Annotated in this window: 41 protein-coding genes, 3 tRNA genes, 1 pseudogene and 1 riboswitch; of the genes and pseudogenes, 11 read left to right on the top strand and 34 right to left on the bottom strand. The window is 57.9% G+C overall.

The window, feature by feature from the left end; genetic code table 11:
- Together B5G12_RS14815 and aroD are read left to right on the top strand one after the other, a co-directional pair.
- A partial coding sequence (locus tag B5G12_RS14815; protein WP_204245676.1) for a hypothetical protein occupies positions 1-186 on the top strand: 186 nt, incomplete at its 5' end.
- A 182-nt stretch (positions 187-368) separates the two neighbouring features.
- Positions 369-1,136, top strand: coding sequence for a type I 3-dehydroquinate dehydratase (aroD, locus tag B5G12_RS10940; protein WP_087324924.1), 768 nt, complete (start codon positions 369-371; stop codon positions 1,134-1,136).
- A gap of 71 nt (positions 1,137-1,207) precedes the next feature.
- Here the strand turns inward: aroD and B5G12_RS10935 are convergent, their stop codons facing one another.
- Positions 1,208-1,636: a hypothetical protein gene (locus B5G12_RS10935; protein ID WP_087232609.1), complete on the bottom strand. Its 429-nt coding sequence runs from the start codon at positions 1,634-1,636 to the stop codon at positions 1,208-1,210.
- A gap of 165 nt (positions 1,637-1,801) precedes the next feature.
- Here B5G12_RS10935 and B5G12_RS10930 point away from each other — a divergent pair, with 165 nt between their 5' ends.
- The 8 genes from B5G12_RS10930 (at position 1,802) to B5G12_RS14395 (ending at position 6,416) form a co-directional block, all read left to right on the top strand.
- Entirely contained in the window at positions 1,802-2,272 is a 471-nt protein-coding gene (locus B5G12_RS10930) for an RrF2 family transcriptional regulator (RefSeq protein ID WP_087232612.1), read from the top strand.
- A 56-nt stretch (positions 2,273-2,328) separates the two neighbouring features.
- Positions 2,329-2,404, top strand: a tRNA-Trp gene (locus B5G12_RS10925).
- A gap of 107 nt (positions 2,405-2,511) precedes the next feature.
- Positions 2,512-3,465, top strand: a complete 954-nt coding sequence (locus B5G12_RS10920) for a phosphatase PAP2 family protein (protein ID WP_087324923.1) — start codon at positions 2,512-2,514, stop codon at positions 3,463-3,465.
- A 136-nt stretch (positions 3,466-3,601) separates the two neighbouring features.
- Positions 3,602-3,678: transfer RNA gene (locus B5G12_RS10915), tRNA-Asp, on the top strand.
- 3 nt (positions 3,679-3,681) lie between these two features.
- Positions 3,682-3,757 (top strand) — tRNA-Thr (locus B5G12_RS10910).
- Positions 3,758-3,972: 215 nt separating this feature from the next.
- Positions 3,973-4,206 carry a FeoA family protein gene (locus B5G12_RS10905; protein WP_087232617.1) on the top strand — a complete coding sequence of 78 codons (234 nt, stop codon included), beginning with the start codon at positions 3,973-3,975 and terminating at the stop codon, positions 4,204-4,206.
- Entirely contained in the window at positions 4,199-6,253 is a 2,055-nt protein-coding gene (gene feoB, locus B5G12_RS10900; RefSeq protein ID WP_242956016.1) for a ferrous iron transport protein B, read from the top strand. Before B5G12_RS10905 ends, feoB begins: the two co-directional genes overlap by 8 nt.
- Positions 6,254-6,269: 16 nt before the next feature.
- Entirely contained in the window at positions 6,270-6,416 is a 147-nt protein-coding gene (locus B5G12_RS14395; RefSeq protein ID WP_144064139.1) for a FeoB-associated Cys-rich membrane protein, read from the top strand.
- 63 nt (positions 6,417-6,479) lie between these two features.
- On the opposite strand, the gene B5G12_RS10895 is transcribed toward B5G12_RS14395, so the two are convergent.
- The 24 genes from B5G12_RS10895 to B5G12_RS10780 all read right to left on the bottom strand — a co-directional run bounded on the left by B5G12_RS10895 (position 6,480) and on the right by B5G12_RS10780 (position 32,242).
- On the bottom strand, positions 6,480-7,412 hold the full coding sequence (locus B5G12_RS10895) for an ROK family protein (protein ID WP_087232620.1): 933 nt from the start codon (positions 7,410-7,412) through the stop codon (positions 6,480-6,482).
- Between the two features lie 30 nt (positions 7,413-7,442).
- Positions 7,443-8,243 carry an aldo/keto reductase gene (locus B5G12_RS10890; protein ID WP_087324922.1) on the bottom strand — a complete coding sequence of 267 codons (801 nt, stop codon included), beginning with the start codon at positions 8,241-8,243 and terminating at the stop codon, positions 7,443-7,445.
- 77 nt (positions 8,244-8,320) lie between these two features.
- Positions 8,321-9,589, bottom strand: a complete 1,269-nt coding sequence (locus tag B5G12_RS10885) for a sensor histidine kinase (RefSeq protein WP_087324921.1) — start codon at positions 9,587-9,589, stop codon at positions 8,321-8,323.
- A complete protein-coding gene (locus B5G12_RS10880) occupies positions 9,582-10,304 on the bottom strand; it encodes a LytR/AlgR family response regulator transcription factor (RefSeq protein WP_087324920.1) in 723 nt (240 codons plus the stop codon). Before B5G12_RS10880 ends, B5G12_RS10885 begins: the two co-directional genes overlap by 8 nt.
- A 199-nt stretch (positions 10,305-10,503) precedes the next feature.
- Positions 10,504-11,520, bottom strand: coding sequence for an NAD(P)H-dependent glycerol-3-phosphate dehydrogenase (locus tag B5G12_RS10875; protein ID WP_087324919.1), 1,017 nt, complete (start codon positions 11,518-11,520; stop codon positions 10,504-10,506).
- 80 nt (positions 11,521-11,600) lie between these two features.
- A complete protein-coding gene (locus tag B5G12_RS10870) occupies positions 11,601-12,236 on the bottom strand; it encodes a hypothetical protein (RefSeq protein ID WP_242956018.1) in 636 nt (211 codons plus the stop codon).
- A 51-nt stretch (positions 12,237-12,287) separates the two neighbouring features.
- Positions 12,288-12,869: a CDP-diacylglycerol--glycerol-3-phosphate 3-phosphatidyltransferase gene (gene pgsA / locus B5G12_RS10865; RefSeq protein WP_087232635.1), complete on the bottom strand. Its 582-nt coding sequence runs from the start codon at positions 12,867-12,869 to the stop codon at positions 12,288-12,290.
- Between the two features lie 104 nt (positions 12,870-12,973).
- On the bottom strand, positions 12,974-14,317 hold the full coding sequence (gene rimO / locus B5G12_RS10860; protein ID WP_087232638.1) for a 30S ribosomal protein S12 methylthiotransferase RimO: 1,344 nt from the start codon (positions 14,315-14,317) through the stop codon (positions 12,974-12,976).
- A gap of 23 nt (positions 14,318-14,340) precedes the next feature.
- Positions 14,341-14,841: a regulatory protein RecX gene (locus tag B5G12_RS10855; RefSeq protein WP_087324918.1), complete on the bottom strand. Its 501-nt coding sequence runs from the start codon at positions 14,839-14,841 to the stop codon at positions 14,341-14,343.
- Between the two features lie 3 nt (positions 14,842-14,844).
- Complete coding sequence (gene recA / locus B5G12_RS10850; protein WP_087232643.1) at positions 14,845-16,035, bottom strand: recombinase RecA; 1,191 nt, start codon at positions 16,033-16,035, stop codon at positions 14,845-14,847.
- A gap of 104 nt (positions 16,036-16,139) precedes the next feature.
- A complete protein-coding gene (locus B5G12_RS10845; protein ID WP_087324917.1) occupies positions 16,140-17,114 on the bottom strand; it encodes a N5-glutamine methyltransferase family protein in 975 nt (324 codons plus the stop codon).
- Positions 17,108-18,055: a DUF1385 domain-containing protein gene (locus B5G12_RS10840; protein ID WP_087324916.1), complete on the bottom strand. Its 948-nt coding sequence runs from the start codon at positions 18,053-18,055 to the stop codon at positions 17,108-17,110. The genes B5G12_RS10845 and B5G12_RS10840 overlap by 7 nt, the downstream gene beginning before the upstream one ends.
- Before the next feature lie 32 nt (positions 18,056-18,087).
- Complete coding sequence (locus B5G12_RS10835; RefSeq protein WP_087324926.1) at positions 18,088-19,509, bottom strand: sensor histidine kinase; 1,422 nt, start codon at positions 19,507-19,509, stop codon at positions 18,088-18,090.
- Between the two features lie 54 nt (positions 19,510-19,563).
- A complete protein-coding gene (locus tag B5G12_RS10830) occupies positions 19,564-20,259 on the bottom strand; it encodes a response regulator transcription factor (RefSeq protein WP_087324915.1) in 696 nt (231 codons plus the stop codon).
- Between the two features lie 17 nt (positions 20,260-20,276).
- Entirely contained in the window at positions 20,277-21,575 is a 1,299-nt protein-coding gene (locus B5G12_RS10825; RefSeq protein ID WP_242956015.1) for a hypothetical protein, read from the bottom strand.
- Positions 21,576-21,758: 183 nt separating this feature from the next.
- Positions 21,759-22,865, bottom strand: coding sequence for an aldo/keto reductase (locus B5G12_RS10820; protein WP_087324914.1), 1,107 nt, complete (start codon positions 22,863-22,865; stop codon positions 21,759-21,761).
- A 109-nt stretch (positions 22,866-22,974) separates the two neighbouring features.
- Positions 22,975-24,318, bottom strand: a complete 1,344-nt coding sequence (locus B5G12_RS10815) for a hypothetical protein (protein ID WP_144064137.1) — start codon at positions 24,316-24,318, stop codon at positions 22,975-22,977.
- A gap of 24 nt (positions 24,319-24,342) precedes the next feature.
- Entirely contained in the window at positions 24,343-25,452 is a 1,110-nt protein-coding gene (locus B5G12_RS10810; RefSeq protein WP_158099716.1) for a glycosyltransferase family 2 protein, read from the bottom strand.
- Entirely contained in the window at positions 25,442-26,170 is a 729-nt protein-coding gene (locus tag B5G12_RS10805; protein ID WP_087324911.1) for a sugar transferase, read from the bottom strand. The genes B5G12_RS10810 and B5G12_RS10805 overlap by 11 nt, the downstream gene beginning before the upstream one ends.
- A gap of 69 nt (positions 26,171-26,239) precedes the next feature.
- A riboswitch (cyclic di-GMP riboswitch) is annotated at positions 26,240-26,337 on the bottom strand.
- 226 nt (positions 26,338-26,563) lie between these two features.
- Complete coding sequence (locus B5G12_RS10800; protein ID WP_242956014.1) at positions 26,564-28,000, bottom strand: lipopolysaccharide biosynthesis protein; 1,437 nt, start codon at positions 27,998-28,000, stop codon at positions 26,564-26,566.
- Between the two features lie 56 nt (positions 28,001-28,056).
- On the bottom strand, positions 28,057-29,136 hold the full coding sequence (locus tag B5G12_RS10795; RefSeq protein WP_158099715.1) for a glycosyltransferase family 2 protein: 1,080 nt from the start codon (positions 29,134-29,136) through the stop codon (positions 28,057-28,059).
- A 342-nt stretch (positions 29,137-29,478) separates the two neighbouring features.
- A complete protein-coding gene (locus B5G12_RS10790; RefSeq protein ID WP_158099714.1) occupies positions 29,479-30,309 on the bottom strand; it encodes a glycosyltransferase family 32 protein in 831 nt (276 codons plus the stop codon).
- Between the two features lie 311 nt (positions 30,310-30,620).
- Positions 30,621-31,502 (bottom strand): anti-sigma-I factor RsgI family protein, encoded by an 882-nt coding sequence (locus B5G12_RS14665; RefSeq protein ID WP_158099713.1) that lies wholly within the window; start codon positions 31,500-31,502, stop codon positions 30,621-30,623.
- On the bottom strand, positions 31,499-32,242 hold the full coding sequence (locus tag B5G12_RS10780; protein ID WP_087324907.1) for a sigma-70 family RNA polymerase sigma factor: 744 nt from the start codon (positions 32,240-32,242) through the stop codon (positions 31,499-31,501). Before B5G12_RS10780 ends, B5G12_RS14665 begins: the two co-directional genes overlap by 4 nt.
- A gap of 235 nt (positions 32,243-32,477) precedes the next feature.
- Between B5G12_RS10780 and B5G12_RS10775 the strand changes: the two genes are divergently transcribed.
- Entirely contained in the window at positions 32,478-32,894 is a 417-nt protein-coding gene (locus B5G12_RS10775) for an aldo/keto reductase (protein ID WP_343286636.1), read from the top strand.
- A gap of 270 nt (positions 32,895-33,164) precedes the next feature.
- Here B5G12_RS10775 and B5G12_RS10770 read toward each other — a convergent pair.
- The 9 genes and pseudogenes from B5G12_RS10770 to B5G12_RS10730 all read right to left on the bottom strand — a co-directional run.
- Positions 33,165-33,341: pseudogene (locus tag B5G12_RS10770) on the bottom strand (putative PEP-binding protein); the annotation flags it as partial.
- A complete protein-coding gene (locus B5G12_RS10765) occupies positions 33,298-34,485 on the bottom strand; it encodes a recombinase family protein (protein ID WP_087324906.1) in 1,188 nt (395 codons plus the stop codon). The pseudogene B5G12_RS10770 and the gene B5G12_RS10765, both read right to left, overlap by 44 nt.
- A 3-nt stretch (positions 34,486-34,488) precedes the next feature.
- Positions 34,489-34,668, bottom strand: a complete 180-nt coding sequence (locus B5G12_RS10760) for a hypothetical protein (protein ID WP_087324905.1) — start codon at positions 34,666-34,668, stop codon at positions 34,489-34,491.
- Positions 34,669-34,897: 229 nt separating this feature from the next.
- On the bottom strand, positions 34,898-36,049 hold the full coding sequence (locus B5G12_RS10755; protein WP_144064136.1) for a hypothetical protein: 1,152 nt from the start codon (positions 36,047-36,049) through the stop codon (positions 34,898-34,900).
- A gap of 398 nt (positions 36,050-36,447) precedes the next feature.
- Positions 36,448-37,113, bottom strand: a complete 666-nt coding sequence (gene sfsA / locus B5G12_RS10750) for a DNA/RNA nuclease SfsA (protein WP_087324903.1) — start codon at positions 37,111-37,113, stop codon at positions 36,448-36,450.
- Positions 37,114-37,176: 63 nt separating this feature from the next.
- Entirely contained in the window at positions 37,177-38,202 is a 1,026-nt protein-coding gene (locus tag B5G12_RS10745; protein ID WP_087324902.1) for a hypothetical protein, read from the bottom strand.
- Between the two features lie 13 nt (positions 38,203-38,215).
- Entirely contained in the window at positions 38,216-38,461 is a 246-nt protein-coding gene (locus B5G12_RS10740; protein ID WP_087324901.1) for a YkgJ family cysteine cluster protein, read from the bottom strand.
- Entirely contained in the window at positions 38,461-40,032 is a 1,572-nt protein-coding gene (locus B5G12_RS10735; RefSeq protein WP_087324900.1) for a hypothetical protein, read from the bottom strand. The genes B5G12_RS10740 and B5G12_RS10735 overlap by 1 nt, the downstream gene beginning before the upstream one ends.
- Positions 40,033-40,240: 208 nt before the next feature.
- The gene (locus tag B5G12_RS10730; RefSeq protein WP_087324899.1) at positions 40,241-42,976 is read right to left on the bottom strand and encodes a DEAD/DEAH box helicase; all 2,736 of its coding nucleotides are present in this window, start codon (positions 42,974-42,976) and stop codon (positions 40,241-40,243) included.
- Between the last annotated feature and the right edge of the window lie 218 nt (positions 42,977-43,194).

Below are 43,194 nucleotides of genomic sequence, written 5' to 3'. Positions count from 1 at the left end.
CTCAGCACGCAATCGCTTGCGTCCTGTGAATTACTTTTTGGAATTTTAAGTGTTTCCAACACTTTAAAGGTTCCGTTACAAGTATTCGATATTGTTCAATTTTCAAGGTCCTGCGCCGCTCTGTCTCTCGACCGGCGACCTGTTTATTTTACCACATCCGCCTTTGCTTGTCAAGCTCTTTTTTGAAGCTTTTCGCAAGCTCTTTTGCGTTTTGTGGGCGCCCCGCTGGGCGCTCATGTATAGTACTACTCTTTCCTCCTTTTGTCAACCCCTTTTTTCAACTTTTTGGGAGTTTCTTGGCCCTTGACATTTCCGCCCCCTTCCCGGTATGATACAGATACCTATAATAATTGAAGGAAGTGGATCGTATGCCCTGCGTTACTGTACGGGGATGCCGGATCGGGGAAGGGCGGCCCAAAGTCATCCTGCCCATCGTAGAACAGGACCGGACGGACATCCTTGCCCGCGGACGGGCCTTTGCCGGCCTGGAGGCCGACTGTGTGGAATTCCGGGCCGACTGGTTCAGCGGCTGGCGGAATGCGGACGCCCTGGCCCGGTGCCTGACCGGACTGCGGCAGGCCGTGGGAGAAAAGCTGCTTTTGGTCACCCTGCGCACCCGGCCGGAGGGCGGCCAGGCGGATGCCGCGCCAGAGGAATACGACGATTTCTGCCGCCGGGTGTGCGCCGGCGGCTGCGCCGACCTGCTGGACATCGAGTTCCTGCCCGCCGGGGAGAGGCTGCCCGGCCTGATCGCCGCCGCCCATGCCCGGGGGGTGGCGGTCGTCTGCTCCAGCCACGATTTTTCCGGGACGCCGTCCTGCCGGGAAATGGTGGACCGGCTGTGCGCCATGCAGCGGGCCGGAGCCGACCTGCCCAAGCTGGCGGTCATGCCCCAGAGCCGCCGGGACCTCCTTGCCCTGCTGGCCGCCACCGCCGAGATGGCCGAACAGCACCCGGCCACCCCCGTCATCACCATGAGCATGGGGGCGCTGGGCGGCATCAGCCGGCTCTGCGGCGAGGCGATGGGCTCCGCCATGACCTTTGCCTGCGCGGGCAAGGCCAGCGCGCCCGGCCAGATCGAGCTGGATGTCCTGAACCCCGTGCTGGACCGGCTGCGGCTGGAACCGCTGCCGTAAAAGCAAAACGCGGCGCCGCCTTTGCGCCGCGCCGTGTTTCGGTCTGTGTCCGGATGGCCGCCGCCCTCCGTTTATTTCCGGCCCTTGCCGGTCAGTTTGCCCAGGGCCACCTTCCAGCGGGGGTAGCCCCAGCGCGGGTCGTCGGTGAAATCGTCGGCCAGCTTCCAGGGAAAGATGCCGTCGTCGAAGTAGAGGCTCCCGTCCTCCCCCACCCGGGTCAGCTTTTTGGGCAGGTACTGCTCATCGTAGTAGCCTCTCTTGGGGCGGGACCAGTGCAGGGTGCCGTCGGGGTCCATCCCGTCGCACCACACCCCAAAGACAAAGGTGGCCGCCTCGCCGTAGCAGTGCTGCTCAAAGCGGATCTTCCCGTCGTAGTAGAACTTCATGACTTCCAGCGTGCCCGATTCCTTTTTGCCGTCCCGGCCCAGCACCGGACGGTAATCCTGCTGATAGCGGCAGCCGCAGTGCCTGCCGGCAAAGTCTTTGGCATCGTATCCCATATGAATCCTCCCTTGTGTTCGCTGCGCCTGTGATCCTGTTTCTTTTATGATAGCAGACCTTTTTTGTTTTCACAAGGGCCAAAATGGCGCTGCGGCGGACTGAGTCTTTTCAAATCCCCGTTCCCGTGCTATACTGTTTGCATATCCAGACGAGGAGGTAAAAGGATGCGGTTTTCTACCAAGAGCCGGTACGGCCTGCGCCTGATGGCCGAGCTGGCCTGTTCCACTTCCGGGCGTGCTATGCCCTTGAAGGAGATCAGTGAGCGGCAGCATCTCAGCCTGAAATATCTCGAACAGCTGGTCACGCCCCTGGCCAAGGCAGGCCTGGTCAAGAGCGAGCGGGGCAGCCAGGGCGGATACCGCCTGGCCCGGGACCCCGCCCGGATCACCGCGGGGGAGATCATCGCCGTGATGGAGGGCAGCGTCGCCCCCATCCCCTGCCTGGAGAGCGAGATCAACGAGTGCCCTCTCTCGGACCAGTGCGCCACGCTGCCCTTCTGGGCCGGGCTGGACGAGGTGATCAACCAGTATCTCGAGAGCGTCAGCCTGGCCGACATCGCCAAAAGCATGATGGAAAAACCGGGCGGCGCCTGCGCCTGTGCAAAAAATCGGGCTTTGGGCGAAAAAACACCTTGACATTTCCCGCCAAATCAAGTATAATAAGCAGGCATTCGACGGAATGCCGGGTGTATAGGGGTATAGCTCAGTTGGTAGAGCAGCGGTCTCCAAAACCGCGTGCCGTGAGTTCGAGACTTACTACCCCTGCCAAGAGCACAGTGCCAGCCGGCGCTGTGCTTTTTCTTTTTGTGCCGCCGGGCCGGACCCTATCCCGCGGCCCTGCATAGAATGAGGCACAGACGGAAGGAGCTGCTGGTATGGATCTTGAATATCTGCTGCTGTTGCAGCGCCTGCGGGAAAGCGCGGGCGCGGTGCTGACGCCCCTGATGGAGCTTGTCAGCGATCTGGCCGCCAGTCCGGCGACGGTGGCGGCGGCGGCCTTTGTCTTTTGGGCGGTGGACCGGCATTTCGGCAATTTCCTGATGATGAACTATGTGGGCAGCAGCCTGCTGACCCAGGTCATCAAGCTGACCGCCTGCGTCTACCGTCCCTGGGTGCGCGACGCGCGGCTCCATCCGGCGCCGGGCGCCCTGGATACCGCCACCGGCTATTCCTTTCCCTCGGGGCACACCCAGAGCGCCATGGCCATCTACCGCAGCATCGGCCTGTGGTACGGCAAAAACCGGCCCTGGCTGGCGCGGCTGATGGGGGCCATGGTTTTGCTGACCGCCTTTTCCCGCAACTATCTGGGGGTGCACACCTTCCAGGACGTGGCGGCCAGCATCCTGCTGTGCGGGGCGTATCTGTGGCTGAACGGCCGTCTCATGGAGCGTGTGGAGCGGCAGCCCGGCCTGGACGCGGCGGTGGCCGCCGGCGGGATGGCGGCCGCCCTGCTGGCGGTGGTCTGGTTCTCCTGCAAGAGCTACCCCATGGACTACCTGGACGGCGTGCTGCTGGTGGACCCCCTCGCCATGATGGAGGACGGCTTTATGGCGGCGGGGCTGGTGTTCGGCTTTTACCCCGGCTGGCTGATCGAACGGCGCCGGCTGCGCTTTTCCACCCGGGAGCACCGGCCCTGGCAGTTCGCCCTGGCGGGGGCGGCGCTGATCCCCATGCTGGGGCTGTATCTGCTTTTGCCCCGCGCCCTGGCGCCGGTCTGCGGCGCTCTGTGGGCCGAGTTTATCAGCTGCGCGCTGCTGGCTTTCTACGTCATGGCCGCCGTCCCCGCCCTCATCTGCCGCATCCAGCGCGGCGCGCGCCGGGCCGGCTGACCCTGCCCCTTCGGGGGCTTTTTTTCGTATCCGCGTCCTTTTAAAAAAATCGAAAATTGGCCCTTGACAACACCGCCCCCGGCTGGTATAATAAAGCACGTTCCGGCGGTCAGACGCCGGCGGCCATCGCAAGTATGGCCCGGTAGCTCAGTTGGTTAGAGCACCAGCCTGTCACGCTGGGGGTCGTCGGTTCGAGCCCGATCCGGGTCGCCATATGCTGCTATAGCTCAGTTGGTAGAGCGCATCCTTGGTAAGGATGAGGTCTCCAGTTCAAATCTGGATAGCAGCTCCAGGCACAGCCCTTCCAAAGCGGTCTGCTTTGGAGGGGCTTTTTTGTTTGCCCTCCGGCCCTGTATGGGCGCATCTGCCGGTTTTGGGCCGCCGCGGCCCCGGCTTTTGTCCCAAAGCGCCAAAAAACGCCTGCTTTATTGACGAACGGCCTTCGGAGGACTAATATAAAAAGGGGAAGTTAACGGCATGCAACTTCCCGGTTTGGAGGTGTGAAAGATGTATTTGAAGGACGCACAGATCGGGCGGACCTACATTGTGGAAAAGATCGGCCTGCCCTTCCAGCTCGAACGCCGGCTGGAGGCGCTGGGCATGACCAACGAGACCCCTGTCTCGGTGCTCAACCGCAAGGGCAAGGGCATCCTGATCATCAAGCTGCGGGGCACCCGCTTCGCGCTGGGGTATAACATTACCAAAAACATCGAAGTAAAGGAAGGTGAGCCCCATGCCTGAGCGCAGCGGACACGACATGACCATCGGCTTCATCGGCAATCCCAACTGCGGCAAGACCACCCTGTTCAACGCCTACACCGGCGCCAACCTCAAGGTGGCCAACTGGCCGGGGGTCACGGTGGAAAAGGTGGAGGGCGCCGTCCGGCACCACGGCCTGAACATCCATCTGGTGGACCTGCCCGGCACCTACAGCCTGACCTCCTACACCATGGAGGAGACGGTGTCCCGGCAGTTCATCCTCAGCGGGGAGGTGGACGTCATCATCAACGTGGTGGACGCCTCGGCCCTGGAGCGCAGCCTCTATCTGACCCTGCAGCTGCTGGAGCTGGGCAAGCCGGTGGTGATGGCCCTGAACATGATGGACATTGTGGAAAAGCGCGGGATGGAGATCGACCTGCACCGCCTGCCCGAGATGCTGGGCATCCCGGTCATCCCGGTGTCGGCCCGCCAGCGCCGCGGCCTGGACGCGCTGCTCCACGCCGCCGCCCACCACAAGGACAGCACCGGACCCGACCCCCTGGTGCACCAGCACAAGACCGTCTCCCATCACCGGCACGACCACCACGCCGAGTACACCATGGTCTATTCGGACCCGATCGAGGACAAGATCGACCAGATCATCCCCGCGCTGCACGCGCGCTACCCCGGCCTGACCAACGAGCGCTGGCACGCCCTCAAGCTGCTGGAGGGGGACAAGGAGATCTGCGAGAAATACCCGGTGGACCTGCCCCAGGTGCTGGACCGCAGCTATGAGTCGGACATCATCAACCAGAAATACGACTTCATCGGGGAGATCCTGGACGAGGTGCTGATCCACAAGGAGCGGCAGGATATCCTCACCGAGCGGGCCGACCGGCTCCTGACCAGCAAGGTGTGGAGCATCCCCATCTTCCTTGTCATCATGGCGGCCATCTTCTTCTTGACCTTCACCATCGGCGACTGGCTCAAGGGCTATCTGGAGCTGCTGATCGGCTGGCTGTCCGACGGGGCCGCCGCCGCCCTGGCCGCCATCCATGCCGGGGACGTGCTGTCCTCCCTGATCGTGGACGGCATCATCGCGGGCGTGGGCACCATCGTCACCTTCCTGCCCAACATCCTGATCCTGTTTCTCTGCCTGGCTCTGCTGGAGGACAGCGGCTACATGGCCCGGGTGGCCTATGTGATGGAGGGCATCATGAGCAAGCTGGGGCTGTCGGGCAAGGCCTTCATCCCCATGCTGCTGGGCTTCGGGTGCACGGTGCCGGCCGTCATGGCCTCCCGCGCGCTGGAAAACAAGCACGACCGGCTCAAGGTGATGCTGGTGACCCCCTTCATGAGCTGCAACGCCCGGCTGACCATCTACATCCTCTTCTCCGAGATGTTCTTCGGGGACAACGCCATGGTGGTGGCCTACTCCATGTACCTGATCGGCATCCTGGTGGCCATCCTGGTCACGGCGCTGCTCCATCTGATGGACCGGAAAAAGAGCGTCAACTACCTGCTCATCGAGCTGCCCGAATACAAGCTCCCCGATGCCCGCACGGTGGCCATCTACGTCTGGGAAAAGGTCAAGGATTACCTGGAAAAGGCCGGCACCACCATCTTCATCGCCACCCTGCTCATCTGGGTGGTGCTGAACTTCGGCCCCGCCGGCTACACCCCCGCCATGTCGGACAGCTTCGGCGCCCTCATCGGCAAGGCCCTGACCCCCTTCTTTGCCCCCATCGGCCTGGGCTTCTGGCAGATCGCGGTGGCCCTCATCGCGGGCATCTCCGCCAAGGAAGTGGTGGTCTCCAGCTGCGCGGTGCTGTTCGGCATCGTCAACGCCAGCTCGGAGGCCGGGATGGCCGCCTTTGCCGCCGCCCTCGAGGGGATCGGCTTCGGGCCCTTCAACGCCCTCTGCCTGATGATCTTCTGCCTGCTGTACATCCCCTGCGCCGCCGCCCTGGCCACCATCCAGAAGGAATCGGGCAGCTGGGGCTGGACCGTCTTTACCGCCGCCTTCCAGCTGGCGGTGGCCTGGCTGGTCACCTTCGCGGTCTATCAGACCGGTATGCTGCTGCTGTGAGAAAGGAGGCGCGGGCATGAGCACCCTCTTTGCGGGCCTGCTGATCCTGGCGGCCCTGGCGGCCTGGACCTTCTGGGCCCTGCGGCGTCTGTGGCGGCGCAGAACGCACGGCGGATGCAGCTGCTGCTCCGGCCGCTGTCCCTGGCGCGGCCGCTGCCGCTGAGGCCGGTCCCCCTATACAACAAAAAAGCACTGCCCCCGGCCGGAGGCGGTGCTTTTTCTTGTTTCAGCGCATCTTCTCCCGTTCCAGGAAAAACCGGAGGGCGCCCAGGAGATTGGCGTCGTTGCCGTACTTGCAGCGCACCACCTCGGGCTTGCCGAAGGGGGTGAAGAAGATGGCGTCGTACAGCTGCCCGAGCTTTTCCCGGATGATGCCGGTGACCTCGGGCCGGGCGCTGATCCCGCCGCCGATGGCGTAGCGCTCCAGGTCCAGCACCGACTGGACCGCATAGATGCCGGCGGCGGTCATCTCGCCAAAGGTATCCAGCGCTTCCACGGCCTCCTTCTCCCCGGCGTCGTAGGCCGCAAAGAACTGCAGGCCGTCCAGCCCCGCCGGGTCCACCCCCTTGCGGATGGCGTACTGGTGCAGCAGGCCGGTGGCCGAGGCATAGTGGGCCCACAGCAGGTCGGTGTCCAGGTCATGGGAGCCCTTGCCCATCCCCGCCAGCCCCGCAAACCGTACCGGCAGCACCGACAGCTCCCCGGCCGCAAAGGTGGTGCCCATCCAGACCTTGCCGTCCAGCACCACGCCGCCGCCGGTGCCGGTGCCCAACACCACCACCGCGCCGTTGGACACTCCCTGCAGCGCGCCGCTCCACAGCTCTGCGCTGGCGGCGCACTTGGCGTCGTTGGCCGCGCACACCGGCTGGCCCAGACACGCGGCAAACAGCTGCCCCACCGGCGTATCCCGGATGTAGGTGAACATCCCGCCGGTGTGGGCGATGCCGCGCTTTGTATCGATCCGGCCCGGCATCGAGACGGCCACGCCCGCATACGCCCCCTGGAACTGCTGTCCGATGCCGCGCAGCACCTCCAGCAGATGCTCCATGCTGTCCAGGGGGGAGGGGACCTTCCCGCTGGCTGCGATCTCGCCCTGGGGCTCCATCAGGGCATACTTGATGAAGGTGCCCCCCATATCCAGCGCCAAATACCGCTTCATACCCTTGTTCCTTTCTGCAAATACGCTGCCTCAATACCAGCCAAACAGGGACTGCCCGCCATCCAGGGCGCGGATCCGTTCCATTTCCTGTTCGGTGAGGGTAAAGTCGAAGATGGCAAGGTTTTCCTCCATCCGCTGCCGGTGCACCGTCTTGGGGATCACCCCGATCCCGTTCTGCACCAGATACCGCAGGGCCGCCTGGGCAGCCGTCTTGCGGTGGGCCGCGCCGGCCTGCACCAGCTCGGGCTGCGCAAAAATGTCCCGCCGCCCCTCGGTGAAGGGGGCCCAGGACTGCATCCGGATGCCGCGCGCCGCCAGCCACTTCTGCAATTCCAGCCGGGGATGGTAGACGTGGGACTCGATCTGGTCCACCGCCGGCGTCACCCGGCAGCAGGCCAGCAGCCGCTCCAGGGCCGCCTGGTCAAAGTTGGACACCCCGATGGCCCGTATCCTGCCGGCGTCATAGGCCTCCTCCAGGGCGCGGTACATGGCGGGGGCCTCCGGGTAGGGCTCATGGATCAGCACCAGGTCGATGTAATCCACCCCCAGCGCCCGCAGGGAATCCTCCACCCCCTGCCGGGCCTTTTCATAGCTGGCGCTGGGGCGGTAGAGCTTGGTGGTGAGGAAGATCTCCTCCCGGGGCAGGCCGCTCTGGCGCACCGCCCGCCCCACCATCTCCTCGTTGCCGTACATCCGGGCGGTGTCCAGCAGGCGGTAACCCACCTCCAGGGCCTGGCGGATGCAGCGGCAGCCCTCCTCGCCCCGCACCTCCCAGGTGCCATAGCCCAGCAGGGGCATCCGTACCCCGTTGTTCAGCGTCGTATACTCCATAATCTGCCTCCTGCACGTTCCGCTTTTGGACCATTGTACCACACCGCCGCGGCCAAGTCGAGGGCGCCGGGCCCCTTTCAGGCCGCCGGGACGGGCACCGTGAAGGTAAAGCAGAACCAGCGGTCCTTGCAGCTGATGGCGTACTCGCCGCCATAGCGGACCAGTACGCTGCGCACGTTGGCCAGGCCCACCCCGTGGCCCGGCTCCTGCTTGGTGGAGGCGGGCAGCTCGTCCCCGTGAAGGGGCACGTCCTCCCGGACGCGGTTGCGCACCGACACCACATATTCCCCGTCCATCTGTTTGATGCGGACGTTGATCTGGGGCGGGTCGGCCTGGGCGGCCGCGCGGATGGCGTTGTCCAGCAGGTTGCTGATCACCGTCACCATGTCGGTGTTGCTGAGGGGGAACTGCCTGAGGTCGCACAGATCGAAGTTCATCATGATCTCTTTTTCCGAGGCGCTGTGATAGGCCCGGCTGAGCAGCGCGTCCAGCAGGGGGTTGTGGGTGTTGACCACCGACGTTCCCGCCGAGATGCGCTGGGCCACGCTGGCCAGGTACTCCCTGGCCCCGGCGGCATCCCCCTTGTTCAGGTAGAAGTTGACCGCGTCCATGTGGTTGGTGAACTCATGGGTCAGGCGGCGCTGGGCCTGGTAGGATTCCATCAGGGCGTCGGCCCGCTCCTGCTCCATCTTCATCTGCAGGGCGGTCTGGTTGGCCTGGGCCAGCCGGGCGTTGAAGATGGCCAGCAGCGCAAAGTAGATCATCACCGAGATGACCAGGCCCAGGCAGATCAAAAACAAAAACTCATATTGCAGCGACATCTGCCCAAACGCCGTCAGGATGACGCTCAGCAGCGTCAGCACGGTCAGGTACAGGCCGCTGAGCCGCCGCTGCATCGGCTCCTCCACCCAGGACTGCTTTTTCAGCACCCGGATGCCCAGGTAGACGAACAGGTTGAGCAGGAGGTACAGCACCATGATCTCGGGCGTCAGCCAGACCTGGGCCAGCCGGATCTGGCGGAACCGGGCCACCAGCGACCCCAGCAGGTTGCCATAGAACAGGGTGATCCCGCCGCAGGCCACCACCGAAAACGCCTTTTTGGTCAGCGTGCCCCCAAAGAACATCGACGCCATCAGCATCCGCAGCGCGTTGAAAAACAACGCCCAGAACGAAAAGGCGGTGTAATGCCCCCACAGCGCCTGGGTGACGGCCCACAGGGCCAGCGAGCCGGCCACCGACGCCCACAGGGGCAGCCGGCCCTTGCCCAGCAGGGCGTACTGGATCTGCAGTGCAGCCAAAAACTCCCCCAGGCAGGGCAGCGCCAGCGATTGCAGCGCATCAGGCATCTCCAAACCGCCCCTTCCATTCCAGATAGATGCTCCGCACTTGGGCGTAGCTGGTGCGGCTGACGCTCAGCTCCACGCCGTTGTCCATCCACACCTTGTACCCGATGATCCGCCGGACATACCGCATATTGACCACCGCGCTGCGCCCTATGCGCAAAAAGCCGCTCTCAAACAGGGCGTTTGGCAGCTCGGACAGCTTGCCGTAGAAGATGCACAGGGGCTGGCGGGGCACCCGGCCCAGCACCTGGATCCTGCGCCCCGCGCTCTCCAGCGAAAAGATGTCGTCGTAGGGCACCCGCACCATCTCCCGGTTGACTTCCGCCAGCAGCACCTTCTGTTTTTTGAACATCTCGGCGTACAGGTCCTCCAGGCAGGCCGGCAGCGCCCGGCGGATATCCCCTTTCAGGATGTAGCGGAACGCGCTGACCGTGTATCCCTGGGGCGCAAACTCCAGATAGGCCGATATGTACACCAGCATGATGGACGGGTTTTTCTGCTTGAGGATGCGCCCCAGCTCGATGCCGTTGGCGGTGACCAGGTCCACATCCAGAAACGCCAGCTGGTACAGCTCCAGCCCTTCCAAGGCCATCATCTCCCCCGCGCTGGTGCAGATCCTGCACTCTGCTGGCAGATGCCGGGCCGCAAAAAAGGGCTGCACCATCTTCTGCACCCGCTGGCAAAATCCGAGGTCGTCATCGCAAATCAAGATCTTCATACACCCTGTTCCCCCTCTGTCCCAAAGCCCGCCCGGATCCGCGCCGGGCCGGCATCCTGCACCTTTATTATCATAAAAAATACACAATTTTACAGGGCTTGTCAAGCCGGGCGGGCGGGGCCGGACCCAAAAAGCAGCCCCCGCCTTCCTGGCCGGAGAGCGGGGGCTTTGGGTCTGTCGATGGATCGCCGCGGCTTCCTCAGCCGGGCAGCTCGTCTTTGGGGTCGCGGTTCATCAGGGTGTCCACCGCGTCGGCGGCGCTCATCCCCTGGTTGACCACAGCGTTCACCGTCTGGACGATGGGCATATCCACCCGGTAGCGCCGGGCCAGCTCCAGGGCGGCGGGCAGGGCGTTCATTCCTTCCACCACCATGCCCACTTCCTGCACGGCCTGGGCGGGGGTGCGGCCCTTGCCGATCAGCTGGCCGGCCCGGTTGTTGCGGCTGTGCTGGCTGGTGGCGGTGACGATCAGGTCGCCGATGCCGGCCAGGCCCGCAAAGGTATGGACGTTGCAGCCCATGGCCACACCCAGCCGGGCGATCTCGGCGATGCCGCGGGTGATGAGGGCCGCCCGGGCATTGTCGCCATAGCCCAGGCCGGTGGAGATGCCCACCCCCAGGGCGATGACGTTTTTGAGGGCGCCGCTCAGCTCCACCCCCTTGATGTCGGGGTTGGTGTACACCCGCATACACTGGTTGGTAAACGCCTCCTGGATGATGGCTGCGGCCTCGGCGTCCGGGGAGGCCGACACGATGGTGGTGGGCAGGTCCAGGGCCACCTCCTCGGCGTGGGTGGGGCCGGACAGGGCCACCAGGCGGATGCCGCGGGGACCGTCCTCCTTGCCCAGCTCGTCGGCCAGCACCTCGGTCATGGTGAACAGGGTCTCGGGCTCGATGCCCTTGGCCACATCCACGATCAGCTGGCCATAGCGGATATAGGGGCGCGCCTTGGCCGCCGTGGAGCGGACAAACACCGAAGGCACCGCAAACACCAGGATATCCTGGCCGCTGCACACCTCGGCGATCTCCTTGGTAAAGCGCAGCGACTCGGGCAGCACCATACCGGGCAGGTTGGGATGGACCCGCGTGCGGGCCAGGTCCTCCACCTCTTTGGGGATGGCCGACCAGACCAGCACGTCGCTGCCGTTGACCGCCAGCATCCGGGCCAGGGCGATGCCCCAGGTGCCTGCACCCAAAATACCAATTTTTCGTGCCATTGCTCGCAACCTCCGTATTCTCACCCCGGCTGTGCGGGGCGAATTTCTCTTTCTATTGTACCCCAAAACCGCAGGGCCCGTCAAGACGCCCGCCGGCCGCCGCCCAACTTCCACACCGCCAGGGCGATGAGGGCGTTGCCCCCCAGGATGGTCACCATCCACAGCGCCGAGACCCACACCGGCTGCTCGTAAACATACAGGAACGGATAGGGTCCTTTATACACTTTGGCAATGTTGGCGGCCAGCACCACACTGCCGTACAGCAGCGTAGGCACCAGGGCATACCGCACCGTGCGCCGGGGCAGGGCCGGGGCGCGCTCCAGCAGGGTAAAGGACAGGAAGGCGAGCACCGGATTGAGGAAGTGATTGTACAGCATCGAGCTGGTCAGCAGCATGACATAATGGCCGTCGGGGCCATACATGGGGGCCAGCACAAACACCACCGTCAAAAAGGTCAGCATCAGGCAGCAGGTGACGACATACTTGAGGGTGCGGGCCCAGGCCGGCATCTCGCCCCCGGTGCACAGCGCCCGCAGCTGGCACAGAGCCACCGCCAGGCAGACCGCCATCGCAAAGAGGTTGGACAGCTCGGTGTAAAAAAGAAACATCTGTTCCCGGACCCCGCTCCAGCTCAGGGGGATGGCGACGGTCTCCATCCCAAAAACAGCCAGGTTGGCCAGGATCGAAAGCGCCTTCTGCAGGCGGCTGGTATGCATCAATCGGTCTCCCTCCCAGCAGAAAGAGCGGGCCCGACAGCCCGCCCCCTTTTATTTTGCCGTGTTGATGAAATGGCGGTTGTCCACCAGGTACTTGATGCCCGAAATGGCGGTGACCGCAGCCACCAGCCAGCACAGGGCGCTGGAGATCAGGCAGACCGCCATGGTATCGGTGGGCCCGGCCAGGGCGGCGGCAAAGTAATAGAAGATGATGCTCAGCATTTGCAGCACCGTCTTGACCTTGCCCCACATGTTGGCCGCGATCACCTTGCCGTCCTTGGCGCCGGCCGCCACCATCCGCAGGCCCGACACCGCAAACTCCCGGGCCAGGATGACCGCCAGCACCACCGGCGAACACACCCCGTCCCGCATCATATACAAAAAGGCGACCGTGGTCAGCAGCTTGTCGGCCAGCGGGTCGGCAAACTTGCCAAAGTCGGTGATCAAATGCCACTTGCGGGCCAGGTGTCCGTCCAGATAGTCGGTGAAGCTGGCCACCGCAAACACCACGCCCGCCGCCAGATACCAGGCGGCTGTATACCCTTCCGTGTTGTACCGGGTCATGGACGCAAACACCATGAACACCGGCACCAGCAGGATGCGGGCCATTGTCAATTTGTTGGGCAGGTTCATCACAGATCCCTCCTGATTCGTTCCATTCCGGCATATACGCGGCGTTTACGCCTTTTTGTATATGCCTTCTGCCCTGCCGGAGCTTACGTTCCGGAATAGCTCAGTCATGCATTCCCTTCTGTATTTTCCCCGTCCAGCCGGCCGTACAGGTCGTACAGGTCGCTCTCCTCGATATGGACGTCGTAGAACCGGCCGGGGTAAAGGGGTTCCTCGCTGGCGACGCACACCGCCCCGTCGATCTCGGGGGCGTCTGCGGCGGTGCGGCAGATGTACAGCCCGCTCTCATCGTCCAGGCCGTCGCACAGCACCCGCAGCGTCTGGCCCACCTTGCCGGCCTGCTTGCGGGACATGATGCCGGTCTGGATCTCCATGATGAGGTCGGCGCGGCGCTTTTTGGTCTCCTCGTCGATCTGGCCTTCCATCGAGGCGGCCCGGGTGTTCTCCTCCGCCGAATAGGCAAAGCAGCCCAGCCGGTCGAACTGCACCTCCTTGACGAACGCGCACAGCTCCTCGAACTGGGCCTCGGTCTCCCCGGGGAAACCCGCGATGAGGGTGGTGCGCAGGGTGATGCCGGGGATGGCCGCACGCAGCCTGGCGATCACATCCAGCAGCTCCTGCCGGGTGGAACGGCGGTTCATGTTGTGCAGGATCTCGTCGTTGCAGTGCTGGATGGGCAGATCCAGGTAGGGCAGCACCTTGGGATTGCGCTGCATGGCCGCGATGAAGTCGTCGGTGATCCGCTCGGGGTAGGCGTAGAGGATGCGGATCCACTCGATCCCCTCGATCTCGTTCAGGCGGTCCAGCAACGCGCAGATGCTGCCGGGTCTGCCCCAGTCCTCGCCATAGGCGGTGGGATCCTGCGCCACCACCACCAGCTCCTTGACCCCTTCGCTGGCCAGCCACCGGGCCTCCGCCACACAGTCATCCATCTCCCGGCTGCGCAGCGGTCCCCGGATCAGCGGGATGGCGCAGTAGTGGCAGCGGTTGTTGCAGCCCTCCGCGATCTTGAGGTAGGCGTAGTGGGCCGGCGTACCGATCACCCGCTTGCCTCCCAGGGGGAAGTCCCGCTTGGGGCCGTAGCTCTCCAGCTGCTCGCCCTCCGCCACACGGGCGGCGATCCGATCGATCATCTGGTTGGAGGCGCAGCCCACCACCGCGTCCACCTCGGGGATCTCGGCGCGGATCTGGCTGCGGTAGCGCTCGGCCAGGCAGCCGGTCACCACCACCTTGAGGCCGGGGTTCTGCTCCTTATAGCTGCACGCCTCCAGGATATTCTCGATGGCCTCCTCCTTTGCGCTCTCGATAAAGCCGCAGGTATTGACCAGCACCATGTCGGCGTCCTGGATGTCGGCCACCGTCTCATGCCCTGCGGCCAGCAGGGTGTAGACCATCCCGTCCAGGTCCACCTGGTTTTTGGGACAGCCCAGGGATATACAGGCAATTTTCATGTTGTCGCTCGTCTTTCTTGTTTTCATTCCTCGCCGGCCCCGTCCAGCGCCTGCCGGATCACCCGGTGGGGAAAGCCCCGCCGGGCCAGCGCGGCGGCCACCAGGTCCCGCCGGCCCGCGGCCAGCTTGGACCGGTACGGCCCTGCCACCAGGGCGCAGGCGGCCTCCAGCTCGGGGTCCGCGTCCTCCCGGGGGGCATAGACCTCCTCCAGGGCGGCGTCGATCTGCTCGTCGGTCAGGCCCTTGCCCCGCAGGGCCATGGCGGCTGCCAGCCGGCTTTTGCGCGCCCGCTGCAGGCTGCGCGCCTTGAGAAGGGCGTAGCGCGCATCGTCCAGCAGCCCCGCCTGGACCAGGCCGGCCACCGCCTGTGCGGCGGCCTCGGGGGTGTGATGGGCGCACAGCTTTTCATACAGCTCGGCGGAAGCATAGTCCCGCCCGGCCAGCAGGGCCAGAGCCCGGGTACGGGCCTCGGCCGGGTCGGCGGACAGCTCCCGGGGCTTCCGGGGACCGCGCTGCCACGCCATGGCTTAATCCTCCACCATGATGTCCAGCTCGCTCTCGCTGCTGGGGGCGGGCGCCTTGACCACCGGGCCCTCGGCGGCGGCCTTGGGGGCGGCCTCCTGGGCGGCTACCGCAGCGCTGCCCTTGGCCATAGCGCCCCGGCGGCCGGTGGAATAGAGCTTGTCCGCGTTGGCGCGGATCTGCCCTTCGATGTCGTTTGCGATCTCGGGGTTGTCCGTCAGGAACTGCTTGGCGTTCTCACGGCCCTGGCCCAGGCGGATGTCCCCATAGTTGAACCAGGCGCCGCTCTTTTGGAGGATGCCCAGCTTGACGCCCACGTCGATCAGCTCGCTGGTCTTGGAGATGCCCTTGCCGAACATGATATCGAACTCGGCCTCACGGAAGGGGGGCGCCACCTTGTTCTTGACCACCTTGGCCCGGGTATGGTTGCCGATGAACTGGCCGGAGGAATCCTTCAGGCCCTCCACCCGGCGCACGTCGATCCGCACCGAGGCATAGTATTTCAGCGCCCGGCCGCCGGTGGTGACCTCGGGGTTGCCGTACATGACGCCCACCTTTTCGCGCAGCTGGTTGATAAAGACGCAGACCGTGTTGGTCTTGCCGATCACCGACGTCAGCTTGCGCATGGCCTGGCTCATCAGGCGGGCCTGCAGGCCCACATGGCTGTCGCCCATCTCGCCCTCGATCTCGGCCCGGGGCACCATGGCCGCCACCGAGTCGATGACGATGGCGTCGATGGCGCCGGAGCGCACCAGGGCTTCACAGATCTCCATGGCCTGTTCCCCGGTGTCGGGCTGGCTGACCAGCAGGCTGTTGATATCCACCCCCAGCGCGGCGGCGTAGTTGGGGTCCAGGGCGTGCTCCACGTCGATGAAGGCCACCTCGCCCCCCTTTTTCTGGGCTTCCGCCAGGATGTGCAGCGCCAGGGTGGTCTTGCCGCTGGATTCAGGCCCGTAGATCTCGATGATCCGCCCTCTGGGCACGCCGCCCACGCCCAGCGCCAGATCCAGCCCCAGACTGCCGGTGGAGATGGCCTCCACCTGCAAGGCGGCGTTGTCCCCCAGCTTCATGATCGCGCCCTTGCCGAACTGCTTTTCGATCTGGGCCAGCGCGGTGGAAAGCGCTTCCTTCCGGGCGTCCGGCTCGGTCTTTTTGACCGCCGTGGCCGCCGCTGCGTTGTTCTGATTTTTAGCCATACCCTGATGCTCCTTTGCCGGTTTTCCAATACAGGACCATGTCCCGATCTCTTTCCTTTATAGTATAACACAAATCGGCAGAATTACAACAGTAAGTTGTAAAGTCAGCGCACATCCTCCGCTCCGCCGGGGGCCCGGGCCGTGATGCAGCGGTCGTTGCCCCCGTAGTCCCTGCGGCAGGCGACGGCGGTCCAGCCCGCATCCTCCAGCAGGGCGGTGACGGCCCGGCGCTGCTGCCAGCCGATCTCCAGCACCAGCGCCCCGCCCGGGCGCAGCGCGGCCCGGTAATCCGCCGCGATGGCGCGGTAAAAATCCAGACCGTCCTCCCCTGCGGCCAGGGCCATGGCGGGCTCCCGGGCCGTTTCGGGCTGCAGGTGTTCCATCTCGCCGGCGGTGAGGTAGGGGGGATTGGACACGATCAGGTCCAGCTGTCCCGCCGGAAGCTGCCGCCAGTAATCAAAGAGGTCCCCCTCCTCCACCCGGACGGCAGGCGTCTCCAGCCCGGGCAGGCCCAGCCGGGCCAGAGCCTCCGCCTCCGCAAAGGCATCCGGCTCCAGCAGGTCCTCCATGCCGCCGGGGGCCTCCGGCGGACCGGCCAGGGCGCACCGGGCGTTCAGCCGCAGATAGGCCAAAGCCTCGGGGCTTTTCTCCAGGCAGGTCACCTGGGCGTCGGGGCGCAGAGCCTTGACTCCCAGCCCCAGACAGCCGGTGCCGGCGCAGAGGTCCAGCACCCGGGGACAGTTCACCCCTTCCAGCAGGCGGACCGCTTCTTCGGCCACCACCTCGGTGTCGGGGCGGGGACAGAGCACCCCCGGCCCCACCGCCAGTTCAAAGGTCAGGAACGGCCACCGCCCGCAGATGTATTGCAGCGGTTCCCGGCCGGCCCGGCGCCGGGCCGCCTCCTCCAGGCGCCCGGCTTCTTCCGGGCTGAGGGGACGGTCGGACAGCCGGGGGTCCCGGCCCGTGGCCAGGCGGAACAGTTCCCGGGCGTCGCAGGCGGCGTCGGGACAGCCCGCGGCCTCCAGACAGCGCTCCACCGCGGCCAGGGCCTCCCGGGGCGGCTGGCCGGCGGTCACCATCTGCCCTCCTCGGGGCTCTGGGGCAGCACCGGCGTCACCGCGCGGATGGCCACCTCGATCATGCTGTCATCCGGCTCAAAGACGGTCAGCCGCTGGACCCACAGGCCCGGCTGGCGCACGATGCGGCTGAGCAGGCCGTCCGACCGGCCGCACCATTTGAGCAGCTCGTAGCTGATCCCCATGACCAGGGGCAGCAGCAGCAGCTTGAGCAGGACCCGCAGGCCGGTGCTGCTCCAGGGCAGCACGCTGTAAAGGAACACGCTGATGATGACCACCAGGATCAGAAAGCTGGTGCCGCACCGGGGATGGAACCGGGTGTATTTGCGGACGTTCTCCACCGTCAGGGGGTCGCCGGCCTCGTAGCAGGCGATGGTCTTGTGCTCCGCCCCGTGGTAGCGGAACACCCGCTCGATCTCCTTCATCCGGGAGATCAGGAACATATAGCCCAGGAAGATGCAGACCTTCAGCACCCCCTCGATGATCACCCGGGGCCAGCGGCCCAGCTCCACGAAATGGCCGATGCCCGCCACCACCAGGGTGGGCAGCACGGTGAACAGCAGGATGGCCCCCAGGCCGCCCACCACCGCCGCGCCGGTGAGCAGCACCTTTTCGGCCTTTTCGCCCAGATGCTCCCCCACCCATTTTTCAAAGGCGGTCTCTTCCTCTTCCTCGTCGTACTCGTCCCCCATGCTCACCTGGGCCGAGTACATCATGTAGCGGTATCCCACCACCAGGCTCTCGATCATGGACACGGCCCCCCGCAGAATGGGGACCTTCATCCACGGTCTGCGCGCCGGCACCGGGTCGGTCTTGGTCTCGATCTCCCCGTCCGGCCGGCGGACCGCACAGCAGATCAGCCGGGGGCCCCGCATCATGATGCCTTCCATCAGGGCCTGGCCCCCCACACTGGTCTTGAAACATTCTTTTTTGGGATGGTTCATTGGTCTTTTTACTCCTACGTTCGCGTTCTTTTTTATTGCCGGTAGAGCGGCAGGCCCAGGGTCACCACCGTGCCCCTGCCCAGGGTGCTGCGCAGGTCCAGGGTGCCGTCCAGGGCCGTCATGATGGAATCCACCAGTGCCAGCCCGATGCCGCTGCCCCGCACCGCGTTGCTGCCCTTGACGAACTTGGACTTGACGCTGCCGATATCCTCCGGCGGGATGCCCCGGCCCTGGTCGATGATCTCCACAAAGGCTTTATACTCCCCGGCCCACAGCTTGACGGTGATCCGCCCGCCGGGGGCCGAATATTTGATGGCGTTGTCCAGCACATTGATGAACACCTGCCGCAGCCGGTCGGGGTCGGCGTAGACCGGGATCATCTCCTCCGGCTCGGCGTAGGAGAGTTCCAGCCCCTCCTGCTGGATCCGGGGCTCGCAGAACAGCAGCGCGTCGGTCAGCTCGGCCACCAGGTCCAGCGGACGGCACTCCATGTGGATGCCGCCGTTTTGCAGCCGGCTGAAATCCAGCAGCTCCTCCACCATATTGTACAGGCGCCCCGTCTCGCTGTGGATGATGTCCAGCCCCTTGCGGTAGTTGGCGTCCTGGGGGTCGTCCAGGGCCTCCAGGGTCTCCACCCAGCCCCGGATGGAGGTCAGGGGGGTGCGCAGCTCATGGGACACCGAGGAGATGAACTCGTTTTTCATCTTTTCGGTCTCGGCCAGGCCCCGGGCCATCCGGTTGATGCTGCCCCGCAGCCGGTCCATCTCGTCCCGCGGAGGATCGGTCTCGGGCAGGCGGACCCCCAGGTCCCCCCGGGCGATGTCGGCGGCGGCCCGCTCCACCTGGCCCAGCGGCACCACGATGCTGCGCACGAAGTACAGGCCCGAGGTCACCGCAAAGCCCAGCGCCGCCCCCGCCACCAGCAGGCTCAGCAGAACGGTGTTGAGCAGCTGCTGGCGCACCAGGGACAGGCTGGTCACCATCCGCATGGCCGATATCTCCTCGGCAGCATAGGGCACCAGACAGCACACCGACATCACCAGCTCCCCGGTGGAGGTGGTGTAGACCGCGGTGCCGTAGCCGTCGGCGGAGGTCTGGGCCTCTTCAAAGTCCCGGGCGCTGATGATGCCGGCGGCGCTGGTGCCGCTGGTACTGGCGATCACGCTGCCCTGGCCGTCCAGCAGCATGAACTCGTATTTGTCTTTGTCCGAAAACTGTTCCACCATCCGGCGCAGAGCCAGGCTGCGGTTGGCCGCCGTCCGGCGGGCGGTGTCCCCGCCATAGACCTTCAGCTGGCCGCTGATGGAGGAAAAGCGCTGGTACATGCTCTGCTGCACCCCGTCGTAATAACTGCGGGTGGTGCTGTACAGGAACATCCCCTCGATCACCACCAGCAGCAGCACGGTCACCAGCAGGCTGCCCCGGATCCAGCGGCGGGTGATGCCGCTGTGCAGGCCGGCGGTCCCGGGGTGTCGTTTGCGTTTCAGGCGTTTCATCATCCGGGCGCGTCACTCCTCCCAGCGGTAGCCATAGCCCCACACCGTCAGGATATGGGCCGGATGGGAGGGCTCGTCCTCGATCTTCATCCGCAGGCGGCGGATGTTCACATCCACGATCTTGACGTCCCCGAAGTAGTTCTCCCCCCACACCCCTTTCAGGATCCGCTCCCGGCTGAGGGCGGTGCCGGGGCTGCGGAAAAACAGCTCCATGATCTGGAACTCCACCTGGGTCAATTCGATGGGCCGGCCCGCCTTGAGCAGCAGGCGGCGGTTCTCGTCCAGGATAAAATCGCCGCTGACCAGGGTGGTGGGACCGTCGTTCGATTCGCCGGCGCTGCGCCCCACCCGGCGGCAGAGGGCTTCCACCCGGGCCAGCAGTTCGCTGACCGAGAAGGGTTTGGTCATATAGTCGTCCGCCCCGATGGACAGCCCCCGGATCTTGTCCTGTTCCTGCCCCTTGGCGCTGAGGATGATGATGCCGATCTTCTGGTTGGAGCGGCGGATGGTCTCACAGAGGGAAAAACCGTTCATCCCCGGCAGCATCACATCCAGGATGGCCGTGCTGCACCCGGGGTCCTGCTCCAGCAGGGCCAGGGCTTCCTCGGCGCTGCCCGCCTCCAGCACTTCCATGCCGGCGCGGCGCAGGTTCAGGGCGATCATTTCGCGGATGCTGGCCTCGTCCTCCACAACTAGCACTTTTACCATCGGTGTTACCCTCCATATCACAACAGATAGAACGAGCGGGACAGCCGGTACAGCGGGTCTGCCACGGCGGTATCGGGGCCGAACTGGGCCTGCACCAGGTGGTTGGACACCACGCCCAGCCTCGTCCAGCCGGCGGTGCGGTCGGACAGGCTGGTGATGCGCAGGGTGAGATACAGCTGCTGGCCGTCCTGGCTGCGCAGCTCCACCTCGTCCCGGCCGCCGGCCCCGTCGGTGAGCATCAGGCTGCCGTACCATTCCATCGGCAGCTCCAGGTAAAAGCCCAGTTCCTCATCCAGGATGCCGAAGCTCTTGCGGGGCTGGGCGCTGGTGTAATCCATCCAGAGGATAAAATCCATCCGGCGGCCCTGGCTCATATTGATCAGGCCCGCCCCCTCGGGCTGGGTGGGGATCTCCACCACCCCGTCCCGGTCCAAATCGCGGCTGGTCAGGTCGGGCACATTGCGCAGCGACGCCTCATACAGCGCGTCGGCCCCGATCTGGCGGGCGGGCTCCATCTGCTGGGTCAGCTCGTTGTAGCGCAGCAGCACCGAGGCCAGGTTGGAGCCGGACACCCCGGTCCAGCCGTCCAGCACCAGGTACTGGCCCCCATAGGCCCCCATGCCGGCGGCCAGGGAGGCGCAGCCGGTGAATTTGTCGGGCGAGAGGCCCATCACCGACGCCTGCCGGAAGCCGCCTTCCCGGTCCGAGATCAGCAGCTTGATCTGGTCGGCCCCCTGTTCGTCGGTGCCCATCAGCACCAGATCCTCATACCCGGTGCCGGTGATGTCCTCGATCAGGTACTGGTCGTAGGGCTCCGCCAGGATGGCCTGGATCCTGCCCTCCGTATAGGCGTACACCGCCAGATAGCTGACCTCCTGGGAGGCGTTGTAGCCCACCACGATCTGGTTGGCGCCCCCCTCCTGCAGGCGGGCAAAGCGGACGGTGTCCACCGTCTCGGTCAGGCCCTCCACCGCGTCCTGCACCTGCCATACGCCCTCGGCGTCCTTTTGGAGCACCGCCAGACAGATGTTGGGGGTATCGGCCGTGGAATAGAGCACCGCGGCGTCCTGCTGGCCGTCCCCATCAAAGTCGCTCATCAAAAAGGGGGACAACAGCTCGCCGTTCATGGGATATTTCAGCTGGGCGCTCTCCTCCAGCCACTGGTTCAAAGCGGACTGGATCTCGCCGTAGTCTCCTTCCAGCCGGGGCGCGCGCAGCAGCTCCTCCACGCCGGCCCGTTCGGTCCCGGGCAGGGCGCACCCTGCCAGCAGCGCCGCGGCGCACACGGCCGCCGCCAGCCGTTTCGGCAGCTTCATCCCTATCCCCCCTTGCAAACCAAGCGATACAGTATGAGTATATCATGCCCTTTTCTCAAAGGCAACGCCGGAATGGCCGTTTTAGGGTGTATTATACCATCCAAATGTGACGATTTTATAACAAGCCCCCGGTCTGCAAAAAAAGCCATCCCCCGCAGGGGATGGCTGGTACACACATAAAATTCACTCCAGGATCTCAGCGCACTTGTGCAGCCACTGGATCACCGGCAGGTGCTGGGGGCAGGCAGCCTCGCACTGACCGCAGGCGATGCAGTCGGAAGCCTTGCCGCGGTCCTGGATGGCACGGGCATAGGCCTCTTTTGCCGAACCGGGGTCCTCCTGGGCCAGCTGCTTGTTGGCGGCCGCAAAGATCCTGGGGATCAAGATCTGCCGGGGACAGCCCTCCACGCAGTAGCCGCAGCCGGTGCAGGGGATGGCCGCCGAGCGGGCCAGGATCTGCTGGGCCTGGGCGATGACCGCCCGCTCCTCCGGACCCATGGGAGCGAACCGGGTGAAGGTGGCCAGGTTATCCTGCATCTGGGCCAGGTCGGACATACCGGACAGCACCGCCAGCACGCCGTCCAGGCTGGCTGCAAACCGCAGCGCCCAGGACGCATACGAAGCCCCGGGGCGGGCCGCATCGAACAGGTCCTTGACCGGCCGGGGCGGGTCCGCCAGGGCGCCGCCCTTGACCGGCTCCATGATGACCACCTGCTTGCCGTGGCGGCGGGCAATGCGGTAGTTTTCCCCCGCCGTCACCTCGGGGTTATCCCAGTCGGCATAGTTGATCTGCAGCTGGACGAGATCCACGTCGGGATGCAGCGTCAGCAGGCGGTCCAGCAGCGCCGGGGTGCCATGGAACGAGAAGCCATAGTGCCGGATCAGCCCCTTCGACTTCTGTTCCCGGGCAAAATCCCACAGATCCCACTTGTCGTAGTCCCCGGCATTGGAGTCCTGCACAGCGTGCAGCAGGTAATAGTCAAAATAGCCTGCGCCGGTGCGGGCCAGGCTCTGTTCCAGCTGGCTCTTTGCATCCTGCTCGCTCCGGGCCACCCGTGCGTTCAGCTTGGTGGCCAGAGTATAGCTGTCCCGGGGATGCCGCTCCACCAGCGCCCGGCGGGCCGCCTCCTCGCTGCCGTTGTAGACATAGGCCGTGTCAAAATAGGTGAACCCCGCCTCCAGAAATGCGTCCACCATCCGGCTGGTCTGGTCCACGTCGATCTGATCTCCCTGCTTGGGCAGCCGCATCAGGCCAAAACCCAGCGACGCGTGCCTGGTTTCTGTGCTCATCGTCTCTCATCCTTTCCATTCTCCGCCGGATGCCCGGCTTGTTGGTTGGCTCAAGTATAGCACAGATGGAAAGGGAGGGGAAGGATACAAATCCCTATCATTTGTCAGGTCATACTCTTTTGTACCGCCGAACCCTGTGCTCCGGCGGGCTTTTCTTGAGCGCAAGCTGCCGGTCGATCACAATCGGCACAGAAAGCAGGAAGTAAACCATATAGCCGGCGTCTGTGTGCAGCGACGAATTATAAACGGAAACAAAAATGGACATCAGAGCAACAACGCCTGCCACCTGTACCATTGTTTCTATGGCGGCTTGGTTTGGCAGCTCCGTCCATAACGCTTTGTTTTTCCGTAGTTTTCTGCAAGCAAAAAATACGCCCACAAAAAAGGATTCAAACAAAACCAAACCAATGGCTCCCGTCTCAATGTAAACGAGTGCATCCGAAAACCACTGATAATGCAGGTCCTGATAAGTCAGATAAAAGCTGCTGTTGAAAAAAGAAAACGCATCGGAATAGCTGGCATTTCCCAGTCCTATCCCAAAAAGCATCCCGCCCACATTTTCAGAAAGAAACCTTCTGTAAAGTTCCGGGACTGCATTGAACCGGTTGAGGTCGCCGGAGTCTGTATAGCCTCTATCGCTCAGATAATCGAAAATCTCTCCCGAAAAGAAGAAATCGAATCCAAAATTCTCAAAGAAATAGCCCAGCATTGCAATCCCCAAAAAAATTCCAACAATTCCCAGTGCCACCAACGCAATGTCTCTGGCACTGTATTTTGAATGGAGGATGGCCAAAATCGAGATCGCCGCCAACTCAAACACAAACACCTTGAGTTCCGCTATTGCCATCATATAAAAAGATCCCAGCAGAATAAACACCAGTTCCCCTATGCTTCTCACTTTATTGAGATATTCTATCATACTGATGGCAACAATGATGATCAAAAACAGGTTCAAATAGCCATTGCATCCAGATGCCGTTCCAAACATTCCCCCAATGTTATCGCCGCGGTATCCCATTGCATACTCAATGGTACACAAAACCAGATTTATAACGAACGCCATCTTGAAATAGGACAGCATCCGGGGGATATCTGTCAAATCCAAAAAGATCGAGCAGGCCCAGACAAGGATATAATAGCGAAATATATTTCTGAGCCCCCATAGATAGAGCAGCGGCGAGCCGTACACAACAAACAGTCCCGCCAGCGTTGAGGCAAAAAGGATACCAGTCCACATCAGAAAAATCGTATAATATCGTCCCGAGAAATCGTATATCCTCCTGGATATAAGGGAAAAGAACAAAATAAACAGCAAAATAAAATCTATCCCATATGAAACAGCAGAGGGCAAGCCCAAAACGTCTATGCAAAAGCTGCAGAAAAACAAATAGTACATACAAAACCATAGCAATGATTTTATAAATGATCTTTTGTTTGACTCTATCTGCTTCATCGTCTTCATCATCCATCCACCGAATCAAATCGTTTTCGCCTTAACCATGATATAACAGGCCGCATACCATTTTTTCTTCATTGCAGTGCATAAAATTCTCCTCTGCAGATATTCCTTTTTGAGATCCGCATCTTTCAGTGCCTTCTGCAGATGTTCATCGCTCAGGATCTGTTTGAATGCACTCCATGTATCACGTCTGCTCTGGTCGGATACTACGATCGACTTCAATGATCCAATCACGCTCGAGATATACGCTTCAAACACCGCAGACCGAATCGCATTCGAATAGCCAAGCTCCTTACATTTTGCAATCGACGCATCGTAAAAATATTTTACTTTTTCATATCGGTCATATCTGTATGTGTGCGTCAGTGACTTGGGATTTTCGCAATAATAATAGAGCGCTTCCCGAATAAATGCAACATTTTTGACGTATCTATACAGGATCATCAGAGAAAACCAGTCTTCTGATATGATGTCCCGCTCCGAAACCATTCTCCATCCAGTCCTTTTTATCAAGTCAAAAGAGAACAGACCGCCGCTCATACTCATAAAGAAGTTGGTTTTGCCTTTTGCAAGCATGTTGGGGAGCACATAGGACAGGATCTCATCCCCTTCATAATAGCATTTGTCTGGATTTGGACAAACCTCTCCGCAAATCTTACCGACTTGATCGACTTTAAAAAAGCCATACAGCACAATATCCACATTTTTTTCTTTTGCCGCAGCATAAGTCTTCTCTACCAGATCCAAAGCAATGTAGTCATCCGAATCCACAAAGCAAATGTATTCCCCTGACGCATGATCTATGCCGGTGTTTCTGGCATATCCCAGCCCTTCATTCTTTTTATGGACCACTTTGATCCTGGCATCCCTTTTTGCCCACGCATCGCACATTTCCGGGCAGCGGTCCGGGGAACCATCATCCACCAGAATGATTTCAAGGTTTGTATAGGTTTGATTGACAACACTATTTATGCATCGATCCAGATATTTTTCCACGTTATAGACCGGGATCACAACGGTGACAAGCGCCTTTTCTGTTTTATTCGTATCATTTTGCATATCTTCAACCTGTATTTCCAAAGCACCGAAATCATTTATAATTGAACAGCCACTCAGATCATACCCCATACATTCCCAAAATGGTCCATATGGTTTGAAAAATAAGCTTCCAATCCAGCCAGAAATTGCGCTCATTTATGTATTTCAGATCCAGCTCGATCCATTCATCGAAGCTCATTTCATTGCGGTTTGGCTGGACCTGCCAGTAACAGGTCAACCCCGGCGTCACATAAAGCCGCTGCTTCTGGTAGGGGGTATATTGCGCAACCTCCCGGGGCAGGGGCGGACGCGGTCCAACAATGCTCATTTCACCACGCAAAATATTGATCAGCTGCGGCAATTCATCCAGCCCTGTTTTGCGGAGGAACTTACCCACGCGTGTGATTCGCGGGTCATCTTTGATTTTAAAGACCGGACCGTCCATCTCATTTTGCGATATAAATTCATTCAGTTTATCCTCTGCATGCGGTACCATCGTGCGAAACTTGTAAAGCTTGAATATCTTTTCATCTCGCCCCACCCGATCCTGCACAAAAACCGGACTAGCACCGGGGCTGTCGATCCAAATGGCCAGCGCAATGAGCAGCATCACTGGCCAAAGGACCAGTAACGCCAACAGAGAGAAAAAGACATCCTGCACCCGGCGCCCTGTCCAATAATGCCGGTCCCGGTACAGCAGCTGGTCCCGGTCGAACCAGTAAGTTGGGATCTCCTTCAAGCCGCTGACCGTCTCAAATTCGCCATATTCATCCGGCTCCTGCACGGCACGCTTCTCAGATGCACTCATTCTGTTTCACCCCCTGTCACCTCTGCCAAGACAAACAAAAAAGCTGCAATTATACAATTTACATTGAATAATTGCAGCCGAACCACCTTGTGCTGCGCTTTCGATCCGCGCACGTAAGGCTTCATGCTTTGCGCCCCTGCATTTCTGCAGGTTTGCCAAATGATTCACTTTTGCTGTATAAACCCAAACCCGTATAGGTTTTATTGATTGTACTGGAACAGCCAGCGGATGTCAAGCGGCATTTATTCGCCCGCCCGCGCTCACCCCGCCGTCACCTTTACTTTCATCATTATTTTATCACATTTTAACGTAGGATTCAATAGTTAATGTATCTAATAAATAGTTTCATTTTTTGTGTTTATAGAAGCCCTCACTTGTATCATTCTTATCTTTTTAAATGCATAAAAGGGTTTTTGCCAATTTTATAATTGTCTTTAGCGTTTCTACTCTCAAAATGACGGAACCCGTCAAGTAAACAATCACTCCTGTCATCACTTGAGCGATAAGCAGCGGAATCGTCTCCAGTGGCAGAAGTCCGACACACCATACAATCACACCCATTAAACCATTTAAGAGTATGATGCTTTTTAGTTCTTTTACCTCTTCAACAAACCCGTAGCCTATCAGCTTTTTGCATGGAGCCGCATTGATATACCAATGAATCGGACGCTCCAAAACAGACAGTGCCAACATCGGTAATACGCCAAAAGGCAGTGTCACCAAAATGCTAACGACTGTAAGGATCTCTTTGATGATCTCCAGCTTCAAAAAAATATCACTGCGCCCCAACGATTGAATTACTTGTAAGTTGGCCGAATCAACTAAATAGGTTATAAAAAACAGACACCAGAGCTGGAGAAAAGGAACCATATCCAGCCACTTCTCTGTGAACAAAACAATAGTAATCGGTTTTGCGCAGGCTGCGATCCCGATCAAGCAGGGAAAGATACAGTAAGCAGATATCGCAAGTGATTGTCTTAAGATTTTGCAAACACTTTCCTTATTTTTTTGTTGCTCAGCCATAACAGGGAATAAGACTTCCTGCACTACCGAATATACGTTACCGACCATCAGATTGGGAATTTGTCTTCCCTTTTCATAATATGCCAGGGCAGATGCAGAAAAGACCTTGCCAATCACGAGGCTCATCAAATTATTTGTACCGGAATAAAGAAAGCCAGAGCCCATTAATTTGATTCCATATGACGCCAATGGCTTTAACTTTTTCAAAGAAAAATATAAAGACGGCCTCCATCGAACTGTAAACCACAGAATCGCCGTATCGATGAATTTGTCTATCAAATTGCGCGCAATCAAAGCCCACACACCAAATCCAGACAATGCCATCGCAATTCCAATAACCGCAGAAAGCAACGTACCTCCAAGTGAAGAGTAGAAAAATTTTCTATACTCCAGCCTCTTTGCTACCAGCGACCTCTGAACAACATTAAACCCTCCGATGATCAGTGTGATCGAAAGCACTCGAATGTACGGGATCATGTAGCTTCGGCCATAAAAATCGGCAATTACAGGCGCTAAACCGTACATTCCGGCATAAAATACCGTTCCCAACCCAATATTAAAGAAAAATACCGAGGAATATTCTTTTTGTCCAACTTCCTGCTTTTGGATCAAAGCATTGCTAAAGCCGCTATCCACGAAAATATCCAGAATATTCGTCAAAACCGTAATCAGTGAAATCACACCAAATTCTTCCGGCGCCAGGAGTCGTGCAAGAATGATTGAAACCACAAAAGATACGATCTGCGATCCGCCGCGTTCCGCAAGCTTCCATAACATATTTGATAAAATCACTTTACTCTTTATCACAACACCTAGCAGTTCCTTTCCCAGCAAGTAGCAACTATAGCATTATCTTTCGCAATTTATTTTATTATGCTTTTCACGCTGTGTTTTATATGTTTTAAGGTCAAATATACTGTCGGGAAATTTTTTCGGCATTTCCGAAGGAGGCTTCCATACAGCACTTCAAGTGATGCCTCAGCATAAAACAGTATTCTCCGCCTTATGTATGTCATTATGGAGATATAGTTTTTTTCAAGCAGTCCTTGTTCAATTGAAATATACTCTTTTCGAATTTCTTTTCGATTCTTTTGGTCTCCATATATCCATCGTTGACGCATATATGCGCTCCAATCATTTTCACAACTTCGCACCATTTCCGCATCATTTTGTTGAGCAAAATACTCACACTGGTTTCTAAAAGCTTCACATGCATGGATTTCATTTCCTCCAGTAGATATTATTCCGTTTTTCTGCACACAATAACTCATGATGCTGTTTTTTCGCAAACGATAATGGTATCCGACATACGGAACACAGACTATCCGATGACACGGATACATAATTTTGTGAAAGACAAACTCGTCCTCATGAATTTTCCCCTTTGGAAATCGAACGTTTTTCCATACTTCTTTCTGATACAGCTTATTCCATGCTACAACGCAAATACTATGTTTGCTCTGTTTGAGACATATAAATTCTCGGCCTGTCAAAACGATTTCTTCTTCCAGATCTCTTTTCTTACTCATCGGATTTTCCAGGCAATCTTCCAGCTCATCGTACGCATACTCATAATCGCAAACCGCTATGGACGCCGATGTTTTTTTGATTTCCTGATATAGAACTTCCAGCATTGCAGGCTCAATATAATCGTCGGAATCTACAAAGCAAATATATTCTCCGCCAGCCAGATCCAAGCCGCAATTTCGCGCATCTGAAAGTCCACCATTTTCCTTATGGATCACTCTGATCCTGGGATCCTTCCGGGCAAATCGATCACAGATTTCACCGCATCGATCGGGGGAACCATCATCTACAAGAATGATCTCCAAATTCTGATAGGTCTGATTTTGAACACTTTCGACACATTGTTCCAGCCATTTTTCCACTTTATAAACAGGAATGATAACTGAAATCAGCGGGTTCTCCATTTTCTCACTCATACATTCATCCCCCATGTTCATTCCAGAACACACCATGCGCTCCCTCCTCTGCCTGCCCTACGGAGTCCCCCCACCTCCGGGCGGGCAAATCCAGCATTTTTATATCACTATACCGTACCCAGACCTGACTGCCAACATCTATTTTTCTGCCTCTTGATGCTCTGCTCCTGCAATGCGCACGGGGCTCTCTGCAGGCCGCATCTTTACCTCAAATATGTTACTTTATAACGCTTTTGCTGCAACTCGGCGTTTTTTCAAACTTTTTTGAATTTTATTGCACGATGCTGGCAGACTTCGCTATTCTATACATAATAGAGAGAATTTTTCGCCAAAGATCTCATATCATGTTTGCCGTTTTCTTTTTGTTTTCATTCTGTGATACTTTAATTTCAGCCTCTTATACACATATCCGAATACAGAACGTTCCTCTCCCTTCTTTTTGTAAAAGCTATACCTCATACAATTGTGTATAACAAACGCAACACATTTATTTCTTGTCCGGTCCACCTCCTTGATCTTTTTCTCCAGTTCTTTCACATCTTCCGGGATCCAGAGAGCAGAATAATGATGGATCGAATATGTATTTTCCGTTCTGTGAAAAGATCTCGTTTCATAATCCAGCGGACAAAAATATTCCGGCGGATAGACCGTCACATCGTCTGTTTTCCAAATTTCTTTTGCGCTAAACCGATATCCGTATTTATAAAGCGGAAATGTATTCTTTTGGGGACAAGGCTCTACATCCAAGGTCCCGTCCGGCAGTCGGAAATGTTGCTTTTCATATTCCTCCAAAAGTTCCTGCAGGATCCTGCTGCCTTTTTCTGCCCCAAATCCAAGGCCTGTATTGACAAACCCCGAACTCTCCGTCGCCAGATAGCACTTGTGTTCCAGCAGCGGATCCAAGGATCTCACCAGCTCCACGTCCGTGTCCAGGTAGATTCCTCCGTATTGAAAAACCACTTTCAAGCGGGCATAATCGCTTACAAACGCCCATCTTTTTTCCTGATAAGCTTCTTTTGCAAAATCACAGCAGGCAATATCGAAGTTGTCCTCATTCCACTCACGGATCTCGTAGTCGGGGCAGTATTTCTTCCAACTGGCGATGCAAGTTTTTGCCAGGTCAGGCAAAGGCCCCCGCCCAAACCAGCAATAGTGGATGACTTTGGGGATCATTTTCCGCTTCCTCCTTCCTCCACCTCCGGGCGGGCAAATCCATCCTCTTTTCAACATTTATTATATCGTATCCAGACCTGTCTGCCAATACCAATTTTCCGTTTCCGTGCGTCTGAACGTCCAAACAGGCCGTCGCATTCCGGATGCGGCGGCCTGTTTTTGCATTACGGTCCGGAGCGCCCGGCGGCGCGCCGGACGCTGCCCTCCCAATGCCAAAACCGTTTTTACTTTTCACGCGGCCGGCGGCCCATTCGTCCGAAAGGTTCCCATGCAGCACGTCGCATCGCTTATGCCCGGGCGGTTTCCGTCACTCACTCGTCCCAGCGGTCGTCGCCGTCATCGTCGTCGTTCCAGTGGTCCTCGCCGTCCCAATCGTCGTCATCGTCGTCGTCATCGTCGTCGTCATCGTCGTCATCATCGTCATCATCCCAGTCGTCGCTGTCATAGGGGGCATCCGAGCCGGTGGGGTCATCATACCAGTCATCGTCATCTCTGGGAGCATCCGAGCCGGTGGGGTCGTAGTCGTCAGGGAGCTGCACCGGGGGCGCCGTATTCGAGGCAGGCGGGGCGCTCTGCGCAGGCGTCTGGGCGGGCGTGCTCTGGGCAGCCTGCTGGGGAACGTCGTCGGGCGCCGCCTCTCCCATCCGGATCCGGATGGTGCTGCCGTAGTGCTCGTCCAGTTCTTCCCAGATCTCCTCGGCCTCGTGGGCCTGCCAGTCCGCATCCTCGCTGGCCACCGATACCGACACCGTCCCCCCGTCGGTCAAATATCCCATCACGATGGCCCGGGCCACCAGCTCGCTGGCCGCGTCTTCCCGGTCCATCCCCTGGTACGCAAACCCCGAGACCAGGGCCGCGCCGTCTGCGTTCAGACCCTTCAGGTCCAGCACCCGTCCGCTCCGGCTGAGCGTCATCTCCACATCCGGGTTGATCTGGAGGCGCAGGGTGCCATAGGGGGTGAAGTTGGGCCGGTAATAGCCGAAAAAGCCCAGGCACAGGCAGGCGGCCAAAGCAGCCGCGGCCACCGCGGCCCGCAGCCAGACCGGACGCCGGGCGGGGGGCAGGCGCAGCTCCACCACATCCTGCACCGTCTGGCCCACCTGATAGTGCAGGTTGGCCGTCTTAAGGAAGCGGCCCCTCTCGTCCAGCACCACCGCATAGGCCGGGTGGGTCTCCATCACAAGATATTTCATTCCCGCACTCCTTCCTTCAGGGCCACCATCTGGCACAGATGCCCCCGAATGATCTCATATCCATTGGTAAAAGCCAGCAGCACCGCCACCAGATATTTCCGGTGCCGCTCGATGGTCTTTTTATCCACGCCGGAGCCTGCGGCCAGCTCCCCGATGGGCAGCCGCCCGGTCTGTGCCAGGCGGTCCAGCAGCGCGGGGTTTGCGCGGGCATAATCCAGGACCCGGCGGCAGGCCGCCAGGGTGCGCTCCTGCCGGGGGCAGTTGTCGGCCACATCCGAAAAGGAAATGGCAAACTGCTCCCCCAGCTGGCGTCCAAATTCGGTGATCTCGCTCTGGCTGGCCACCCGCACCTCATATTGGGCCAGCTGGTCCTGAGTATCGGGCAGGGTCTCCAGCAGCATGCGCCCGTCCTCCCCGTCCCCCGGGGCCGAGAGAGACAGCGCGCCCCGGTGCCGGCTCTCGGCCCGGTAGTAGTCGATCAGGCGGTTGCGGATGGCCCGGGCCGCATAGCCCAAAAAAGAGCCTCTGCCCTTGTCATAGGCCAGGGCCGCCTCATAAAAAGCCATCATGGCGATGCTCAGTTCGTCCTCATGGCCCGCCTCGGGGGCGCTGTGGGTGAATTTATAGGTCTCGCTGCGTATAAACCCCATATACTGCGCCACCAAGGCATCCGCAGCCGCCGGGTCCGTCCTGGCTGCCCGGACCTGGGCCACGATGCTGTGTTCGGTCTGTAACAACATTCGGTCTCCTCCTTCCATCAGCAGGATACGGACGCCGCGCTCTGTTTTCGGGTACGCCCGTCCCTTTTGTACAAAATCCCACCCCCAGTGTACCAGATTACGGCCAAAGATGCGAGGGGGCAGACGCATTTTGCGGCGCGGCGTTCCAAACAAACGCAAAACGGTCGCAGCGCCGGTGTCTGGATACCGGGCGCCGCGGCCTTGCGAGGGAAAGGAGTTCAGGTAGGATCTTCCGGTGGATCTCGATCCGGAGAGGATATCACCGTTCGGCGTGGAACTCCATCCCTTCTTCCAGCAGGAGAACGCCCTGGCGCTGATGAAGGAGTATGGCGTCCATCCCGAAGCATGGGGTCCCTTTGCCGAGGGCAACCACGGCATCTTCACCCATCCCGTGCTGACCGCCATCGGCCAGAAATACGGCAAGAGCGCCGCCCAGGTGGCCCTGCGGTGGAACGTCCAGCGTGGCGTCACCGTCATCCCCAAGTCCATCCACAAGGAGCGCATGGAGCAGAACCTGTCCATCTGGGACTTCCAGCTCAGCGACGAGGATATGGCAGAGATTGCACAGCTCGACATCGGCCACAGCGAGATCGTGGACCACAGCGACCCCAAGTTTGTCCAGATGCTCCACCGGATGAAAGTCCACGAATGATCCGCCCGCCCTTTGCGCGCCGGCGCCGCTCCAGAAAAACAACGCATCCATCATCCAAGAAAGCCGCTCGACGCATCGAGCGGCTTTCTTTTTGCGACACGCTAAAACGGAGGCAGCTTTCGCTGCCTCCGTCTAAAGACTGATTCCGTTCAGGTCTATGCAGGCCCTCACGGTCATATCCTTCCATACACCCTTGCAAAACGCGTATCCGGTCCGCTTGCAATAAGCGGCGTCATCCTGCGTCAGCAAAAGGCCGAAGGAAAGATATTTTTAACCCCTCGGGTTCTTGATGGCAGCCTGAGCGGCGGCCAGACGGGCGATGGGCACACGGTAGGGCGAGCAGCTCACGTAGTCCAGGCCGATGTTGTGGCAGAACTCGATGGAGGAAGGATCGCCGCCGTGCTCACCGCAGATGCCCAGGCCGATGTCGGGGCGGGTGGCGCGGCCGGGTCTCGATCCGCTCCAGCTGAATCTTCCGCTCACTGTTCCCCTGCTGGTCCTTCCGACTGGTCTCCTTGTAGTATTTTTTCAGCAGCTCCAGGGCGATCTGGATGATCTGGTGCTTGTCCCCCAGCAGCTGCTCAAAGAGGGTGTCGGCCATCATTTCCAGCTTCCAGTCTCCGTACATCCGAATCCCGCAGTACCCCTCGCTGTCCAGGCCCATCTCCTCCCGTTTCTGCTTGGAACCGTTGTTGATCCGGTTGTAGCACTGGTATCCGTAGGAGATACTGCCGTCCTTCCGGACGTGCCACTTGTCCCGGCGGCAGGCATAGCCGCAGCTGCACCGCAGCTTGTTGACCCAGATATCCTCGGAACTCCGGTTGCTGATGGTCACCTTGCCGTCTTTCAGAGCCACCGGTTTCCTCCGGTTGAGCCGGATGCTCTGGGCCTTGTTCCAAACTTCCTTGGAGACAATGGCCGGGAAGTCCCCTTCCTGATACTGATAAGTGGAGGCGTCCAGGTTCAGCACCCGGTGCTGTTCCAGAAAGTTGTTGTTCCGGGACTTGTTGTAGCACTTGGTGCCGGTGTAGGTGGCATTTTTCAGAACCCGCACCACGCTGGAGGCGCTCCACCGCACCAGCCCCATGGCGCTCTTCCTGTGCCGGGCGTTGAGCTCGTTGGCAATTTGCAAAGAACCTCTCCCCTGCAAATAGAGGTCGAAAATCAGCCGCACCGTCTCGGCCTGCTCCTCGTTGATTTGATAAGTATCTCCAACCCGGTCATAGCCCAGAATATTGCCGTTGCCGTACAGCACCCCTTTCTCCCGACTCACCTTCTGGCCCGCCCGCACCCGCTCGGAGGTCTTGCGGCTCTCCTCCTGGGCCAGGGTGGCCATCAGGGAGAGGCGAAGCTCGCCATCCCCGTCCATGGTCCAGATATTGTCCTCGATGAAGTAGACTTCCACCCCGATGCCTTTCAGATCCCGGGTGATGACCAAGGTGTCCACCACGTTCCGGGCAAACCGGCAGACCTCCCGGGTCACAATCAGATCAAACTTGCCCTGCCGGGCGTCGTCAATCATCCGCAGAAAGGAGGGCCTTTTCTTGGCCTGGGTACCGGTAATGCCCTCGTCTATATACCGGTCCTGAATCTCCTAGTTGGGATGATACCGCGCCTGATCGTCGTACCACTGCATCTGGTTTTCCAGGGCAGCAATCTGCGCCTCGTGCTCGGTGGATACCCGGCCATAGACGGCCACCTTCCGCTTCCGGTTCCGGTCCAGCTGGGTGTAGTCCGTCAGCTTAAAGCGATAGTTGTAATCGTCCCGCATCATAATGCCGCCCTCCTTGTTTCTTAAATGCCGTGCCCCTTGGCAGGGGCTTTGCTTGTGTTGCGAACCACGTTGGCATAGGTCTCCGGGTTGACCAGACCTTTCTTCATCAGAATTTCGATCAGGGCAACCGCTGCATAGCGTTCATCAATCTTGTTGTTCTTGATTCTGGCACCTCCATCTTATCACATATGCTTGGTTTCGTTGAGGATGTCGATTGGAATGTTTCATATCATCCGGCGTTGGCCTTCCGGATAGATTGTTCAAAATTTTTAATAAAATCTATACCCTGTTCCCCGATCCGCCGGATGCCTTCCAGCCCCGAGAGACAGAGCGCCGGATTGCTCTGCAAACAGGTGTTCCATCGGAAAATCAAAGTGTCCAGGGCATCCTCCATTTCAGCGAAAATGTCCTCCTCGTTCATCTCTCCGGTGGGCTGGAGCATCTTTTCCGACGCTTCCCGGATGGCTTGCAGGGTTTCTGCAACGCTGCGCTTACGTTTCGGCTTTTCCTGGGGCTTCTCTTGGGGCTTTTCTTTGTCTTTGTGCTTTTCCTCGGGCTTTTCGAGTTCTTTGGTCTGCCGGAGCTGCTGGACCAGAGCTGGTCTTTCCTCCTGCGGAGCCTTGGCGATGGCCGCCACAGCCTTCTCTGTGGGTTTGATGCTGCCGGTCAGGATTTCCTGTTTGATGCCGGGAACGGCCTCCTCAGCGGCATCTACGCCGTTGGCGAATTGCTCTGCACGGATAACAGTATTTCTGGCTACGCCATTCTCGGCTGCAATGCGTTCACAGGTTTTTTCTTTCAAGATCAAGTTACCATTTTGGTAACTTGATTTTGGTGCATTGTTTTTACGATCTCCGCCATATGCAATCTTCTCCGCCTTGTACTGCTGTCCCATCAGATACTTGAATTGCTGGGACGTTAGGTTCCGCCGCCCCAGCTGGTTTTTGCAGATCCAGGCGATGACTGCGTACCGATCGGGAAACTCCTTCTCATAGATAGTGAACTGAATCTCCGGGTGCTGCTGAAGGATGCGGTAGCGGTTGTGACCATCCACGATGATGCCGTTCCAGACGATCAGCGGGTTGATAACCACCCCATCTGCCAGGATGTTTTCCTCCAGCTGTTTCAGTTCTTCCTCACGAAGCGGAGGAATCTTGCTCTGAAACTCCGGGTCAACGCTCAAATTCTGCAGCATCTGCTTTCGCCTCCTCTCTTTTATCGGGTGTGAATTCCATTTCAGTCGAACTTTAAGGCCCACTGCCCTGGAGCTTTCCATTCCGGCCAGTGGTTTGAAATTGATTTTTCGGGTTCCTCCCCCATTTGTCCTCGACACCCCGGGGAGGGTTGGGAACCTTCTGGCGGCGGATTTGCACCGCTCCATCGGCCTTTCGGCCGCCCCGCCTTCTTCATGGCCGGGCCGCGAGTTACGGAAGTGTCATTGTCTGGAAGTTCCAGGAGGTTGAACTATTCGGTTTTCAAGGTGCTGCGCGGTCTCTGGTAAAAGCATACCAGAAGTTTTTCCGTTCCGGGAGTGACCGGAAGTACACCATTTGGTGTACTCTTAGTACACCTCTCTGTGAAAGTGCCCATTACAATGATAACTTAGGTCCCTCTTTGACGGGAGTGACTATCTGTCACAGTTTACTATGACGGGTTGTCATACCTTCCAAGTTTTTCATTTTTCAGGCACAAAAAATGCCGGCAGACAGTCGCAGTCTCATCCAAACTGCTTCTATCTGCCGGTATTCCATATGCTGCCTTACCGGGCAGCGTTTTGTTTTATCCTTCTCTCTGATCCACAACGTCCAGAGAATCTCTGCCTACCCGGCAGAGCAAAAAGAGAACTTTCACCCCAGCCGCCTTTGCCTGGGCCAGAGCCTCGCCGAAAGCCGGGTGGGTGTCCACATTGGGCCGCACCTCGGCAATCCCTTCCATCTGGATCACAAAGGCTACCCCACAGCGGACCCCGGCCTGCTGGGCCTGGGTCAGTTCCTGCAGGTGCTTGACGCCCCGCTCGGTGGGGGCATCCGGGAAGTAGCCGATGCCGTTCACTTCCAGGGTGCAGCCCTTCACCTCCAGCAGATAGAGCTGGCCCGCCTTTTCCATGGCGAAATCAATCCGGGACTTCCCATAGGAGAACTCGGGGTGGATGTCGTCAAAGCCCTGGGTTTCCAGCCACTCCTTCACCACCTTGTTGGGAGCCTGGCTGTCGATGTTGACCCAGCCCAGGCCCTCTTTCCGGACGGCTACCAAGTCATATTTTGTCTTGCGGGCAGGGTTATCCGACACTTCCAGCCGGACATCCGCCCCTGGCAGCAGCAATTCTTTGCAGCGACCGGTGTTTTTGACATGGACGGTTTCTTCCTTGCCATCCAACATAACCTTGGCAATGAAGCGGTTGGGGCGGGAGAGGAAGGTGGCGTCTACGATTTTTTTATATTTCATGTAATTTAAACCAACTCATACGATTGTTAGGCTCTTACGTTTTGACCTGGATTCCCGTAAAACTCACGCAATTTTTTGAAGAATGGACTTTGCATCTGCGATATTCTGATTCAGTTCTTTATGATTGACCTGATTCATTCCTTCTCGATCCTGAGACTGAAGCACAACCTGAACTTTACACATTTTGTACAGCAGCCCCACCAGCAAAACCGTATTTTCTATGGTAATCTTATCCGCAGATGTATAGGCATTCCAGTCGGTGCGGCCTTCCTCCAAAATAATGGATTTCATTGCCTGCAAGTGTTGCTCGTACTGCTTTTGCACCAATAAAAGCGAATCCTTATACCAGCCTGCGGAGACATACAAATCATTCAGATACTGGCAAATCTGGTTGATCTCATCTTCTGCCTCTTTCATCTGATTCCAGGCTTCATCTGCTTTATCAGAGATGGACTTGCCCACCAGGTTAAAAATGATGCCACCAACCAGAATTCCTACACCCAGAGTGGCAGCTCCCAGCACTGCAGAACCCAGCGCCATACCACCGCCTCCGGCCGCCAAAGCTCCGCCGCCCAAAGCGGCCAGGGTGGCATTGACAGCCGCCGCGCCGCTGAGGGAAGCAATTGCTGTTCCTGTGGATGCTGTACCCAGGGCCATTACTGCAGCCGTTGTTGCACCTGCTGCGGCAAAGCCGCCGGCAGTGCCCAGCGCCGCACCGCCCAGTCCACCCAGCAAAACGCCCGCTCCCACAGACGTTTTCTTCAGCTCCTCAGGGTTGTACTCCGGGATCTGAACTTCTTCATGGGCCAGGTTCTTGAATTCGGGGCGATTTTGAATTTTCTCCATCAGATCTGAAAAGGTCTCAAAATCCTTGAGAATGGACAGCTCTAACTTTCCCAGATCGTCCATTTCCTGATTGGTGGTTTCTGTTTCCTGCTCAAAGCGTTTCAGATTGCGCTGATGTTTTCTCTGGGCTTTTTTCTGGGTGTCGCTGGCTTTTTTCATTTTTACGGCACCCTGCACGCCAGATGTTGCTCCGACAGCGGCCGCAGCAGCGGCTCCCATTCCCAATATCAAGGGTAACGGCATGATCCATTCCTCCTTATCCCTGTTTCAATCTCTCGCAGGCCTCGTAGTTGAGCTTATCATATGTTTCTCTGCTCATAATCCCCTTGAAGAAGACTTCATAGCTCTCATCCACCCTGCACAGCAAGGGCCTGTCTTTGTAGATGCTGCACAGATTGCCGGACAGATATTTGCACACACCATCTCCCCGGTCCAGTTCCCGGTATAGATCCGACCAACCCAGATGGCGGCAGCATGCGCCGCATTGATCACATTGAAACATCATTCAAACACCAGCCGCATCTGAGGGTTTTGCATGGCTTCATCAAAAGAACGGTAGTTCTTCCATGGCAATGGAAGTCCATAGCTCAGGTAAGCCTGTTCCAGGATCGCATTCAGTTCTTCTTCGCTTTGTGTCTGGTCGATTGTTTCTGCAATGTTGTGATAGATCGCCGTCTCTTTGCGGAAGGATTCCAGATCAATTTGTTCCAGCCTGGCGGCGTATTCTTCAAAGAATCGCGCCTGGTTTTGGTAATAAGCAATATCCCCTTCCACTGTATCAATCTGGTTCAGGGAAGAAACCAGCTTGTTAACCATTTCGCTGCGGTTCAGGAAGTAGAGCAAAGTACAGCTCATGATGCCTGTCACAAATGTCCCACAGAACATTGGCACTGTATCTCCTGCCAGAGGCAACGTTCCCAATGGCAGATCAGTTAGAGCCTCCTGTACCAGCACTCCCACTACAACGCTGGCCCCCGTAGCCAAGATTTGAGCCGTGGCACGCATCCGCTCGCCAAAGGGGTATGCATCCGGATTAATCAGCAGCACCTTGCAGGCTTCCACCACCGAGGCATAAGACTGGCGGATCACCCGCACAACATTCTTCGCAGTGGTAAAAAAGATATTGCACAAAGTGGTGGTGAGGCTGGCCAGGACTCCGGCTGTTGCGCCGCTAAGAAATTTGGAAAACAAGTCCGGAAATTTCTGCTTTGCATTTTCAAATCCACGCAGGATGCCATGGCCAATCCGTCCAAGGAAATCTCCCAGATCAAATGGCCCATTCTGAACATCACATGCCTGGAACTCTTCCTCTACCGCAAACCACATTTCAGCAAAGACAAAGCCCAATGCCTGCCGTGCCCCCATCCGAAGCCCCACGTTGGCCGCGGCCAGCGTTAGATCCTTGGCAAAACGAGGACTGGTATAATAGGCTGCTGCCAGTTTGGCATTGTAATCTTTGCGCGCGGCGGCATCCACCTTCCGCATATTTTCTTTTTGCTTATCGCTATACTCATCCCCACGCCGCTCCAATAGTTGATCCATTGTCTTATCTTTCTTGGTGCGATTGGTATGAGGATTGGTGGCTTTCAGGTTTTCTTCGCAGTTGGCCAAATCTGTGCCCTTGATGCCTGACAGCACCCGGCCACGGTCATCGTGAATTTCATGAGCAGAAATCACATGATCCAGATCCGTTTTGCCATTGCGGGCTATTTTATCGCCCGTATAGGCATCCCGCAAAGTTCCTGCCTTTTTCTGTTGGCTAATCTGCCGGTTAATCTCTTTATAACGCAGGTCGCGATGATATTCGTTGGTATCATACTTACCACGGTTCTCATAAGCCGCCGCATTTCGGGCGTTCTTATAAGTCATCTCCGGTGTCTGACCAACCTGACGCACATTATGGATGGTGTCCACATCACCGCCATACTGATCCTGAACCAAAAAGTCCAGTCCAAAGGATGTGATGAGACTCTCCACGATGACCCTTTTATACTGCTGAAGTAGCAAATCCATAACCGGTTCATTGGGATCAGACGGCATATGATCCCCAACGGCGCAAACATAATTGCTCATATTGTCATCTCTTTTTAAGTTCTTTGCGTCTTTTCCATACAGCGTTTTTTGCAATTTTCTAAAGGTTGTTTATATAAGAGTACCATGTGTTTTTTAAAATGTAAACAGATTGATTTTATTTGCCTCTCCATAGGCAGCAAACAATTTTACCGATTGAATTGTGTCAAAGAAAGGCTGCCAGTTCACACAACCAGCAGCCTCATTGTTTTTATTGCGTTTGGGATGTTCCATTTCCTTGCAGCGCATGCGCAAGAGCCTGTTCTATTCGATTGGCTTCCTCGCTTTCATCAGTCCGAAGACGAAGCAAAGGAATCCCACACCGCTCAAAAATGCGATTCTTCTTTGCATCTCTTTGAGCCTGTACGCTGCCTACTGCATGGAATGCAGTTCCATCTACTTCAACCGCCAGCAGCGGCGATTTGTCCACTCGCCGGAACAGCAGAAAATCCACATGGGTCAAGGGATTTCGGGCGTAGACAGCCTCATCTTCGGTCAGCAGGGTGTAATCTCGGATCAAATGATTGACTGACACGTGGACCGCACAGTCCACCGAAGAGAACTGTTCTTTTCGCAATATTTTCTCAATGACAGTATAGAGTAGATTTTCTGAATCATATTCTGACACTCGTCTGTGCTTTTTCAGATAAGCCTGGCGCTGTACTGCATATCCTTTGTAGAGCAGGTCAAACACCGAATAAACGGTGCTGTTTACCACTTCGCAGTTATTATATAGAATATACCGAGTCAGATCCCCATAGTTGGTGCGATCATTCCGAGGATCGCTGGACGTAATCACTGTCAGAGACCGAACTGCCCGCGACACTGCCACATTGAGCATATGAGGATCATCCACAAATTTGGTGATCACATTGTCCACCGAAGTCAAGACAATGGCATCCTTTTCACGGCCCTGGAATTTGTGAACGGTCGCCACTTCCCATTCCTTTCCCAACTGGGCCTGGATGGCTGCTACCTGGTCGCGGTATGGGGTAATGATGCCGATTTGGTTGTATCCCTGCGCTTTCAGCCTGGGAAGCACTTCTTCCCGCATCACGTCAATCTGGCGCTGGTTCAGATGTCCCCGGGCATGATTGCCTGGGGATGTTTTGTATATGGTCAGGACATTGGGTTCTCCGTGATCCTCAGTCATAACAATTAACTTACCGCCATAAAATTTCTGGTTGCAGAAGTTGATGATTTTGGGATGACAGCGGTAATGTTCACGCAGAAGCACCGTGGGTACATCCTTCCACACTTCCAGTGCCGAAGCAAGCAAACTGTGTGTCGAAAAATGATAGGGTTCCGGCAGAGCATACCGGTTCCAGACAGCCTCGCTCCTTTGGATACTGTCGCTATTCAGAACATTGGGAAGCTGCTGGAGGTCACCTACAATTACCACATTTTTTGCGCAAGCCAAAGCCAACACGCCGGTGGTTAGATCCACCTGGGACGCTTCATCCACAATTAGGTAATCATAAAGATAGTCTGGATGCAGCGTTCCCTTGACCGAATAAGTGGTACTCAGAATCACCGGATATTCTGTATTGAACCGCTCGGAGGCGCGGCGGAAGCTTTCCAGTGCAAAGCGAGGCCGCTTTTCGTTCCAACGGAATCGTTGGCTCAATTCGGCCCGAAACAGTTGCAGAGACCGATCGGACAGCTCTTTCATTTTCTCGTCAAAGGAATAATCTTGCAGCATCTGTTCCAGATGAGCTTTTTCCTCCGTCAACTCCTGACGGTGCAGACGATAATATTCCCGCTGGAGGTACGGAATCACTGTTTCCGGTGCCTGTCGAAACAGTTCCATAGCACTTCGGCTGAAACGAAGCCAAATCAAAATTCGTTTCAGCAAACCCAGCCTTTTTCCCTTTTCTGTATAGGCCTCATATTCCAGCCACAAAGATAGCACTTCTGCGGCTGACAGGTTCTTGACCTGACCCTGAAAAGCGTGTCCTATGCTCTCATAGTAGGACGCAAAGTCATGTTCCTCCGGCGTCAGTTCCAACAGCTCCTGCTGAATTGCTGCAATCCGGTTCTTTGCCTCCAGCTGCCGATTCAGCTCATGAGATAACTGTATAACTGATTGTTCCAATCTCTGTTGTTCTTCCGGCTCTAACACCCAGGACTCCATGTCAGGATACTTCCCTGTTTGGGCTTCCAGAAACTGTTCTTTGTTTGCCCGACTGCCCAAAAAAGCCGTTAAAAAGGAAAGGTCTTTTGCCTCCATTTTTTCGGCTACATTCAAAGTTGCCGAATTATTATTGGAAACCACCGCCACCGTTTTTCCGTTTCGGACGGCATTGACAATGATGTTCAGGATGGTCTGCGTCTTCCCGGTGCCCGGCGGTCCCTGGATGATGCTCACCTGAGAGGACAATGCATTTTCTACTGCCACTTTTTGGCTCTGATTCAGGCCAAATGGATAGAGAATCACTTCAGGCAAATCACGCTTTTTCAGCTTTGCAGCTGGATTCAAATAGCTGGCTAGTACGCTCCCACTGTCAATCCTCTTACACCGTTCATATTGACCGCTCAATAGGTTCATACCATTGTCAGCTGTAAGACCTACTGCCTCGGCGGTCTCCTTAAAATAGGCAAAGAGATACTTCACCTTTTGATCCGTCAAGCAGTTTTGATGAAGCACAACATCAGTTTTGGGATAAGAAACGGCTTTTTTACCTGTCCAGACAAAACGATACCAAGTGCCATAATCCAAAATTTCATCGAGATCAGTCAGGGAGCGATCAGTGGTCTCCACGATCCATCCGTCTGCCTTGAAACGTTGCCGCAGTTCCAGGACCTGTACCTTATCACGCCGGTAATGATAAGCTTTGCTAGACTTGGTGTAGATAATCTCACAATACTCGCTTTCCAGCTGAAAATGAGCAACCGAATCCGTTCGGTCCTGGCCGTTGATAAGGATAAGATACTTTTCCTGATCCATTTCAGGCCTCCATAGCCGTTTCTTAAATAGCAATGTTGTATTAATATTTTATTATAACATGCACTTTTACTTATCACAAGATACAGAAGGCGCTGCAAAGTAACCGCCCTATAATCCCCCGACTGTAAAAAAGTACCAACCTGTGAGAAAATAAGAGAAAGTATCAAAAGTCTAAGAAGTCTTAGAAATCTGAGAAGTCTCACAGGGGGTAAAAAATG

Source organism: Faecalibacterium sp. An58, from assembly GCF_002161515.1.
In the GTDB taxonomy this organism is placed as follows: domain Bacteria; phylum Bacillota; class Clostridia; order Oscillospirales; family Ruminococcaceae; genus Faecalibacterium; species Faecalibacterium avium.
Note: the sequence above shows the minus strand (reverse complement) of the source record. Positions and strands in the feature narration are given on the sequence as shown.

Coding starts and splice junctions, on each gene's coding strand:
- aroD (WP_087324924.1), top strand. CDS start 369: ATGCCCTGCGTTACTGTACGGGGATGCCGGATCGGGGAAGGGCGGCCC.
- B5G12_RS10935 (WP_087232609.1), bottom strand. CDS start 1,636: ATGGGATACGATGCCAAAGACTTTGCCGGCAGGCACTGCGGCTGCCGC.
- B5G12_RS10930 (WP_087232612.1), top strand. CDS start 1,802: ATGCGGTTTTCTACCAAGAGCCGGTACGGCCTGCGCCTGATGGCCGAG.
- B5G12_RS10920 (WP_087324923.1), top strand. CDS start 2,512: ATGGATCTTGAATATCTGCTGCTGTTGCAGCGCCTGCGGGAAAGCGCG.
- B5G12_RS10905 (WP_087232617.1), top strand. CDS start 3,973: ATGTATTTGAAGGACGCACAGATCGGGCGGACCTACATTGTGGAAAAG.
- feoB (WP_242956016.1), top strand. CDS start 4,199: ATGCCTGAGCGCAGCGGACACGACATGACCATCGGCTTCATCGGCAAT.
- B5G12_RS14395 (WP_144064139.1), top strand. CDS start 6,270: ATGAGCACCCTCTTTGCGGGCCTGCTGATCCTGGCGGCCCTGGCGGCC.
- B5G12_RS10895 (WP_087232620.1), bottom strand. CDS start 7,412: ATGAAGCGGTATTTGGCGCTGGATATGGGGGGCACCTTCATCAAGTAT.
- B5G12_RS10890 (WP_087324922.1), bottom strand. CDS start 8,243: ATGGAGTATACGACGCTGAACAACGGGGTACGGATGCCCCTGCTGGGC.
- B5G12_RS10885 (WP_087324921.1), bottom strand. CDS start 9,589: ATGCCTGATGCGCTGCAATCGCTGGCGCTGCCCTGCCTGGGGGAGTTT.
- B5G12_RS10880 (WP_087324920.1), bottom strand. CDS start 10,304: ATGAAGATCTTGATTTGCGATGACGACCTCGGATTTTGCCAGCGGGTG.
- B5G12_RS10875 (WP_087324919.1), bottom strand. CDS start 11,520: ATGGCACGAAAAATTGGTATTTTGGGTGCAGGCACCTGGGGCATCGCC.
- B5G12_RS10870 (WP_242956018.1), bottom strand. CDS start 12,236: ATGCATACCAGCCGCCTGCAGAAGGCGCTTTCGATCCTGGCCAACCTG.
- pgsA (WP_087232635.1), bottom strand. CDS start 12,869: ATGAACCTGCCCAACAAATTGACAATGGCCCGCATCCTGCTGGTGCCG.
- rimO (WP_087232638.1), bottom strand. CDS start 14,317: ATGAAAATTGCCTGTATATCCCTGGGCTGTCCCAAAAACCAGGTGGAC.
- B5G12_RS10855 (WP_087324918.1), bottom strand. CDS start 14,841: ATGGCGTGGCAGCGCGGTCCCCGGAAGCCCCGGGAGCTGTCCGCCGAC.
- recA (WP_087232643.1), bottom strand. CDS start 16,035: ATGGCTAAAAATCAGAACAACGCAGCGGCGGCCACGGCGGTCAAAAAG.
- B5G12_RS10845 (WP_087324917.1), bottom strand. CDS start 17,114: ATGGTGACCGCCGGCCAGCCGCCCCGGGAGGCCCTGGCCGCGGTGGAG.
- B5G12_RS10840 (WP_087324916.1), bottom strand. CDS start 18,055: ATGAACCATCCCAAAAAAGAATGTTTCAAGACCAGTGTGGGGGGCCAG.
- B5G12_RS10830 (WP_087324915.1), bottom strand. CDS start 20,259: ATGGTAAAAGTGCTAGTTGTGGAGGACGAGGCCAGCATCCGCGAAATG.
- B5G12_RS10825 (WP_242956015.1), bottom strand. CDS start 21,575: ATGAAGCTGCCGAAACGGCTGGCGGCGGCCGTGTGCGCCGCGGCGCTG.
- B5G12_RS10820 (WP_087324914.1), bottom strand. CDS start 22,865: ATGAGCACAGAAACCAGGCACGCGTCGCTGGGTTTTGGCCTGATGCGG.
- B5G12_RS10815 (WP_144064137.1), bottom strand. CDS start 24,318: ATGAAGCAGATAGAGTCAAACAAAAGATCATTTATAAAATCATTGCTA.
- B5G12_RS10810 (WP_158099716.1), bottom strand. CDS start 25,452: ATGGGGTATGATCTGAGTGGCTGTTCAATTATAAATGATTTCGGTGCT.
- B5G12_RS10805 (WP_087324911.1), bottom strand. CDS start 26,170: ATGAGTGCATCTGAGAAGCGTGCCGTGCAGGAGCCGGATGAATATGGC.
- B5G12_RS10795 (WP_158099715.1), bottom strand. CDS start 29,136: ATGAGTGAGAAAATGGAGAACCCGCTGATTTCAGTTATCATTCCTGTT.
- B5G12_RS10790 (WP_158099714.1), bottom strand. CDS start 30,309: ATGATCCCCAAAGTCATCCACTATTGCTGGTTTGGGCGGGGGCCTTTG.
- B5G12_RS14665 (WP_158099713.1), bottom strand. CDS start 31,502: ATGAAATATCTTGTGATGGAGACCCACCCGGCCTATGCGGTGGTGCTG.
- B5G12_RS10780 (WP_087324907.1), bottom strand. CDS start 32,242: ATGTTGTTACAGACCGAACACAGCATCGTGGCCCAGGTCCGGGCAGCC.
- B5G12_RS10760 (WP_087324905.1), bottom strand. CDS start 34,668: ATGATGCGGGACGATTACAACTATCGCTTTAAGCTGACGGACTACACC.
- B5G12_RS10755 (WP_144064136.1), bottom strand. CDS start 36,049: ATGGAGCGGTGCAAATCCGCCGCCAGAAGGTTCCCAACCCTCCCCGGG.
- sfsA (WP_087324903.1), bottom strand. CDS start 37,113: ATGAAATATAAAAAAATCGTAGACGCCACCTTCCTCTCCCGCCCCAAC.
- B5G12_RS10745 (WP_087324902.1), bottom strand. CDS start 38,202: ATGCCGTTACCCTTGATATTGGGAATGGGAGCCGCTGCTGCGGCCGCT.
- B5G12_RS10740 (WP_087324901.1), bottom strand. CDS start 38,461: ATGTTTCAATGTGATCAATGCGGCGCATGCTGCCGCCATCTGGGTTGG.
- B5G12_RS10735 (WP_087324900.1), bottom strand. CDS start 40,032: ATGAGCAATTATGTTTGCGCCGTTGGGGATCATATGCCGTCTGATCCC.
- B5G12_RS10730 (WP_087324899.1), bottom strand. CDS start 42,976: ATGGATCAGGAAAAGTATCTTATCCTTATCAACGGCCAGGACCGAACG.